This is a genomic window from Halarchaeum salinum (assembly GCF_039520965.1).
GTDB lineage: Archaea > Halobacteriota > Halobacteria > Halobacteriales > Halobacteriaceae > Halarchaeum > Halarchaeum salinum.
In genome coordinates, this window is the sequence record NZ_BAAABL010000033.1 from 107,870 (window position 1) to 161,454 (window position 53,585).

60 protein-coding genes and 2 tRNA genes (2 of these 62 running past the window's edge) are annotated in these 53,585 nt (G+C 66.9%); 30 read left to right on the forward strand and 32 right to left on the reverse strand.

The window, feature by feature from the left end; genetic code table 11:
• From rimI to ABDZ36_RS03785, 5 genes are all read left to right on the forward strand, one after another.
• On the forward strand, positions 1 to 374 hold the 3' portion of the coding sequence (gene rimI / locus ABDZ36_RS03765; protein ID WP_211311595.1) for a ribosomal protein S18-alanine N-acetyltransferase. It extends 97 nt beyond the left edge of the window; only the last 374 of its 471 coding nucleotides appear in the window; its start codon lies beyond the left edge, outside the window; the stop codon is at positions 372 to 374.
• A gap of 44 nt (positions 375 to 418) precedes the next feature.
• Positions 419 to 886: a DUF5810 domain-containing protein gene (locus ABDZ36_RS03770; protein WP_211311594.1), complete on the forward strand. Its 468-nt coding sequence runs from the start codon at positions 419 to 421 to the stop codon at positions 884 to 886.
• Positions 887 to 909: 23 nt separating this feature from the next.
• A complete protein-coding gene (locus ABDZ36_RS03775; RefSeq protein ID WP_211311593.1) occupies positions 910 to 1,326 on the forward strand; it encodes a DUF5809 family protein in 417 nt (138 codons plus the stop codon).
• Positions 1,327 to 1,419: 93 nt separating this feature from the next.
• A complete protein-coding gene (locus ABDZ36_RS03780; RefSeq protein WP_211311592.1) occupies positions 1,420 to 1,962 on the forward strand; it encodes an NUDIX hydrolase in 543 nt (180 codons plus the stop codon).
• 38 nt (positions 1,963 to 2,000) lie between these two features.
• Complete coding sequence (locus tag ABDZ36_RS03785; RefSeq protein WP_211311591.1) at positions 2,001 to 2,366, forward strand: rhodanese-like domain-containing protein; 366 nt, start codon at positions 2,001 to 2,003, stop codon at positions 2,364 to 2,366.
• A gap of 272 nt (positions 2,367 to 2,638) precedes the next feature.
• Here the strand turns inward: ABDZ36_RS03785 and yciH are convergent, their stop codons facing one another.
• The 5 genes from yciH to ABDZ36_RS03810 all read right to left on the reverse strand — a co-directional run bounded on the left by yciH (position 2,639) and on the right by ABDZ36_RS03810 (position 7,278).
• Positions 2,639 to 2,932, reverse strand: coding sequence for a stress response translation initiation inhibitor YciH (gene yciH, locus ABDZ36_RS03790; protein ID WP_044958204.1), 294 nt, complete (start codon positions 2,930 to 2,932; stop codon positions 2,639 to 2,641).
• Positions 2,933 to 2,990: 58 nt separating this feature from the next.
• Entirely contained in the window at positions 2,991 to 5,090 is a 2,100-nt protein-coding gene (locus ABDZ36_RS03795; protein WP_211311590.1) for a transglutaminase TgpA family protein, read from the reverse strand.
• Positions 5,087 to 6,055: a DUF58 domain-containing protein gene (locus ABDZ36_RS03800; RefSeq protein ID WP_211311589.1), complete on the reverse strand. Its 969-nt coding sequence runs from the start codon at positions 6,053 to 6,055 to the stop codon at positions 5,087 to 5,089. Before ABDZ36_RS03800 ends, ABDZ36_RS03795 begins: the two co-directional genes overlap by 4 nt.
• Complete coding sequence (locus ABDZ36_RS03805) at positions 6,055 to 7,050, reverse strand: AAA family ATPase (protein ID WP_425545301.1); 996 nt, start codon at positions 7,048 to 7,050, stop codon at positions 6,055 to 6,057. Before ABDZ36_RS03805 ends, ABDZ36_RS03800 begins: the two co-directional genes overlap by 1 nt.
• A 93-nt stretch (positions 7,051 to 7,143) precedes the next feature.
• Positions 7,144 to 7,278: a hypothetical protein gene (locus ABDZ36_RS03810; protein ID WP_343749207.1), complete on the reverse strand. Its 135-nt coding sequence runs from the start codon at positions 7,276 to 7,278 to the stop codon at positions 7,144 to 7,146.
• Positions 7,279 to 7,420: 142 nt separating this feature from the next.
• On the opposite strand from ABDZ36_RS03810, the gene ABDZ36_RS03815 reads away from it, so the two are divergent.
• A complete protein-coding gene (locus ABDZ36_RS03815; protein WP_211311588.1) occupies positions 7,421 to 7,609 on the forward strand; it encodes a hypothetical protein in 189 nt (62 codons plus the stop codon).
• 25 nt (positions 7,610 to 7,634) lie between these two features.
• Here the strand turns inward: ABDZ36_RS03815 and ABDZ36_RS03820 are convergent, their stop codons facing one another.
• Complete coding sequence (locus tag ABDZ36_RS03820) at positions 7,635 to 8,396, reverse strand: coenzyme F420-0:L-glutamate ligase (RefSeq protein ID WP_211311587.1); 762 nt, start codon at positions 8,394 to 8,396, stop codon at positions 7,635 to 7,637.
• A gap of 91 nt (positions 8,397 to 8,487) precedes the next feature.
• Between ABDZ36_RS03820 and ABDZ36_RS03825 the strand changes: the two genes are divergently transcribed.
• From ABDZ36_RS03825 to ABDZ36_RS03840, 4 genes are all read left to right on the forward strand, one after another.
• A complete protein-coding gene (locus ABDZ36_RS03825; RefSeq protein WP_211311586.1) occupies positions 8,488 to 9,729 on the forward strand; it encodes an eIF2B alpha/beta/delta subunit family protein in 1,242 nt (413 codons plus the stop codon).
• Positions 9,730 to 10,028: 299 nt separating this feature from the next.
• Positions 10,029 to 10,949, forward strand: a complete 921-nt coding sequence (ddh, locus tag ABDZ36_RS03830) for a D-2-hydroxyacid dehydrogenase (protein WP_211311585.1) — start codon at positions 10,029 to 10,031, stop codon at positions 10,947 to 10,949.
• A gap of 1 nt (position 10,950) precedes the next feature.
• Complete coding sequence (locus ABDZ36_RS03835) at positions 10,951 to 12,150, forward strand: SLC13 family permease (RefSeq protein WP_211311715.1); 1,200 nt, start codon at positions 10,951 to 10,953, stop codon at positions 12,148 to 12,150.
• A gap of 57 nt (positions 12,151 to 12,207) precedes the next feature.
• Positions 12,208 to 12,609, forward strand: a complete 402-nt coding sequence (locus ABDZ36_RS03840; protein WP_343749208.1) for a DUF7522 family protein — start codon at positions 12,208 to 12,210, stop codon at positions 12,607 to 12,609.
• Between the two features lie 187 nt (positions 12,610 to 12,796).
• Here the strand turns inward: ABDZ36_RS03840 and engB are convergent, their stop codons facing one another.
• Positions 12,797 to 13,414, reverse strand: a complete 618-nt coding sequence (gene engB / locus ABDZ36_RS03845; RefSeq protein WP_211311583.1) for a GTP-binding protein EngB — start codon at positions 13,412 to 13,414, stop codon at positions 12,797 to 12,799.
• Between the two features lie 102 nt (positions 13,415 to 13,516).
• Here engB and ABDZ36_RS03850 point away from each other — a divergent pair, with 102 nt between their 5' ends.
• Positions 13,517 to 14,281 carry an SIMPL domain-containing protein gene (locus tag ABDZ36_RS03850; RefSeq protein ID WP_211311582.1) on the forward strand — a complete coding sequence of 255 codons (765 nt, stop codon included), beginning with the start codon at positions 13,517 to 13,519 and terminating at the stop codon, positions 14,279 to 14,281.
• Between the two features lie 53 nt (positions 14,282 to 14,334).
• Entirely contained in the window at positions 14,335 to 15,783 is a 1,449-nt protein-coding gene (locus tag ABDZ36_RS03855; RefSeq protein ID WP_211311581.1) for a TIGR00341 family protein, read from the forward strand.
• A gap of 18 nt (positions 15,784 to 15,801) precedes the next feature.
• On the opposite strand, the gene ABDZ36_RS03860 is transcribed toward ABDZ36_RS03855, so the two are convergent.
• The 5 genes from ABDZ36_RS03860 to ABDZ36_RS03880 form a co-directional block, all read right to left on the reverse strand.
• A complete protein-coding gene (locus ABDZ36_RS03860) occupies positions 15,802 to 16,788 on the reverse strand; it encodes an NOG1 family protein (RefSeq protein ID WP_211311580.1) in 987 nt (328 codons plus the stop codon).
• A gap of 106 nt (positions 16,789 to 16,894) precedes the next feature.
• Entirely contained in the window at positions 16,895 to 17,200 is a 306-nt protein-coding gene (hisE, locus tag ABDZ36_RS03865; RefSeq protein WP_211311579.1) for a phosphoribosyl-ATP diphosphatase, read from the reverse strand.
• Positions 17,197 to 17,643 (reverse strand): bifunctional nuclease family protein, encoded by a 447-nt coding sequence (locus tag ABDZ36_RS03870; protein WP_211311714.1) that lies wholly within the window; start codon positions 17,641 to 17,643, stop codon positions 17,197 to 17,199. Before ABDZ36_RS03870 ends, hisE begins: the two co-directional genes overlap by 4 nt.
• A 38-nt stretch (positions 17,644 to 17,681) precedes the next feature.
• Positions 17,682 to 18,281 carry a pyridoxal 5'-phosphate synthase glutaminase subunit PdxT gene (gene pdxT / locus ABDZ36_RS03875; RefSeq protein ID WP_211311578.1) on the reverse strand — a complete coding sequence of 200 codons (600 nt, stop codon included), beginning with the start codon at positions 18,279 to 18,281 and terminating at the stop codon, positions 17,682 to 17,684.
• Between the two features lie 38 nt (positions 18,282 to 18,319).
• Positions 18,320 to 18,484: a preprotein translocase subunit Sec61beta gene (locus ABDZ36_RS03880; RefSeq protein WP_211311577.1), complete on the reverse strand. Its 165-nt coding sequence runs from the start codon at positions 18,482 to 18,484 to the stop codon at positions 18,320 to 18,322.
• Between the two features lie 181 nt (positions 18,485 to 18,665).
• Between ABDZ36_RS03880 and trxA the strand changes: the two genes are divergently transcribed.
• A complete protein-coding gene (gene trxA, locus ABDZ36_RS03885) occupies positions 18,666 to 18,935 on the forward strand; it encodes a thioredoxin (RefSeq protein ID WP_211311576.1) in 270 nt (89 codons plus the stop codon).
• Positions 18,936 to 19,132: 197 nt separating this feature from the next.
• On the opposite strand, the gene npdG is transcribed toward trxA, so the two are convergent.
• From npdG to ABDZ36_RS03910, 5 genes are all read right to left on the reverse strand, one after another.
• A complete protein-coding gene (gene npdG, locus ABDZ36_RS03890) occupies positions 19,133 to 19,801 on the reverse strand; it encodes an NADPH-dependent F420 reductase (protein WP_211311575.1) in 669 nt (222 codons plus the stop codon).
• Between the two features lie 54 nt (positions 19,802 to 19,855).
• Positions 19,856 to 20,215: a hypothetical protein gene (locus ABDZ36_RS03895; RefSeq protein WP_211311574.1), complete on the reverse strand. Its 360-nt coding sequence runs from the start codon at positions 20,213 to 20,215 to the stop codon at positions 19,856 to 19,858.
• Positions 20,216 to 20,297: 82 nt separating this feature from the next.
• Positions 20,298 to 20,582: a hypothetical protein gene (locus ABDZ36_RS03900; RefSeq protein WP_211311573.1), complete on the reverse strand. Its 285-nt coding sequence runs from the start codon at positions 20,580 to 20,582 to the stop codon at positions 20,298 to 20,300.
• Positions 20,583 to 20,624: 42 nt separating this feature from the next.
• Positions 20,625 to 21,494 (reverse strand): TIGR01548 family HAD-type hydrolase, encoded by an 870-nt coding sequence (locus ABDZ36_RS03905; protein WP_211311572.1) that lies wholly within the window; start codon positions 21,492 to 21,494, stop codon positions 20,625 to 20,627.
• A 35-nt stretch (positions 21,495 to 21,529) separates the two neighbouring features.
• Complete coding sequence (locus ABDZ36_RS03910) at positions 21,530 to 21,922, reverse strand: UPF0146 family protein (protein ID WP_211311571.1); 393 nt, start codon at positions 21,920 to 21,922, stop codon at positions 21,530 to 21,532.
• A gap of 39 nt (positions 21,923 to 21,961) precedes the next feature.
• Here ABDZ36_RS03910 and ABDZ36_RS03915 point away from each other — a divergent pair, with 39 nt between their 5' ends.
• The gene (locus tag ABDZ36_RS03915; protein WP_211311570.1) at positions 21,962 to 22,483 is read left to right on the forward strand and encodes an archaemetzincin family Zn-dependent metalloprotease; all 522 of its coding nucleotides are present in this window, start codon (positions 21,962 to 21,964) and stop codon (positions 22,481 to 22,483) included.
• A gap of 88 nt (positions 22,484 to 22,571) precedes the next feature.
• Here the strand turns inward: ABDZ36_RS03915 and ABDZ36_RS03920 are convergent, their stop codons facing one another.
• The 4 genes from ABDZ36_RS03920 to ABDZ36_RS03935 all read right to left on the reverse strand — a co-directional run bounded on the left by ABDZ36_RS03920 (position 22,572) and on the right by ABDZ36_RS03935 (position 28,064).
• Positions 22,572 to 23,636 (reverse strand): Vms1/Ankzf1 family peptidyl-tRNA hydrolase, encoded by a 1,065-nt coding sequence (locus tag ABDZ36_RS03920; RefSeq protein WP_211311569.1) that lies wholly within the window; start codon positions 23,634 to 23,636, stop codon positions 22,572 to 22,574.
• Between the two features lie 248 nt (positions 23,637 to 23,884).
• Positions 23,885 to 25,702, reverse strand: a complete 1,818-nt coding sequence (locus ABDZ36_RS03925; protein WP_211311568.1) for a ribosome biogenesis/translation initiation ATPase RLI — start codon at positions 25,700 to 25,702, stop codon at positions 23,885 to 23,887.
• 2 nt (positions 25,703 to 25,704) lie between these two features.
• A complete protein-coding gene (locus ABDZ36_RS03930) occupies positions 25,705 to 25,992 on the reverse strand; it encodes an EMC6-like membrane protein (protein WP_211311567.1) in 288 nt (95 codons plus the stop codon).
• Between the two features lie 191 nt (positions 25,993 to 26,183).
• Positions 26,184 to 28,064, reverse strand: a complete 1,881-nt coding sequence (locus ABDZ36_RS03935) for a PINc/VapC family ATPase (protein ID WP_211311566.1) — start codon at positions 28,062 to 28,064, stop codon at positions 26,184 to 26,186.
• 192 nt (positions 28,065 to 28,256) lie between these two features.
• On the opposite strand from ABDZ36_RS03935, the gene ABDZ36_RS03940 reads away from it, so the two are divergent.
• Positions 28,257 to 29,363 (forward strand): M20 family metallopeptidase, encoded by a 1,107-nt coding sequence (locus ABDZ36_RS03940; RefSeq protein WP_211311565.1) that lies wholly within the window; start codon positions 28,257 to 28,259, stop codon positions 29,361 to 29,363.
• Positions 29,364 to 29,434: 71 nt separating this feature from the next.
• Positions 29,435 to 30,946, forward strand: a complete 1,512-nt coding sequence (locus tag ABDZ36_RS03945; RefSeq protein ID WP_211311564.1) for a carboxypeptidase M32 — start codon at positions 29,435 to 29,437, stop codon at positions 30,944 to 30,946.
• A gap of 47 nt (positions 30,947 to 30,993) precedes the next feature.
• Here the strand turns inward: ABDZ36_RS03945 and ABDZ36_RS03950 are convergent, their stop codons facing one another.
• Positions 30,994 to 32,268 carry an RNA-guided endonuclease InsQ/TnpB family protein gene (locus ABDZ36_RS03950; protein WP_211311563.1) on the reverse strand — a complete coding sequence of 425 codons (1,275 nt, stop codon included), beginning with the start codon at positions 32,266 to 32,268 and terminating at the stop codon, positions 30,994 to 30,996.
• Positions 32,265 to 32,645, reverse strand: coding sequence for an IS200/IS605-like element ISHla16 family transposase (gene tnpA / locus ABDZ36_RS03955; protein WP_211311562.1), 381 nt, complete (start codon positions 32,643 to 32,645; stop codon positions 32,265 to 32,267). The genes ABDZ36_RS03950 and tnpA overlap by 4 nt, the downstream gene beginning before the upstream one ends.
• Before the next feature lie 232 nt (positions 32,646 to 32,877).
• On the opposite strand from tnpA, the gene ABDZ36_RS03960 reads away from it, so the two are divergent.
• A complete protein-coding gene (locus ABDZ36_RS03960; RefSeq protein ID WP_211311561.1) occupies positions 32,878 to 33,045 on the forward strand; it encodes an HVO_0416 family zinc finger protein in 168 nt (55 codons plus the stop codon).
• 20 nt (positions 33,046 to 33,065) lie between these two features.
• Here the strand turns inward: ABDZ36_RS03960 and ABDZ36_RS03965 are convergent, their stop codons facing one another.
• Both ABDZ36_RS03965 and ABDZ36_RS03970 read right to left on the reverse strand, forming a co-directional pair.
• A complete protein-coding gene (locus ABDZ36_RS03965) occupies positions 33,066 to 34,991 on the reverse strand; it encodes an ABC transporter ATP-binding protein (RefSeq protein ID WP_211311560.1) in 1,926 nt (641 codons plus the stop codon).
• Positions 34,992 to 35,026: 35 nt separating this feature from the next.
• Positions 35,027 to 35,524 carry a DUF192 domain-containing protein gene (locus ABDZ36_RS03970; RefSeq protein WP_211311559.1) on the reverse strand — a complete coding sequence of 166 codons (498 nt, stop codon included), beginning with the start codon at positions 35,522 to 35,524 and terminating at the stop codon, positions 35,027 to 35,029.
• A gap of 93 nt (positions 35,525 to 35,617) precedes the next feature.
• Here ABDZ36_RS03970 and ABDZ36_RS03975 point away from each other — a divergent pair.
• The 3 genes from ABDZ36_RS03975 (at position 35,618) to ABDZ36_RS03985 (ending at position 36,804) form a co-directional block, all read left to right on the forward strand.
• Positions 35,618 to 35,690 (forward strand) — tRNA-Val (locus tag ABDZ36_RS03975).
• A 215-nt stretch (positions 35,691 to 35,905) separates the two neighbouring features.
• Positions 35,906 to 35,979, forward strand: a tRNA-Phe gene (locus tag ABDZ36_RS03980).
• 429 nt (positions 35,980 to 36,408) lie between these two features.
• Positions 36,409 to 36,804 (forward strand): ribonuclease HI family protein, encoded by a 396-nt coding sequence (locus ABDZ36_RS03985; RefSeq protein WP_343749214.1) that lies wholly within the window; start codon positions 36,409 to 36,411, stop codon positions 36,802 to 36,804.
• A 566-nt stretch (positions 36,805 to 37,370) separates the two neighbouring features.
• Here ABDZ36_RS03985 and ABDZ36_RS03990 read toward each other — a convergent pair.
• From ABDZ36_RS03990 to ABDZ36_RS04000, 3 genes are all read right to left on the reverse strand, one after another.
• Positions 37,371 to 38,312 carry a phage NrS-1 polymerase family protein gene (locus ABDZ36_RS03990; protein ID WP_211311557.1) on the reverse strand — a complete coding sequence of 314 codons (942 nt, stop codon included), beginning with the start codon at positions 38,310 to 38,312 and terminating at the stop codon, positions 37,371 to 37,373.
• Positions 38,309 to 38,962 carry a hypothetical protein gene (locus ABDZ36_RS03995; protein WP_211311556.1) on the reverse strand — a complete coding sequence of 218 codons (654 nt, stop codon included), beginning with the start codon at positions 38,960 to 38,962 and terminating at the stop codon, positions 38,309 to 38,311. The genes ABDZ36_RS03990 and ABDZ36_RS03995 overlap by 4 nt, the downstream gene beginning before the upstream one ends.
• A 366-nt stretch (positions 38,963 to 39,328) precedes the next feature.
• Positions 39,329 to 40,342: a tyrosine-type recombinase/integrase gene (locus ABDZ36_RS04000; RefSeq protein WP_211311555.1), complete on the reverse strand. Its 1,014-nt coding sequence runs from the start codon at positions 40,340 to 40,342 to the stop codon at positions 39,329 to 39,331.
• A 185-nt stretch (positions 40,343 to 40,527) separates the two neighbouring features.
• Here ABDZ36_RS04000 and ABDZ36_RS04005 point away from each other — a divergent pair, with 185 nt between their 5' ends.
• On the forward strand, positions 40,528 to 40,653 hold the full coding sequence (locus ABDZ36_RS04005; protein ID WP_343749209.1) for a hypothetical protein: 126 nt from the start codon (positions 40,528 to 40,530) through the stop codon (positions 40,651 to 40,653).
• A 19-nt stretch (positions 40,654 to 40,672) separates the two neighbouring features.
• On the opposite strand, the gene ABDZ36_RS04010 is transcribed toward ABDZ36_RS04005, so the two are convergent.
• Positions 40,673 to 41,710: a TSUP family transporter gene (locus tag ABDZ36_RS04010; RefSeq protein WP_211311554.1), complete on the reverse strand. Its 1,038-nt coding sequence runs from the start codon at positions 41,708 to 41,710 to the stop codon at positions 40,673 to 40,675.
• Between the two features lie 267 nt (positions 41,711 to 41,977).
• Between ABDZ36_RS04010 and ABDZ36_RS04015 the strand changes: the two genes are divergently transcribed.
• The gene (locus ABDZ36_RS04015) at positions 41,978 to 42,172 is read left to right on the forward strand and encodes a cold-shock protein (RefSeq protein WP_021780643.1); all 195 of its coding nucleotides are present in this window, start codon (positions 41,978 to 41,980) and stop codon (positions 42,170 to 42,172) included.
• A gap of 168 nt (positions 42,173 to 42,340) precedes the next feature.
• Here the strand turns inward: ABDZ36_RS04015 and ABDZ36_RS04020 are convergent, their stop codons facing one another.
• Positions 42,341 to 44,281, reverse strand: coding sequence for a helicase HerA domain-containing protein (locus ABDZ36_RS04020; protein WP_211311553.1), 1,941 nt, complete (start codon positions 44,279 to 44,281; stop codon positions 42,341 to 42,343).
• Between the two features lie 192 nt (positions 44,282 to 44,473).
• Between ABDZ36_RS04020 and ABDZ36_RS04025 the strand changes: the two genes are divergently transcribed.
• The 5 genes from ABDZ36_RS04025 to ABDZ36_RS04045 all read left to right on the forward strand — a co-directional run bounded on the left by ABDZ36_RS04025 (position 44,474) and on the right by ABDZ36_RS04045 (position 49,888).
• Positions 44,474 to 45,589 carry a hypothetical protein gene (locus ABDZ36_RS04025; RefSeq protein WP_211311552.1) on the forward strand — a complete coding sequence of 372 codons (1,116 nt, stop codon included), beginning with the start codon at positions 44,474 to 44,476 and terminating at the stop codon, positions 45,587 to 45,589.
• 50 nt (positions 45,590 to 45,639) lie between these two features.
• Entirely contained in the window at positions 45,640 to 47,409 is a 1,770-nt protein-coding gene (locus ABDZ36_RS04030) for an ABC transporter substrate-binding protein (RefSeq protein ID WP_211311551.1), read from the forward strand.
• Complete coding sequence (locus tag ABDZ36_RS04035; RefSeq protein ID WP_211311550.1) at positions 47,406 to 48,254, forward strand: phosphatase PAP2 family protein; 849 nt, start codon at positions 47,406 to 47,408, stop codon at positions 48,252 to 48,254. Before ABDZ36_RS04030 ends, ABDZ36_RS04035 begins: the two co-directional genes overlap by 4 nt.
• 200 nt (positions 48,255 to 48,454) lie before the next feature.
• Positions 48,455 to 48,991, forward strand: a complete 537-nt coding sequence (locus ABDZ36_RS04040) for a 50S ribosomal protein L16 (protein ID WP_211311549.1) — start codon at positions 48,455 to 48,457, stop codon at positions 48,989 to 48,991.
• Between the two features lie 36 nt (positions 48,992 to 49,027).
• Positions 49,028 to 49,888 (forward strand): ATP-grasp domain-containing protein, encoded by an 861-nt coding sequence (locus ABDZ36_RS04045; protein ID WP_211311548.1) that lies wholly within the window; start codon positions 49,028 to 49,030, stop codon positions 49,886 to 49,888.
• Here the strand turns inward: ABDZ36_RS04045 and ABDZ36_RS04050 are convergent, their stop codons facing one another.
• Complete coding sequence (locus tag ABDZ36_RS04050) at positions 49,889 to 50,269, reverse strand: Hsp20/alpha crystallin family protein (protein ID WP_211311547.1); 381 nt, start codon at positions 50,267 to 50,269, stop codon at positions 49,889 to 49,891. It lies immediately after the preceding gene.
• Between the two features lie 145 nt (positions 50,270 to 50,414).
• On the opposite strand from ABDZ36_RS04050, the gene gap reads away from it, so the two are divergent.
• The 3 genes from gap (at position 50,415) to ABDZ36_RS04065 (ending at position 53,291) form a co-directional block, all read left to right on the forward strand.
• The gene (gap, locus tag ABDZ36_RS04055) at positions 50,415 to 51,461 is read left to right on the forward strand and encodes a type I glyceraldehyde-3-phosphate dehydrogenase (protein ID WP_211311546.1); all 1,047 of its coding nucleotides are present in this window, start codon (positions 50,415 to 50,417) and stop codon (positions 51,459 to 51,461) included.
• 121 nt (positions 51,462 to 51,582) lie between these two features.
• Positions 51,583 to 52,797, forward strand: coding sequence for a phosphoglycerate kinase (locus ABDZ36_RS04060; protein WP_343749215.1), 1,215 nt, complete (start codon positions 51,583 to 51,585; stop codon positions 52,795 to 52,797).
• Positions 52,797 to 53,291: a metallophosphoesterase gene (locus ABDZ36_RS04065; protein WP_211311544.1), complete on the forward strand. Its 495-nt coding sequence runs from the start codon at positions 52,797 to 52,799 to the stop codon at positions 53,289 to 53,291. Before ABDZ36_RS04060 ends, ABDZ36_RS04065 begins: the two co-directional genes overlap by 1 nt.
• Here the strand turns inward: ABDZ36_RS04065 and ABDZ36_RS04070 are convergent.
• Positions 53,288 to 53,585 carry the 3' end of a type II glyceraldehyde-3-phosphate dehydrogenase gene (locus tag ABDZ36_RS04070; RefSeq protein ID WP_211311543.1) on the reverse strand. Its footprint extends 782 nt past the window's final position, so 298 of the gene's 1,080 nt are visible here — the last part of the coding sequence; its start codon lies off the right edge, out of view; it ends in the stop codon at positions 53,288 to 53,290. The genes ABDZ36_RS04065 and ABDZ36_RS04070 overlap by 4 nt on opposite strands.

Here is a 53,585-nt window from a genome sequence, read left to right on the forward strand (position 1 = left end):
AACAGCCGTGGCCGTTCTCGGCGTTCGAGGGCCATCTCGGGGATCCGGGGTTCCTCGTCGCGGACGATCCCCGTGACGGCGTCGTGGGCTACGTGGTCGCCGATACGATCCCGAATCACGGACGCCCGCTCGGCCATGTGAAGGACGTCGCAGTCCACCCGGACGTACGGGGGGAAGGGCTCGGCCGTACCCTTGTTTCCCGCGGACTCGGCGTGCTCCGGACACAGGGGGTCCAGAGCGCGAAACTCGAAGTTCGGCGCTCGAACGACGCCGCGATCTCCCTCTACCGGGAGTTCGACTTCGAGTACCTTCGGACGCTGCCCCGGTACTACTCCGACGGCGAGGACGCGTTCGTGATGGTCGCGCGCCTCTAAGTGATCGCCGCGGATTTTTGCCGTCGTGTCCCGTTCGTGGACGCATGGGCTATGCCTGTCCGGTCTGTGACGAGCACGTCCCCGACGCCGAGCATCTCGCCGATCACCTCGCGTTCGCCGCGGTCACGGGCGACGACGCCCACGAGTCGTGGCTCGACGAGCACGCGCCGGGGTGGGAGGAAGGCGGCACCGAGGACCTCGCACCGCGCGTCACCGGCCACGCTGAAACGGTCGATTTCGAGGTCGACACGCATCCCGCTGAGGGCCACGCCCACGACCACGGGGATCGCGGCGGTGCCGGCGCGGGCGGCGAGGCGCTCGATGCCGAGGCACAGCGCATTCTGCAGGAGGCCGCGGAGATGACCCGGGAGATGACGGGCGGTCCGAGCGAGAGCGACGGACCGCCGGACGGGCGAGCGGGGAGTGAAACGACCCGCGAGCAGGCGGGCGACGACCAGCAGGAGTCGCCGGACGAGTCGGAGTCGCCGGGACCCGAAGGCGAAACCGAGTAGGGTCCGTCGTCCGTGTCTCCAGTATGGAGGAACGCGGATTTCTGGCCCCGGAGACGGAGACGGTGGCGAGCGAGCAGTATCGCGAACTCGGCTCGGCCGCACAGACGGTGAGCCGCGAGACGGCGAAGGCGATGGGATTCGACCGCGAGGAGTACCGCGAGCGCGTCACGAGCGACGTCGTGGAGACGGCGCGCGACGCGCTGTTCGCGTCGCTCCTCGTCGTTTCGGTCGGCACCTATGAGGAGTTCGAGACCTTCCGCGAGACCCACCCCGACCTCGACGTCCGGGAGAACGGGAGCGACAATGTCGATCACGCCGTCTGGCACGTCGTCCCGTTCGCGGACACGGTGGTCGTGGCGACGTACCAGAACGAACCGGACGCAGCCGTCGCGACCCTGCGGCGGATCGTCCACGGCCGTTTCTACAGCGACGTCGTCTAGGTCCGTTTCGGTGGCACGAGGACGCGAACGTCGCTTGAGCGTGTGACATGCCGGATTCCTCACGGCTTTGTGCTGGCCCGATCTCGCAGGCGTATGAACTGGACGGCCGACCCGTGGCCCGTCGTCGAGCGCGTGACCGAGTACGAGACCGGCTGGTACACCGGCGGCTACGACCGTGTGACGCAACCGAACGGCACCGAGAAGGACTACTACTGGGCCGCTCTCCCGGCCGCCGTCGTCGTCCTCGCGATCGACGGCGACGACGTCGTGTTCGTCGAGCAGTACCGCCCGGTCATCCGCGAACACTGCCTCGAACTCGTCGCCGGGATCGTCGAGGACGGTGAAGGGTATGAGGCGGCCGCGCGCCGCGAACTCCGCGAGGAAGCCGGCCTCCTCGCCGACGACGTCACGCTCCTCGAAACATTTGCGTGCAGTACCGGCGTCCTGCGCCACGAGCGCGGTATCGTCGTCGCTGACGGCCTCACGGAGACTGAACGGGACCTCGACGACAACGAGTTCCTCACGGTGACGCGCGTTCCCGCCGACGAGGCGCTCGCCCGCGCCCGCGAGCAGCCGGCGAACGACGCCACCATCGAGGGCGTTCTCCTCGCGCGTGCGGACGGCTATCTTGACTGACCGCGGCGCTTATCCGAACCGACGGCCACCGTCGGGGTATGGACGGCGAGATTACGCCCGACGAGGTCGCGACGCTCATCGCGGACGACGCGGACGTCCGGATCGTCGACATCCGCCCCGAGGGCGCGTACGTACAGGGGCACATTCCCGGGAGCGAGAACGTACCTTTCACCGCGCTCACGCGCTCTGTCGAGCGCTTCGAGGGAGCCGAACACGTCGTCACCGTCTGCCCGCACGGCCAGTCGAGTGTGCAGGCCGCGAACCTCATCGCGTCCTACGAGGGCGTCGACGCCGACGCCACCGTGCAGAGCATGGCCGGCGGCCTTGTTGCGTGGGACGGCGATCTCGAAACGGCCGATACGGGATGCCGAGAAGCCGATGAGGGTCCCGAAGCGCCGTTCTGAGCGATTACGTCGCGTGTTCGTCTCTCGTCTTCGGAGCCGCCGCTACGCAGCGTGAAAACCTGAGAAGGGGCAGGAAGCGGGATGGAGCGGTAACACGGCCCCGATACCCACTTGCGCCGTCGGGCGCAAGGCCAAGCGCCGACCGGAGGGAGGCGCGCAGCGCTTTTTGCGGCGAGATGCGGAGCGTCTCGCTTCATAGGCAGAAATCTTCGATTTCTGGCGATGGCCGAGCTTTTTGCCAGCGCGCCGGAGGCGAGCGCAGCAAAAGGTTCTCAGGCGACGTTGAAACCCTTGTTCCGGAGGAAGTCCTCGATACGACCCGAGTGGTTTCCTTGGAGTTCGATCTCGCCGTTCTCGACCGTGCCACCGCACGCGAACTTCGACTTGAGGTCCGAGGAGAGGCTGTCGAGATCGACGTCCTTCGGGTCGAGCCCTTCGACGACGGTCACTTCCTTCCCGTAGCGGCGCTCGTCGATGCGGATCGTGATCTGCTGGGACTCCTTGGCGACGTCCTCGCAGACGCAGAGTTCATCGGGCAATCCGCACGTCGAGCATACGTCCGACATTACGTCTAACGGTTGGGTGCCGGGCTACAAAATACTGTCGCCAGACGCCACGAACGGGCTACGGGCGGGCGTTTTCGTCGCGAACCGCCCGTAGCGCCCGGCGGGCGTCGGCGGCGTCGGTGGTGTCGACCTCGTTTCGGTAGCGTGCGCGCTCGTGGATGCTCGCGAGGCGACGTGCGGGTTCCGGTGCGTCGATCGCGTCGAGATACGCGCGGACGGTCTCGCCCGATTCGCGCGGTCGATGGCGGCGAGCGAGCACGTACAACAGCCGGTCGTGTGCGCCTGCGACGACCCGCTCCGGGTCACCGTCGGGGAGCCACCGAACCCAAAGCGCCCGATAGCCGCGCTCGAAGAGCCCGAGACGGCGGCCAACGGCGATCACCCCGACCGCGACGACAGTCCAGAGCAGAAGGGGTCGGGGGTCGGGGAGTGTCGGCCCGCTCGCCCCGCTCGTCCCGCCGACCGTCGTTATCGGCGTCGCGTTCGCTGTGGCTGTCGTCGTGGTGGTGGCTGTCGTCGTGGTGGTGGCTGTCGTCGATGTGGCTGCGGTCGTACTGGATGTCGACGTGGTCGAGTCGCTACTTGCCCCCGTCGTGCCACTGGCTCCGTCGGACGTGTTCGCGAGCGCGGCCTGTTCGGCCTCGACTCGCTCGCTCGCGGGCGTCGGATCGAAGCGGACCCAGCCCGCCTCGGGGTCGTAGACCTCGACCCAGGCGTGCGAGTCGACGCCGCGGACGGTCCACGTCCCGAGGCTGGTTCGCTCGCCCCGTGTGTACCCGGTGACGAAGCGCGCCGGAACGCCCTCCGAGCGAAGCATGACGACCATCGCGCTCGCGTAGTGGACGCAGTAGCCGGTCTCGGTGTCGAGGAGGAACGATCGCACGAGGTGGTCGTTCGCCGCCGGGGCGGCGAGCGAGTAGTTCTTCGTCGTCTCCAGCCAGCGCTCGATCGCTCGGGCCTTCTCGGAGGGTGTCGTTGCGTCGGCGGTCACGTTGTCGGCGAGCGCGGCGACCCGCGCACCGGTCGTATCCGGCACTTGGAGGTAGCGCTGCTCGATCGTTGCCGGGTAATCCGTTCCGTCGCTACGGAGCGCGCGCTGACCGGCACGCAACCGCTCGCTGATGACGCGATAGCTCTCGTTCGCGGTCAGGACGTCCGTCGGGACGGGTGTTCCGCCGCTCGTCACGCGATAGTCGACCCCCTCGACGGCGACCGGTTCAGCGATCGCCGGCATCGCTGAGAGCGGTCGCTTCGCGGTGACGGTCTGCGTGATGCGCTCGCTCGCTCCCTCGGGTCGTGCGAGCGTTCCGCCCTCGCCGGTGCGGACCCATCCGCTCCCCGTGTAGCGATCGTAGGTAGCGACGCGCCAGTAGCCGGGGCGATCGGCCTCGACGACGAACTGGACGTCCGACGAGAGGTCGATCGCCCCACCGAGCCCGATGCGCTCCTCTGCGCTGGTCAGGCTCGTCGTCGGCGCGGTGTCGGCCGCGCTGAACGTCACCCCGCTGCCGCCCGGCGCGACGGTCACGACGACCGGCGCGACGGCCATGAGCGCGAGGGCGACGCCGAGCGTCTCCACCTGCCGGCGGGTCGCGCCGTGGGCGTCGAGCGTGCCGAGGCCGACCGCACCCGCGGCGGCGAGCGCGCCGACGAGCGTCGCAGTACCGGTGCTGTCGCCGGTGAGCACGAAGAACCCGAGCGCGAGACCGGCGACGCCGACGGCGGGGGCGTACCGCTCTCGGAGCGCGAAATACCATGTGAGGAACGCGGGTGCGGGGACCATCGCGAGCGCCCAGACGAGGACGTTCACCATCCGCAACACCGAGTAGCCGGTGAGGAGCGCGACGGCGTCGTCGACGACCCCCGCGAGGGTGAGCGAACGCGCGTAGCTCTCGGGTGCCGTGACGACGTACGCACCCAATCCGACACCGAGGAGGGCGACACCGACGGCGAGCGCGTACCGCGGTCGGACGGCCTGCGCGAGCGCGGCGAGGCACAGCGATCCCACGAGGACGACCCAGAAGACCCGGAGGTCGCCGACGACGTCGACGACGTGGTAGAGGACGGCGAGCGACGACGCCGAGAGCACGGCGGTACAGGCGAGCGCGCCGATACGTGCCGGCGTCAGTCGCCCGAGGGCGGGGATGTGTCGCGTCACGCTCGCCCCTCTCGGAGAACGGTCTCCGCCGGTCGTGCCTCGCCGTCGACGTCAATCGTCACGCCGTCGCCGTTGGCACGGACGACGACGCGTGCGCCCTCTCGATCGCTATCGGCGAGGACCGATTGGTCGATCTCAGCGAGCAGTTCGAGGGCGCGCCGTCGCGTCCTCGCGTCACTTGCGGGTGCGAGCGATTCGTTCGCCGTCCGCACTCCGACGGCGACGCCGGCGTCGAGACAGGCGACGACGATACTCGCCGCGGCGACAGCGGCTCGATCGGCGTCCCCGCCCTCGCGGACGTCGACGGCGACGACCACGCGCGCGTCGGCTCCGTCGCCGGCGTAGGTCGTCACGAGGTACTCGTCCGGGCGTTTCGCCGAGGCCTTCCAGTTCACGTCGCGCAGCGGGTCGCCCCGAACGTATTCGCGGATGCCGTCGAACTCGCTGCGGCCGCCGGCAGCCCCGACCGCCGCAGCAAGCGCGCGTGGCGGCACCGCGAGCGGGACGACGCTCGGATAGACGACGACCTCGTCGCGCGTCCCCCCGGTGAACGTTCGTCGCCACAGGCCGAACGGATCGCTCGCGACGACCGTCGCCGGGCCGACGGCGCGCCGGCCACGCTCGCGGAGCGTGACGTCGTACTCTTTCGCTCGCCCGTCGGCGACGCTTCTGATCGTCCCGTCCCCGTCGAGTCCCGGACCGAGCGCGTCACGAACGGTGACGATCGCGCCGTCACCCTCGACGGCGAGCGAGATCCGCCGCTCGTCGCCGGGAAACCCATCCGCCGGCGGGTCGCGGACGACGCGCGGTGTCTCGACCCGCACGACGAGGAGGGCGGAGAGGACGAACGCGAGGCCTACGGGGACGACGACGGCGTTCAGCGAGCGCGCCCCGAACAACCGCGCGCTCGCGAACCCGGCGACGGCGACGAGCGCGACGACGACGCCACGGCCGGTGGGTCGCATCACGTCGCTTCGGGATCGACGCTATCGAGCGCGCGCTCGACGATGCGCGTTGCGTCCTCACCGCCGAGCTCGGCCCCGGTGTCGGCACGTATTCGGTGGGCGAGGACGCTCGGGGCCTCTCGCTTCACGTCGTCGGGGACGACGTAGTCGCGTCCGTCGAGGACGGCCCGCGCCTGCGCGCAGCGGAGGAGCGCGATGCCACCACGCGGGCTGACACCGAGTGCGGCGTGCTCGCGCGTCCACCCGACGAGTCGCGCGACGTATCGACGAACCGGTTCGGCGGTGTCGACGCGCGCCGTCGTCTCGCGCGCCCGTCGAAGCGCCGTGACATCGGTGACCGGTTCGACATCCTCGACGGGGTGGTGACCGACGACGCGCCCGAGCACCTCGATCTCCTCCTCGATGTCGGGGTAGCCGAGTGTACACTTCTTCGCGAACCGGTCGACTTCCGCCGCCGGGAGGTCGTACACGCGGTCGCGCTCGACGGCGTTCTGCGTCGCGACGACGAAGAACGGGTCGGGGAGCGTGTGTGTCTCGCCGTCGACCGTCACCTGTCCCTCCTCCATCGCCTCGAGGAGCGCGCTCTGGGTCTTCGGTGGCGCGCGGTTGATCTCGTCGCCGAGGACGACGTTCCCGAACACCGGCCCGGGCTGGAAGTCGAATCCGCCCGCGGCCTCATCGAGCACGTTCGTCCCGGTGACGTCGCTCGGCAGCAGGTCCGGCGTGAACTGGAGGCGGGAGAACGTCCCATTGATCGAGCCCGCGAGCGCCCGCGCGAGCATCGTCTTCCCGACACCGGGGACGTCTTCGAGGAGGAGGTGGCCGCGTGCGAGGAGCACGACGAGTGCGTCCTCGACGACGTCCGCCTTCCCGACGACGACGCGTCCGACGTTCTCGGTAACGCGCTCGACGAGTGCCCGCGCCTCCTCGACCGGGAGCGGGTCGACGCCGCCGCTCACGTCGTCCCTCGCGGGTGCGACCCGATCGGCTGTCACGGGCGTTCACCCCTGACTCCGCTCGTTTCGCTGTGTGTCTTCTGCCTTCTTCCACCATCGCGGCCCGGATTTCCGGTTCCCGCTGACGCCGGTTCACCAGTCCGTGCAGTCCGCACAGCACCACCCCCGTTCGGTCCGCCAGCGCGTTTTCGCGGCCGTTCCGCAGGCCTCGCACGCCTCCGTTCCGGGTGCCACCCGGCAGACGACGCCGACGTCGGTTTCGCTCACACCCCACCGTAGGGGGAGTGAGCGGATAATTCCTCACCCCGAAACGCGCCGGGTGGCGGCCCGCCCGTCCGGATCGACGGCCCGTCAGCGGTGGACGAGCGGACCACTAGGAGCTAAGGGGCCCGCCGACGTCAGCCGCGGTATGGCAAGCTCCATCGTCTTCGCCGACATCCTCCTCGGTGCGTTCGGTATCATCCCCGCGCTCCTCGTCGTGTGCAGCATCGCCCTGTTCGTCGTCATCGGCGTCGCCTCCGTCTACTTCGGCGGCGGCGCGATCGCCGACCTCGTCGGCGGCGCGGACACCGGCTACGTCGACGGACAGCCGCGTTAACGCGACGACGCCCCGCCCGATCGTCCTACGCTTCTTCGTAGCTCCACTCGCGCAGTGCCTGCCGGACGAAGTCGCTCTCAAGATCGCGATAGAGGTTCTCGCTCCCCTCGTGGTCGCCAAACGTCCAGTCCCGGACGACGACGACCGGCGTCCCGTCGTCACCCTCGCCGGAGACGAGGTTCGCCGTCGCGGCGAGCTCGTCGACGACCGACTCGACGGTGACTTCGAGCTCGTGGCCGTCGCGATCGGTTTCGCCCCGCCAGTCGCGCGACGCCGGCATCCCCGCCCAACCGATCGCGACGCCCGCCTGCCCGTGGCGGAACGGTCGGCCGGAGGTGTCCGTGACGACAACCGGAACGTCCACGGAGAGCGCCTCGCGGATCCGCTCGGCCGACTCGCTCGGCCGTTTCGGGAGGAGGAGCAGCTCCGCCCCGCCCGTGTTCGAGCGGTCGATCCCGGCGTTCACGCCGACGTGCCCGAAGCGCGTCTCCGTCAGGAGGAACGGCTCGTCCATCACGAGATCCGTCGATTCCTCCAGCACCGCCTGCGCGAAGCGCGGGTCGCGCTCGTCGCCGGTCTGCGCCTCGAAGCGCGCCGCGATCTCGCGTGCCCGCGGCCCAGCCGGGTAGTCCGCGAGGGCGGCCGTCCGGCCCTCGACCTTCGAGACGATCGTACTTGCGACGCAGACGACGTCGTCCTCGCGGAGGTCGCACGCCGATTCGATCGCGGTCGCGACGTCGTCGCCCGCCTCGAACTCGGGGAGCCCCGGAACTGCGAACGCTTCCATACCCGTACTTTCGCCGGCGTCGCCAAAGGGACGCCGATCCCGGCTACGGGCGGCCCCCGAACCTAACCGGTCGCCGACCCGACCGTAGTGCATGGAGGAGACCCACGTCGTCACCGCCTTCCTACGCAACGGCACCGACGTCCTGCTCTTCCGCCGGAGCGAGGGCGTCGGCTCCTACGCCGGTCGCTGGGGGGCCGTTGCCGGCCACGCCGAGGGCGACCCCGACGCACAGGCGCGCGTCGAGATCCGCGAAGAGACGGGGATCGATCCAGACGCCGAGGCCACGTTCGTCCGCGCGGGCGAACCGTTCACCGTCACCGACGACGATCGGGGGACGCGTTGGATCGTCCACCCCTCCCTCTTCGACTGCGATACCCGCGACGTGACGCCGAACTACGAGACGGCGGCGTACGAGTGGGTCCCACCGACCGCCATCCGGGAGCGCGAGACGGTGCCAGACCTCTGGACGTCGTACGACCGCGTCCGACCCTCGGTCGCGAGCGTCCGCGACGACGAAACACACGGCTCCGCGTACGTCTCCGTGCGAGCATGCGAGGTTCTGCGTGACGATGCCGCGGCCGGGGCCGACTACGACGCACTCCGCGGGACGGCGCGTGACCTGCTCGCCGCGCGTGAGAGCATGGCCGCCGTCGCGAACCGCGTGAACCGCGTCGTCGCGACCGCCGACACCGCCGACGCGGACGCGATCCTGCGGAGTGCGAGCGCGACGATCGACGCCGCGCTCGCCGCCGACAGCGATGCCGCCGCGGCCGCCGCGGTCGAACTCAGCGACGCGTCGCTCCTGACGCTCTCGCGCTCCGGCACGGCCTTCGACGCGATCGTCGGTGCGGGCCCCGAACGCGTCGTCATCGCGGAGTCCCGAACCGCTCGTGAGGGCGTCGACACCGCGGAGCGACTTGCCGCCGAGGAGTTCGACGTGACGCTCACCACTGATGCCGCCGTGCCGTCGCTCGTCGCGGACGTGAACGCGGTGCTCGTCGGTGCGGACACCGTACTCCGCGACGGGAGCATCGTGAACAAGGTCGGGACGCACGCCGCGGCGCTCGCCGCCGCCGAGGCCAACGTCCCCACCTACGCGGTCTGTGCGCGGGACAAGATCGCGCCCAACGTCGATCCGACAGCCCCCGTGATTGAGGACGCCCCCGCGTCCGATCTCTACGACGGTGACGCGCCGCTCGACGTCGCAAACCCCCGCTTCGACGTCACGCCCGCGTCGCTCCTCACCGGCGTCGTCACCGAAGACGGGGTCCTCGACGTGGAGGCGATCGACGAGGCGGCCGCGGAGCTCCGCTCTCTCCGGAAGTGGCAATAGGCGAACACGACGGCTGCGGCATTCGAGCGGGACGGCCGTCGGATTTCGCGGTTCCCGCCCGAGTCATGCGATCAGTGCATACTCGTCGGTGCGGTCGTGATACGGGATGAACACGCGCTCGCGTCCGGTCGCGTCCCCCGGCGACGCCGTCCCCTCGAAAGGCGTTTAGACTCGCGGCCCCACGGTCCGCGTGGGCGACGGTGACGAGGAGTTACCCCCTCCGAGCCCCTTATGACGAGGCCTTTCTCCCGAGTCGCCCTTCCACAAGACTCAATCGCCAGAGCGTGGTACAGAGCGGCATGCACATCGACCGTCTCGGCGTCCACGAGTCCGTGGGGGCCATCTTTCCGCCGGAGACGCTCGCGGAGCAACTGCGCTCGCTCGACCCCGATGTCACCGTCGTCGGCGACGACGTCTCGGCCGTCGACGCCGTCGCGACGTTTGGCCACGTTGAGGCGTTCCTCGACCTGGAGTGGGTCCACTGCGTCCGCGCGGGGTACGACGACTTCCCCGTAGCTGACTACCGGGACGCGGGCACCGCGCTCACGAACTCCTCGGGCATCCACGGTGCGTCGGTCGGCGAGACGGCGCTCGGGGTGATGCTCTCGCTTGCGCGCCGCCTCCACACCGCCCGCGACGCCCAAGCCGACCGGGAGTGGGCGCAGCCCACGTGGGACGAACCGTTCACACTCATGGACGAGCGCCTCACCGTCGTCGGCCTGGGTGCCGTCGGGCGCGGAATCGCGAGTCGTGCGGACGGTCTCGGAATGCGTGTCGCCGGCGTTCGTCGCACGCCCGCCCGCCCCCCACACGTCCGCGAAGTGTACGCACCCGACGAACTCCACGAGGCCGTCGCGGACGCCCGATTCGTCGCGCTCGCGACGCCGCTCACCGAAGAGACGGCGGGGATGGTCGATGCAGCGGTGTTCGAGGCGATGCGCGAGGACGCCTACCTCGTGAACGTCGCGCGCGGCGGCGTCGTCGAGACGGACGCGCTCGTCGCTGCCGTCGAGGACGGCGTCATCGCGGGCGCGGCCCTCGACGCCTTCGAGACGGAGCCGCTTCCCGCGGCGTCGCCGCTCTGGGACCTCGACGACGTGCTCATTACGCCCCACTCGGGCGCGATGACGCGCGACTACTACCGGGACGTCGCGGCGCTCGTCCGACAGAACGCCCTGCACGCGGCCGCGGACGAGGCACTCGTCAACCGAGTTGTCTGACGTGGTCGTCCCGTGGCCGCTGACGGCGCTCGTCGTCTTCGGGTCGTTCGCACTGCTGTTCTCCCGGCAGATCCGGGGGTATCCGGTGGATCGCGCGGTCACCGCCGCCGCGGGCGGCGTCCTCTTGCTCGTTCTCGGTGTCCTCGACCCTCACGAGGCGCTCGCGGGGATTGATGCGAGCACGCTCCTCCTGCTCTTCGGGATGCTCGTCCACGTCGAGGGTCTCGCCCGCTCGGGGTTCTACGGCTACGCGGCCGCGCGTCTCGTCAACTGGGCGAGCACACCGCGGCGCTTCGCCGTCGGGACGCTCTGTCTCGCCGCCGGTCTGTCGGCGCTCGCGCTGAACGACGCGACGGTGCTACTCGTCACGCCCATTCTCGTCCGTGCGACTGAGGGGACCGACGTCGATCCCGTTCCGGCGCTCGTCGCCCTCGTCCTCGGCGCGAACGTCGGGAGCGTGGCCACACCGCTCGGGAACCCCCAGAATGCCTATATCCTCGCGCACAGCCCGCTGACGATGCGGACGTTCGTCGTCACCCTCGCGCCAGTGGCGTTCGTCGCGCTCTGCGTCGCGGCCGTCGCCGTCGTCGCCATAACGCCCCGGAGCGGTACGATTCCGTCGACGGCCGTCCCCGACTACGACCGCCCGTGGGCGGCGCTCAGCGTCGCGTTCGTCGCCGCGACGTTCGTCCTCCTCTTCGCCCGATCGGGCCTCGACCCGGGCGTCGTCGCGGCGTCCACGGCCGTCGCGCACCTCGCCTGCCTCCAACTCGCCCGCCGCGAACCCGGTGGCGACGTCCTGCGCTCACTCGACTGGTCGCTGCTCGTGCTCTTCGCGGGGATGTTCGTCCTCGTCGCCGGCCTGCGGACGACGCCGGTTGTGCCCGCTCTGGAGGCCGCCGTCGCGGACAGCGTCACGCTCGGTGTCGCGACGTTCGCACTCTCGAACCTCGTGAGCAACGTCCCGGCGGTGCTCGCGCTCTCCACAGGTATCACATCTCAGCAGGGGTGGCTCGTCCTCTCGGCCGTCTCGACGCTCGCCGGGAACGCCACGCCCGTCGCCTCCGCGGCGTCGCTCATCGCTTTGGAGGGTGCCGCGCGCCGGGGCGTCGACCTCCCCGTGCGTCGCCTCGTCCTCGTCGGTTTCCCGGTCGCCGCCGTCAGCTCGGCGCTCGCCATCGCGATGATTGTATGGCTGTGAATGTCTATCGCTCAACCAAATCGCTTTTGTGGGTATCACAGAGACGATAACCGCATGATGGGACGGGGGATATCCGACGCGCTGCGCGACTATGTGGGCGAGTACTTGCGTTCCGTGGTTGTCTACACGAGGGACGACTACCATGTGCGCTACCTTCGAGACGATGTCGCCGTCGATTACGACGACGCCGAGATCGAGCGCGGCATCGAGGAGATGCGTTTCGAGGCGCTTGAGGCCGAGTACGTGAACGACCTCTTCGCCGAACGCCACGGTGACCTCCGCTGCAACGTCACCTTCTTCGAGGACGCCGTCGAGTTGAACTTCCCGCTCTCCGAGACGACGGGGCTCGCGGTGGCCGTCGACGCCGGCTACTTCGCCCAGCAGGACTCCTTCGTTCAGCACGTCCTCGACTGCTTCGACGATGTCGACGCGATCGAGTCGCAATACATGTCGGAATAGCGATGCGGTGGCGGCGTCCGGTGTGGTCGCCGTGCTGTGGCGGTTGCCGTGCTGCGGCGGTTGCCGTGCTGTGGCGGTACCGCTCCGGTTCAGCGATCGCGAGCGCTCCGCGCTCGCGGGACTTTTTAGTGGAGGTTTTTGCGCCACGAGGGTCGCCGGAGGCGACCCCACGGCGCAAAAAAGTCCGTTAGAAGAACTTTTTCAGGTCGTCGCGTTTCGCGTCCTCGAGGTGGACGCGGACGGCCTGGTTTAGCGCGTCGATGTCGCCCTTTTTGGCGGTGATCGGCGCGATGGTGTCCCGCCACTGCTCCCACGGGGGGACGAGCCCGAAGCGGTCCGCGATATCGCCCAGTCGCTCGTCGCGATCGTCGACTTTGTCCATCTTGTTGACGGCGAGGACCGGCGGGATGCCGAGCTCCTGCAGGAAGCCGTAGAGCTCGACGGCGTGCGGGATCTCCTCCTCGGTGGTGTGCCGGTCGATGATGTCGACGGCGGCCTTTCCGTCGAGGACGATGACGCCGGCGAGGATCGCATCGGCGTGTTCCTCGATATAGCGGACGATGTCCGTCTTGATCGACTCCTGTCTGTCCTCCTCGACGCCGGACATGAAGCCGAAGCCGGGGAGGTCGGTAACGACGAACGACTCGGAGGCCCAGTCGTAGTGGTTCGGCTGGCGCGTGACGCCGGGTTTCCCGCCGGTCGTGAAGTCGTGGCCGGTGATCTCGCGCATCAGGGTGGACTTCCCGACGTTCGACCGGCCGAGGAGGACGATCTCCGCGTCGCGATCCGGTCGGTTCTCGAACATGGCTCCCGTAGGCGGGCACCGCGGTTGTGTCTTTCGTCGCGTGGGACAAATCGCCGTTTGACCCTCCGACGTGTTGACGTTCCCACCGCCCCTATCGCCGGTATGCGTCGCAACGTAACGCTCACACTGCTCGTACTACTCACCGCCGTCGGCGTCGTCACCGCCGGCGTCGCCGCCGCCGGGATAGGCGGCGGAACTGCCCCCGCACAGACTGCCTCGCCGTCGGCCGCGGCGTCGAACGCGACGACGATCGACGTCGCCGCCTCGGGCTCCGTGTCGGCTGACCCCGATCAGGCGATCGTCTCCGTCGCCGTCACCGCGACTGCCGACTCGGCTGACGCGGCACGCACCGCCGTCGCGCGGAACGCTTCCGGTCTCCGCGAGGCGCTGGCTGACGCGGGCGTAGCGAGCGACGACATCGAGACGACGGCCTATCGCGTGAGCGAGCGCACGGAGCGCGGCGAGGACGGGACGACGACCACGACGGGCTACGAGGCCGTCCACGCCTTTGCGATCACTGTGCAGGACCCCGATCGGGCGGGTGACGTCCTCGACGCTGCCGTCTCTGGCGGCGCGAACCGTGTCGATGGCGTGCGCTTCACGCTCTCGGACGCAACGCGCGCCGACCTCCGCAGCGAGGCCATTCACGCCGCAATGGACGACGCGCGCTCACAGGCGAACGCAGCCGCTGATGCCGCCGGCCTGACCGTGACCGGCCTGAAGACAGTCTCCGTCGGTGGTGGCTACGGCCCCGTCGCGTACGAGACGACATCCGCGAGCGGTGGGTCCAGCGCCGAGCGCACCGTCATCGACAGCGCGCCGGTCTCGGTCTCCGTCTCGGTGCAGGCGACCTACACCGCGGCGTAACGCGTCCGCGCCGTTCCCACACGCTTTTCTTCGGGCCGAGTGCACGTCCGAGCGTGCGTCTGGTCCAAGTCGTCGTCCCCGCCGGCAAACGCGAGACCATCCTCGCGGAGTTGGAGGAACGCGGGATCGACTACGTCGTCACCGACGAGACGGGCAGTCAGGGGTACACCGGCGTCGTCTACTTCCCGCTGCCGACACAGGCCGTCGAGGACGTCCTCGGCGCGCTCCGCGACGCCGGCCTCGAACGCGACGCGTACACGGTCGTCGTGGACGCGGAGACGGTCGTCTCGACGAAGTTCGAGGAGCTCCAAGAACGCTACGAGGAGGAGGAGTCGGAGGACCGCATCGCTCGCGAGGAGATCACGGCAAAAGCCGAGGAGCTCGCGCCGAAACTCGGCGCGTTCCTCGTGATGACGGTCGTCTCCGCGATCGTCGCCGCCGCGGGACTCTTACTCGACTCGCCGGCCGTCGTCGTCGGCTCGATGGTCATCGCGCCGCTCATCGGCCCGGCGATGGCGACGAGCGTCGGCACGGTCGTCGACGACCGCGAGCTGTTCCTCCGCGGCGTCAAACTCCAGGCGATCGGCTTCGTCGCCGCCGTCGCCGCCGCCGCCGGATTCGCGTTCCTCGCGCGCACCGTCCACCTCGTTCCACCGCTCTCCCCGACGGAACTGCTCTCAATCGGGCAGATCCGCGAGCGACTCACCCCGGACTTCCTCTCGCTCGCCGTCGCGCTCGCCGCCGGCGTCGCGGGCGCGTTCAGTCTCTCATCGGGCGTTTCAACCGCGCTTGTCGGTGTCATGATTGCCGCGGCGCTCGTCCCGCCAACTGCCGTCATCGGCATCGGTCTCGCGTGGGGACTCCCGACGACCGTCGTCGGCTCTACGGTCCTCGTGCTCGTCAACTTCCTTTCTATCAACCTCGCCGCGCTCGCCGTCCTCTGGTACCAGGGCTACCGCCCAGAACACTGGTTTCGCCTCAGCGAGGCCCGGAGCGCGACGCTCAAGCGAATCGGCGTGCTCGTCGTCGCGATCGCCGTCCTCTCGCTGTTCCTCGGCGGCGTCACCTACTCCTCCTACCAACACGGCCAGTTCGAGGAGACGACGCGCCTGGAGGTCCAAGACACCTTCGCGAGTGGCGAGTACGCCGCGCTCTCGCTCATCGACGTGCAGGTGACGTACGCGCAGACGCCGTCGCCGATCACCCCGCCGGAACGCGTGGTGCTCACCGTCGGCCGGCCGGGCGGGACCACGTATCCGGACCTCGCGGCGACGCTCAGACGCCAGATCCGTGCGGCGACGGGCTATGAGGTCGCCGTCCAGATCCGCTTCGTGGAGATACAGACCGCAGGTGGCGACGCGACGCGCGGGTCGTCGGACGCGACCGCCGCCCTTCAGCGACCGCTGCGTGACCCTATCACACCCACCGCAACTACAACCACCGCGACCACGACAACCATAGCGCTCCCGCGTTCCCAAGCCACAGCTATCGCCGCCGGATAGGCCGGTTCGCGATCCGATTCAGTCCCGCGTCGGGAGTTCGAGCTCGTAGCCGGTCGCGTCGATCGCGGCCCCGAGGGCGTCCTCGACACCCTCGCCGGTCTCGACGCTCATGTACGCGTCCGCCTCGACGTCCGTCGAGAGGTCGCTCTTGTTGCAGACGGTGAGGAAACCGATCTCCTCCTCGTCCGCGTCGTCCTCCTTGATGAACGTTCCGCGGACGTCCGCGCGGAGGGCGAGTTGGTCCTCTAGTGGATAGCCACACGTCGCGGAGGCGTCAACCATGAAGAGCACGGCGTCCGCGAGGTGCGTCAGCGCCGACACCGCCTGCTCTTCGATGTCGTTGCGTTCGTCGGCGGGCCGATCGAGCAGGCCGGGCGTGTCGACGAGCTGGTAGCGGATGTGGTCGCGCTCCACATGCCCGACGCGTACCGCCTTCGTCGTGAAGGGGTACTGGGCGGTCTCGTTGCGCGCGTTCGTCACCGTGTTCACGAACGAGGACTTCCCGACGTTCGGGTAGCCGGCGACGACGATCGCGGGCTCGTCCGGGCGGATGTCCGGGAACGTCTTCAGTTCGTCGCGGGCCTCGTTGAGGAACTGGAGGTCGTCTTCGACCTCGCGGAGGACGGAGCCCATTCGGGCGAACGCCTGCTTGCGGAGTTTCTTCGCCGCGTCCGCGTCCTCGCGCGGCAGCCGGCCGATGTACTCCCGGCCGAGCTCGTTCGTCTTCCGTGACGCCCACGTCACCTCCGAGAGGTGCGTGCGCGCCTCATCCACGCCGACGGCGGCGTCCGCGAGCTCGCGATAGAACGGTTCGACCTCGTCGAAGTCCGGCCACGCCGTCACGACGTTCTGGAGGTTGTCGCTCAGCACGTTCGATGCCGTCTGCAACATCGATTCCTGTGCCTCGACACCCGACTTCGCCCGGCCCGCTCGCGCCGCTCGCGAGAACGCCTTGTCGAGCAGCTCCTCCGACGTGGGCGTCGTCGGGAGGTCCTCGAAGATCATACGCGTCGTAGCGCCGCGAGCCGTAAAAACGCACGTATCGCCGCCTCAGGGCGTCACCGAGGCGCACGGAAATCCAGTGTGCGCGCTCACCGTCGCCCGCCACCGCCTACCCTTGTCGCTCGCGGAGGACGTCCAGCAGTGCCTCGACGTCCACGTCGTGCATCGAGAGCGCGACGAGCAGGTGGTAGACGAGGTCCGCGCCCTCCTCGGCCATCTCCTCGGTGTCGTCGTCCTTCGCCGCGAGGATGAACTCCGTCGACTCCTCGCCGACCTTCTCGAGGGCCCTGTTCTCGCCCTTCTCGTGGGTGAACAGCGACGCCGTGTAGGAGTCCTCGGGGAGGGTCTCCTTGCGGTCTTCGATGACGTCGAAGACGGCTTCGAGTACCTCGCCGTCGTCGTTCGCGTCGCTCATTCCGCCGCCACCTCCCGGATGTCCTGCAGGTCGTCGAACGCCGCACGCTCGCGTCGCCCGGCCTCGAAGACGTCGGGATTGACGCGAATCGGTGCATCCGTCCGCGCCGCGAGCGCGAGTGCGTCGCTCGGGCGCGCATCGACCGTCGTCTCCCCGCGCGGCGTGCGCAGGTTGACGTCCGCGTAGTACGTCCCGTGGGCTTCCGAGCGGATCTCGACGCCGAGCAACCGACCGCCGAGCGCCTCGATCACGTCGAGGAGCAGGTCGTGCGTGAGCGGCCGGCCGATGTCCGCGGCGTCGATTCCGTGCGCGATGCTCATCGCCTCCTCGAACGCGATGAAGATCGGAAGGACGTCCCCCTCGTCGCCGACCTCGACGAGCACGACGGGTGCGGGCCCGTCCGATGTCCCCGCGACCTTCACGCCCCCGATGTCCGCGTCCAGAGGGCCGTCACTGCCCGTACCCGCGTCGGCGTCCGCGCTCACGGCGTCGCCTCCGCGTTCTCGAAGAAGGCGAGATCATGGATGCGCGCGTCCGCGGTCAGCTCCGGGTGGAACGACGTTCCGACGACCGGCCCGTCGCGGATCGCCACCGGGCGGTCGTCCCACGACGCCAGGACGTCCACGTCGTCGCCGACCTCGGCGATGAGCGGCGCGCGGATGAACACCGCGGGGAACGGCTCGTCGAGACCGTCGACGTCCAGCGGGGCCTCGAAGCTGTCCACCTGCCGGCCGAACGCGTTCCGGTCGACCGTCGCATCCACGAGATCGAGCGTCTCGACACGTTCGTCGCGGGCGTCGCGCGACGCGACGATCAGGCCCGCACAGGTCGCGAGCACGGGCTTGTCCGCCGCGACGTGCGCGACGATCTCCTCGTCGATACCCTCGCGTGCGAGCAGGCGCGAGATCGCCGTCGATTCACCGCCCGGCAACAATAGGAGGTCACAGTCGGGGACGACGCCCGCGCTCCGTACCTCGTGGACGACGGCCTCCTCGCCGTGGTTCGCCGCCGCTCTGCGGACGGCATCGCCGTGTTCGGAGACGTCGCCCTGCACGGCGACGACCCCGACGTCGAGTGTCATACCACCGTTTGGACCGCGGAGAGAAAAAGGCTCCCGGCTCAGACTGTGAGTGCGTTCAGCATGATGATGAGGACGCCGAACAGGGCACCGAACGCCATCACGCTCTTCGGGTTGATTCGGATCGCGTTGCGCCCTTCGGAGTCGAAGTACCGGACGAGGCCGGCGCTCGACATCAGCCCGCCGGAGTTCTGGCCGCTGCTCATACACCCGAGTTCGGCATCCAGCACCCTAATCTTTGCGGACCCGCCGCCGCGTCCCGTCCCTCCCGGGCGATACGCGACCACCTGTTCTAGACCCCGTACCGCCGCGCTACCCGAGTAACGGCAATCGCCGTTCCGTGAGTAATCCTTATCGGCGTGGGCCGGTCTAGTTCGTAGTAGAACGATGACTGTCACCCTGAAGGACTTCTACGCCGACTGGTGTGGCCCGTGCAAGACGCAGGACCCGATCCTCGAAGATCTCGAAGAGGAGTGGGGCGATCGCGTCACCTTCGAGAAGGTCGACGTCGACGAGAACCAGGACGTCGCCAACGAGTACCAGGTGCGTTCGATCCCCACGATTGTCGTCGAGAACGACGACGGCGTCGTCGAGCGCTTCGTCGGCGTCACCCAGTCCGAGAAGCTCGAGGACGCCTTCGAGGAAGCCGGGGCGTAGACCGCGCTCGGCGTCGGAGCCCGCACCCAACCATCCCGTTTCTTTCGACACCACCGCGCGTAGCGCCGCGTACGGGTACGCTCCGCCGTGTAGCACCGTGTCTCGATGTACAACCACGCTGCCGATGTTCCCGTTCGAAGCGCGCGGAGAAGGGGTCGTCCTCTACCCGTCCGAGGGGCGCGCGGTGAACGATCGCGCTACAGGTAGCGCACGCCGACGTCGTGCATGTCGTCGTTGTTCATGGCGATGTTGATGACGAGCGGGGTGACGGATTCGGCTTCGGCGGCGTTGGCGGCGGGGCCGGCGTCGAGGACGCGCAGGCCCTCGATCTCGGCACCGAGGTCTGCGACGAGGCCGCGCGCGTCCCCGTCGTCGCCGACGACGAGGGTGTCGAGGTCGAACTCGACGTCGAGGTTGGCGAGCCGGTCGGCGGCGAGGTTGTGGAACGCGCCGACGACGGGTACCTCGTCGGGGGCGCGGCGCTGGACGAGCTCGGTGACGCTGCCGATGCTCGGTGGGTTGTAGTGCATCCCGTCGTCGTCGCGGCTCATGCCGACCGCGGGGCTGACGAGGATGGTGTCCTCGTCGACGACGTCCGCGATGCTCTCGACGACGTCGCCGATGTGGTAGGCGGGGACGGCGAGGACGACGACGCCCGCGCGATCGGCCGCCATCTCGTTGTCGAAGCCCTTGACGGTGCGCTCACGGCCGCGGCTGTCGAGTTCGGTCTCGTACTCCTCGGCCTTCGCGCGGGCCTTCTCGGGGTCGCGCGAGCCGATGAGGATCTCGTGGTCGGTGTCGTAGGCCCAGCGGAGCGCGAGGCCTTCGCCGATGTCTCCCGTGCCGCCGAGTAGGGCGATACGCATATTGGAGCGTCGGCGGCCGCGCGAATAAGGGTTCTGCGTTGCGTGAGCGTTGCCTCAGTCGACGACGCGGTCGTAGCCGCCCGCGATGACGAGGCCGCCCGCGACGAGACCGACGAGGATCGCCACGCAGTCGAGGAGCAGGTGTGCGGGGTCGCCCGCCGTCGGCACGAGGAGCGCGACGAGCCGACCGAGGGCGAACGTCACGCCGACCGCGATAGTGAGGCCGGCGAGACAGCGCCGACGGACGTCGCCCCGGTCGGCGGCCTCCTCGCGGAGCAGATGCGTGGCCGGCACGGTGAGGAGCGTCGCGCCGAACCCGTAGAGGACGAGGATGGGTGGCGACGGGAGGAGCGCGGCGGCGAGGAGGAACGAGACGACGAGGCCGCCGGTGACGGTACCGCGTGGTCGTGGCATCTCCCGGTTCTTCCGAGCGGACACACATCGCCCTATCGGATTCCCGCGAGTGATCGCGCCACGTTCTCGCTCGGTCGATCCGTCAGCCGATGTTCGTCTCGACGGCGACGTCGGTCACTTCGCCGACGCGTTCGAACTCCTCGTCGCGGTCGTGTCGGCGTTCGAGGTAGACGGGGAGTTCCTCGGCGTCGTCGGTGACGAACCGGTAGAGGACGTCGTCGGCCTCGGCGTCGCGCGCCTCGCCGTGGAGGCCGTCGGATTCCTCCTCGACGCCATCGAGTTCGAGTTCGTGTTCCCACTCGTCGTCCACTTCGACTTCGATCGGGCCACGGTCCTGCTTGAGTAGGCGCATTCGGACGTCTGCCATGTGCGGGGACTCACACCGGCCCTACAAAGGCCCGACGGCCGACTACCCTTCGAGGAGGTCGGGGAGGTCGTTCACGGAGTCGACGACGACGTTCGCACCCGCGTTCTCGTACTTCCGTCGGCCGTCCTCGCCGGTGAGGCCGCCGGTGAGAACGCCAATCCCGTAGTACGTCCGCTCGGGGTCGGCGTCCGCGGCGTTCGTCGCCGTCTCGATGTCGTCGAGCGTGTCGCCGGCGAACGCGACCGCGTCGGCGTCGCACCGATCGGCGAGCGCGACGAGCGCGCGCGGATGTGGTTTCCCCTCCTCCCAGTCGTCCATCGTGAAACGCCGCTCGGCCGGGACGTCGAGCCCGACGCGATCGAGGGCGATCTCGGCCTCCGCCTCGGGGCGGCCGGTGAGCACGCAGACGCAGTAGTTCGCGGTGAGTCGCTCGACGGTTTCGGGCGTGACGATGACCGGCTCGTCCGCGATGAATCCTGATGCCTCGACGGGCGGCGTCCCACCCTCGATTTCCTCATAGCGCTCGCTTCCGAGGTAGAGCGCCTGAAAGACCGTACGGAGGTACTCGGGGTCCCACGCGTCGTAGACGCGCTTGCGGGCGTCGTCGTTGAGTACGCTTTCGACGACGGCTTCGGCGGCGTCGAGGCCGCCCCCGCGCTTTCCGATCTCGTCGGTGTACGCCGCGACGTCCATCGCCAACCCCTCGCGCGAGGCGAGCACGTAGAGCGCGGCGGCGTCGCTGAGCGTCCAGTCGTTGTTGAACCCGCCCGCGTCCTTGAACGCCTGCACGTCGGCCTTCGCGATCGTCTCGCCGTGCACGCGCTCGATGGACTCGACGATGGCGCGCCGATAGGAGTCCGCGACGTCCACCAGCACCCCGTCGACGTCGAGTACGACGGTGTCGACCTGCATGTCCCGACCTCCGTCGCGGCCCGGCAAAGGGGTTTCTACCTCGTCCGCGCGACGTACAGCGTCTCGGGGCCGACCATCCGCCGCGAGACGGGCACCGCGGGCTGATCGCCCCCCAACGTCGTGAACGCACACGTCGCCCCGGCGGTTCGCGCGACCTCGCGAAGGGGGCGGTGGAGTTCGGGCGGACAGTTCAGCGCGTAGACGGCGTCCGCATCCTCGTACACCCCGGTCTCGGGTGTCGTCACGTCGTCGCGGACGAACGCCACGCCGTCGGGGGTCTCGCGCTCGTGCACGTCGGTCGCGACGACGGTACACCCGCGCTCGGCGAGCGCTGCCGCGACTGCTGTCTCGTATCCGATCCCGACCTCGACGAGATGGTCGTGATCGGCGAGTGCGTCGGCGAGCGCGTCCGCGTGTGTCGGTTCCACGGCGGGATGTTTATGCGTCGAGGCGGCATAGCCGTTCGTATGCGCGTCGACATCGTCCCAATCGGCGACGTCCCCGCGACGGTGAAGCGCGAGGCGTCGTCGGGTCTCCGCCGTGTCTACGACTGCGAGGTCTCCGTCGCCGCCGAGCAGGACGTCCCGGAGGACGCATACGACTCGGGACGCCGGCAGTACCGGGCGGAGCCGTTCATCGAGGTCGCACGCCGTACCGGCGGCGGCGAGAAGAACGTCGCCGTCACCCCCGTCGACCTCTTCTACCGACAGCGCAACTACGTCTTCGGCCTCGCCTATCTCGACGGCCGGGGCTGCGTCGTCTCCACGCACCGCCTCCGGACCTCCTCCGACGGCGGGTTCAGCCAGCGCTCCGCCACCGACATCTTCTCGGATCGCGTCCGGAAGGAGGTCGTCCACGAGATCGGCCACACGCTCGGCCTCGAGCACTGTGACAACAACCGCTGTGCGATGAGCTTCTCCCCACAGGTCACTCAAGTCGACCGGAAGGAAGAAACCCTCTGTGGCAGCTGTCAGCGTTCGGTGCTCTGATCGCCCGGACGTATCTTCCCTCCAGCATCGCCCCCCAGCACCGACCCTCATTTCCATTCTTGTCGGCGCGCCGCACGCCGCCGGTTCCTCAGGGTTCGACCGGGAAGCGCAACAGCGCCCCGACGCCGTCGAACCCCTCGACGAACCGATCGCCGCCCGCGATCGACCGCGGGATCACGACGAGCTCGTCGCCGCCTTCCTCCTCGACCCGCTCCGCGTACGTCTCGCGCTCGCTCGCCGTCACGGTCTCCGCGACCAGCAGGCGCTCGACCGCCCCGTAGGTCAGCGCGTCGTCAACCGTTCCGCGACCGTACGCCACTTCGCCGTCCGGGAGGCGATCGAAGAACGCCTCCAGCGCCTCCCGCGCGTCCGCGTGGACCGCCGTCACGTCGTCGCGCACCTTCGACGCCAGCTCCTTCAGGCCGTGTTCAGCCGCGTGCTCGACCGCGTACGTCCCCGCGATCCGCGACGCGAGCCGTCGTGGGAGGTGTTCGCCCTCGCGGAACGCCGCGACCGTCACGTCCGTCCCGCCCAGCGCCACCGCGTCCGGCTCGTCGAACACCCGGTCGGCCGCCTCCCCGACCGACGCGAAGAACTCGCGTTTGCGCTCCTCGCGTCGCCGCCGGAATCGATCCGCCGACTGGCCGCCGGCACGCGTCTTCCCCGGCACGTCGCTGTCGAACGTCTCCAGCGCCGTCACGCCCGATTCATCGAGTCGTCCGAGCGCCGCCCCGCCGCGCTCGACGACCACGAGGCCGACCGTCGCAGCGTCCGCCCCCGCCCCACCCTCCAGGGGCTCCGTGACGAACGCGTTTCCGTGCTCGAAGACCGACTCGTCGATCCGTCCCGGCGGGTCCGTGAAGACGTCCGTCTCTAACTCCCCGTCGAGCACTCCCGCGTACACGACGACGCCGTTCTCGGGTGTTTCGCCGACGTCGCGGAGCGCACGCGCCGCCGCCTCGTACGCCTCGCGCAGCGGTTCGCTCGCCTGCCCGTCGAGATATTCGGCCTCCGCGTGCGCCTCCTCGACGCGTTCGAGTAGCGCGCCGAGCGCCTCGTCGTGGGCTACCGCCACCGACACCAGTCGGTCACCATCGGCGTTGGCCGCCTCGACGGCCTCGATGCGCTCCGCTCGGTCCAGCGACGTCTGCATAACTCGTCGTTCGCCCGTGGTTCGGAAAAGCCGACGGGCCCTCGTTCGACCGCGATCCGCGACTGCGTGTAGTAGTATTCGCCGTCGCGCTTCTGTTGTTTGTCCGTTTGACTACCCGGCTTGTTGATGCGCGGGCGGCCGATATCCTACACGCACCTTTTTCCCGTTCGGGTCGTCTTCGACGCCCACTCACGGCAAAAACCTGCACCAAAAATGACGCCGACGTCGCTCCGCTCGTCGGAGGCGTGCTATTGTGTGTAGTAGTATTCGCCGTCGCGCTTCTGTTGTTTGTCCTTTTGACTACCCGGCTTGTTGATGCGCGGGCGGCCGATGTTCTCGTCGCGGCGGAAGGTGATGTCGAGGTTCGCGAGGAACTCGTTCATGCCGTCGCGCATCCCGAGCGGGGTGCTCGCGTGGCCGTGCTGGGCGGGCTCGCCGTCGAAGACGAGCAGGCGATCGGAGAGCAGGTCGATCGTGTAGATGTCGTGGTCGATGACCATGACGCTCGTCTCGTGGTTCTCCGCGTAGCGCCGGATGGCGCGCGCCGCGAGCACGCGCTGCTCGACGTCGAGGTGCGCGCTCGGCTCGTCGAGGAGGTAGAGGTCAGCGTCGCGCGAGAGCGTCGCGGCGATCGCGACGCGCTGGCGCTCCCCGCCGGAGAGGTCCGTGAGGTTCTGCTCCATGATGCGGCCGAGCTGGAGGGGGTCCGCGATCTCCGTCTCCCAGTAGGACGACCCGAAGTCGTCCGTGATCGAGGAGAGGAAAGCATCGACGCGCATGTGCTGGTCGACTTCGACGTACTGGGGTTTGTACGCGATGTCGAGATCCAGGTCGAGGTCGCCGCCGTCCGGTTCGAGTTTGCCGGCGAGGAGTTTCGCGAACGTCGATTTCCCGATGCCGTTCGGGCCGACGATGCCGAGCACTTCGTTGCTGTTTATCTTGCCGGCCTCGACGTCGAGCGTGAAGCCGTCGTCGCCGTCCCCGTACGTCTTCGACATCGCGGGATACTCGACGAGCGTCTCGGAGCGCGAGGCGACGCGCGGGGCGTGCTCCTCGAACGTGATCGACTCCGGTCGGATTCGCATGTTCTCGTTGTCGAGATATCCCTTCAGATACTCGTTGATGCCGTTCCGCGTCGACTTCGGTGGTGTGATGACACCGTACGCGGAGGGTTCACCGTACGCGACGTGGACGCTGTCCGCGAGGAGGTCGAGGACCGCGAGGTCGTGCTCGACGACGAGCATCGCCCGATCGTCGTTCGCGAGCTCGCGCACGAGGCGCGCCGCCGTGACGCGCTGGTCGATGTCGAGGTAGGGGGTGAGCTCGTCGAGGAAGTAGAAGTCCGCGTCCCGCGCGAGCGTCGCGGCGAGCGCGACGCGCTGGAGTTCACCGCCGGAGAGCGTGTCGATCTCGCTGTCGAGGATGGGCTCGATGGAGAGTCGCTCCGCGAGCTCGTCGACGACGCCGCGCTCGTCGGCGGATTCGAGGAGCTCGCGCGTGTTCCCGTCGAAGGAGCTCGGGATCTGATCGACGTACTGCGGTTTGCGCGCGACGTCGATGTCGCCGTCGCGGACGCCCTTCAGGAATGGCTGGAGTTCGGTGCCGCCGAACTCGTCGATGACGGCGTCCCATCCCGGCGGCTCGTCGAATCGCCCGAGGTTCGGCGTGATCTCGCCCGCGAGCGCCTTGATCGCCGTGGACTTCCCGATGCCGTTCGGTCCGAGGATGCCGGTCACCTTCCCCTTCTCGGGGATCGGCAGCCCGTAGAGCGCGAAGGAGTTCTCGCCGTAGCGATGCGTCGGCTCGTCCCCGAGCTCCTGGGGGAGGTTGATGATCTCGATGGCGTCGAAGGGACACTTCTCGACGCAGATCCCGCAGGTCTCACCTAGACAGATCTCCTCGGAGATTTGGATTTGGTCGGAGCTACCTGTATCGGCGTCCTCGCCGCGCTGCGTGATGCACTCCTTGCCCGTGCGGTTCGGCGGGCAGAAATTCGAGCACTCGTAGTTACAGCGGTCGGGTTGACACCGATCGAGGTCGACGACCGCGATGCTGTCGTCCGCCATCGTTATGCGGAGAGGAGCACGCCCCAGGTGACGAACCAGAGGGCGAAGGTCATGAACGCGGTGTAGAGGTGATCCTTCGCGGAGAAGTCCTGCACGTCGACGCCGAGGACGCGCACGACCCCGAGGTTGAGCGCGACCGCCGCGACCAACAGGGCCACCCCGAGGCGATCCGTCGCCCCCGACGCGACGGCGTGTGAGCCGACCCCGGCCGCCACACCGGTGAGACATGCCACCGTCGTCACGGTGACGCCGCGCCGGTGTGCGGCCTGCTTGTCGAGTGTCTCGGTCATACGGTCTCTGCGCGGGCGAGGTGCAAAAGGAGTTCGTTTGCCGAAGCCGCGCCGCGCGCCCGTCTGGACGCTCGTCGCTTCCCGCTCACCGTCCACGGGATCTTCGATCCCGCGTCACTCGCGCGCCACTCGCGCGTCACTCGCGTTCGGCGCTCGCTTCACCGAGGCTCCTCACTTCGTTCGGAACCCCGTCACTCTCTCACGACCGTGATCAGCAACTCCCGGTCGATGGCGCGCTCCAACTCCTCGGCGATGGCCGACCCGCGCGAGATCTGGATCTCGCCGCCGCGACCGACTGTCGCCGTACAGAGGTATTCGCCGTCCGCGCGGACCTCGACGGTCTCGCCGGGGTTCGCCTCCGTCACGGGGATGATGATGTGCTGGCCAGTGATCTCGGGCGTGACGGCCTCGCCGCCGGTCTCGGCAGCGCTCGCACCGCCTGCGCCACTACTTCCGCCCCCGCCGTCGCTCGGCGCGCTTGCGTGGTCGGGACGCTCGTCGAAGGTCCGGACGTCGATGGTGACGCCGAGGCGGTTCTCGATGTTCTGGATACGTCCGCCGCCCTTCCCGATGACGTGGCTGATGTCGTCCTCGGTGACGTAGACGACGGCCTCGTTGCCGCTCCGGAGTTCGACCTCGACGGGCCCGCGCGTCGCCGAGCGGACTTCGCGCTCGATCTCGTTCTTCGCGAGCTTATCGACGCCGGACTCGCTCGTCCCGCTCTCGCCGTCGAGCGGGACCGTGACGACCTGGCGGTTGAACGTGTAGATCTCGTAGGCGGGCGTTCCGGTCTCGAAGTCCGACACCTGGATGACGGGTCGGGCGAGGTCCTCCTCCATGAGGCCCTCGGGGACCTTGACCTCGGTCGTGACGTCGTAGACGGTGTCGACGTCCCCGTCCTCGATGAAGACGACGGTGTCGACGATCTGCGGGATCATGCCGAGCTCGACCCGGCCGACGAGGCGCTGGAGGGCGTCAATCGGGCGCGTCGCGTGGACGACGCCGACCATCCCGACGCCGGCGAGGCGCATGTCGCTGAAGACCTCGAAGTCGTCGGTCTTGCGCACCTCGTCGTAGATGGTGTAGTCCGGCCGGACCATCAGGAGCGAGTCGGCGGTCTTCTCCATCGACCCGCCGAGCTCCGTGTACTGCGTGATGTCCTCCTCGACCTGGAGGTCGCGCGGCTTCTCCATCGTCTTCACGACGTAGCCGCTGTCGTCGAGGAACTCGGCGACGGCCTGCGCGAACGTGGACTTCCCGGCCCCCGGCGCGCCGGCGATGAGGACGCCGCGATCCCGTTCGAGGAGGCGTTCTTTGAGGTCCTCTTCGTGTTCGTAGTCCGCCATCGTCGTCTTGAGGATGGGGCGGACGGCGGTGATCTCGAAGCCGTCTGCGAACGGCGGCGTCGCGATGGCGATCCGCATGTCGCGCACCTGCGCGATCGTCATGCCCTCCTCGGAGAGCTCGATGAAGGCGTCGTCGCTGCGCTTTGCGGTGTCGTGGATCTCGCTCGCGTACTCCTTGAGGGTGTCCGTGTCGAGTTCGGTCTCGCCGATCTCCTGATAGGTGATGTTCCCGATGTCGCCGCGCTTTGCCATCGGGACGACCCCGTCCTTCAGGTGGACGGACATGGTCTGCTCGTCGAAGTAGTTCTCGATGGCGAGCGCCTCGACCTCGCGGGCTTCGGGCTCCAAGTATTCGACGTCGAGGCCCTTCGCCTTCGCGACCTCCGACTGTACGATGTCGCTCGTGACGAACGTCGCGTCGTACTCGCCGGCGAGTTCGCGGATCTTCGCGTCGATCGCGCCTGCGGCGGCGCGTTCGATCTCGTCCTCGCTCGCGCGTTCGCCGACGTACTTGACGTCGATCGTGCCCTCGTCGGCGAGCTCGGCCAGCCGCTGCAGCTCCGAGAGGCCGTCCCAGCCGATCTCGCGGCCCTTGTTCGCCTGGGCCTCGATCTCGCCGATGACGGCTTCCGGCACGTAGACGGTGGCCCCGGCGTACTCGCCGCTCTCCACGCGTCGGGAGATGCGGCCGTCGATGACCACACTGGTGTCCGGGACGATGTTCATGCGCCCGTCTACTAGCCCGCGGCGGATAAGGGTGTCCAACCCCCTCGGCCGCGGCGTCCGCGGGCGATGCCGGTTCACCGATCCGCCCGACTTCCCCCAGTCTGCTCGCCCCCCAGCCCATCCGACCGTCCCCGTCTGCCCGCCCCCGCTTGACCGCCCGACCTTTTCGTGTTTTGCCCGCGTGCCGTCGGTATGGACGAACTCGAATCGCTGACCCGCGACCTCGTCGCGATCCCCGCCCACGACGACGAGGGTGCGGTCGGTGATCGGATTGAGGCGTGGCTCCGCAAGCAGACCGACGCCGACGTGACCCGGGACGACGCCCCGGACGGCGGGAACGTGATCGCCCGGCGCGGACCCGGCGATGACGTCGGTGATGCCGACACCCCGACGCTCGCCCTCGTCGGCCACCACGACGTGGTCGCTCCGGCCGACGACCAGGTCGCGGACGACGGCACGTACGCGATCCGCGAGGCGGACGGCCGCCTCTACGGTCGGGGCACCGCGGACATGACCGGCGCGCTCGCCGCGATGCTGCTCGCGTTCCGGGAGGCCGATCCCGCGGGCGAGTTGGTCTTCGCGTCGTTCGTCGGCGAGGAGCAGGGTGGAGTCGGCGCGCGCCACGCCATCGAGCGCGGGTTCGCACCCGACTACGCCGTCATCGGCGAGGGCTCGACGGGCTACTCCGCGTCCGATACCGTGGACGTCGCCGTCGCGCACAAGGGCCGACGGGCGAGCACGCTCCACGCCACGGGGACGGCCGCGCACGCGAGCGAACCCGAGACGGGGGAGAATGCGGTGTACCGGGCCTGTGACGCCGTCGACGTCGTCCGAAATATCGACGCACCCGAAACCGAGGTGCTCGGTCATCACCTCGCCGGGAGCCTCGTCGTCACCGAGATCGACGGCGGCGAGGCGTGGAACGTCGTCCCCGACGCGTGCGCAGTGACGGTCGACGAGCGGACCATTCCCGGTGAGCGCGCGGCCCTCGGGGATGCCGAGGCGATCGGCGGCGTCTCGTGGGACGTCGAGCAGGACCTCCCGCCGATGGCGTGCGACGACGCCGATTTTGCCGACGCCGCCCTAGACGCCGTCGCGGGCGTGCAGAACGCGACCCCGGCGCAGGTGGTAAAGCCGCACGCGACCGACGCCGGGTGGCTCGCTGACGCCGGGACGACAACGGTCGTCTGCGGGCCCGCCGAACCCGGCGAAGCGCACACCGACACCGAGAGCGTCTCGCTCGCGGTGCTCCACCGCTGTCGGGACGCCTACGAGACGCTCGCCGACCGCTGGGCGTAGTCCGGGATGCGGCCGCGACACCGCGCGCCACGACGGGTGGCTTCTTGTGGACGCGCGCCCCTTCTTTCGGTATGACGGACCACCGCGAGGACGCCCCCGAGGCGTACACCGCACTGCTCGATCAGTACGAACGCGTCACCGCGCTCGGGGGCGTGCAGGGCACGCTCTCCTGGGACCAGCAGGTGATGATGCCCGAGGGGGGGAATCCCGCGCGCTCGAAACAGCTCTCCGTGGCGTCCGGGCTGGGCCACGACCTGCTGACCGACGACGTCGTCGCGGAGTCGCTCGATGCGCTCGACGGCGCGGACCTCACCGCGGAGCAGGATGCGGTCGTCCGCGAGATCGAACGCCAGTACGTCCGCGCGGAGCGCGTTCCGCGCGACCTCGTCGAGGAGATCTCACAGACCTCCAGCGAGGCCCTCCAGGCGTGGGAGGAGGCTCGTGAGAACGATGATTTCGAGACCTTCGCGCCGTATCTCGAATCCCTCGTGGACCTCAAGCGTGAGTACGCGGACCACATCGATAGTGAGCGCGATCCGTACGCGGTGCTCTTCGAGGAGTACGAGCCCTACCTCGATCTGGAGACCGCGGAACGTGTCCTTGAGCGCCTCCGCGAAGAGCTCGTCCCGCTGATCGACGCGATCCAGGCGTCCGACGGTGATCTGGCCGCGCCCTTCGCGGACGGGACGTACGACCCCGAGGCCCAGGAGGCCTTCTCCCGCGACGTCCTCGACGCACTCGGGTACGACTGGGACCGCGGCCGCCTCGACACCTCGACGCACCCCTTCACGGTCGGCAACCAGTTCGACTCGCGCATCACGACGCGTTTCAGCGAGGACGAGCCGCTCGACTCGATGACGAGTACCGTCCACGAGTTCGGCCACGCCCGCTACAACCTCGGGCTGCCCCGTGAGGAGTACGGGACGCCGCTCGGCGAGGCCCGCGACCTCACCGTCCACGAGTCCCAGTCGCGCCTCTGGGAGAACCACGTCGGGCGCTCCGAGGCCTTCTGGGCGCACTTCGCGGACGACCTTCGCGAGCAGTTCCCGTCCCTCGACGACACAACGCCCCGCGACCTCTACGAGGCTGCGAATCGCGTCTATCCGGACAACCTGATCCGTGTCGAGGCGGACGAGCTCACCTACCACATGCACATCGTCCTGCGCTTCGAGATCGAGCGCGCGCTCATCAGCGGCGACCTCGACGTCTCGGAGGTGCCCGCGGTCTGGAACGACAAGATGGAGGAGTATCTCGGCGTCCGCCCCGACACGGACAGCGAGGGCTGCTTGCAGGACATCCACTGGAGCCACGGCAACTTCGGCTACTTCCCGACCTACTCGCTCGGGAGCGTTCTCGCCGCGCAACTGTACGCCCACGCTGAGGCCGATATCGACGACCTCGACGCCGCGATCCGCGCGGGCGACTTCGAGCCCCTCGCCGACTGGCTCGGCGAACACGTCCACCGCCACGGCTGTCGCTACACGACACCCGAGCTGATCGAGGAGGCCACCGGCGAGGCGTACACGGCCGACTACTTCCTCGACCACGCGACGTCGAAGTTCGGCGCGCTCTACGACCTTTGACATCCTCCCCGCGCTAAAGCGCGAGGATTCCTCCGTTGGGGGTTCGGCTACCGACCCACGGAGGCAACTTGCGGGTTTGTACGCACTTCTTTGGGACTTTCGTGAGGGTATGGTTTCCCCGACCAGTCGTGGTCGTCCCACTCGAATCGCACGGGCCGTGCCATCGGCCTGACTTCCGTATCGCTGTTTTCCCGAAGGAACGTCTCTGACGCCGTGAGGTCGGCGTGTCCCTCGAACCCGCACGGACACGTCAGCGTCTCCCCGTGGCGAACCGTCTCTTCGTGGTCGCCACACTCGGGACACGTCTGACTTGTCCACGCTTCCGATTCGGCTTCGAGGCTGATGCCGTATTCCTCACAGACGCACGCGAGTCGGTGGATGAACTTCTTGAACGCCCAGAAGTTGTGCGTCTTCTCGTTCACCCTGACCGACCAGTGCGTTTCCAGCACGTCGGTCAAGTCGCCCACGTACACCGTCGCCACGCCCTCGTCGTACAGCCGTTCAACGTGGTCGCGTACCAGCGCGTTCTGTGCGTGGTCACGGCGCTTCGTCCGCTGTCGGTACAGCCGTCGAATCCGTTTGGAACTGTAGCGTCCCTCTCGGAGTTTCGACTGTAGACGGGCGATTTCGTCAGTCGTCTCGCGGAACCGTCCGAACAACTCCCGACCGTCGTAGAGGTATTGGGAACCAGTGGTCGTGGAACAGGCGACGAGATTGTTTGCGCCAACGTCGAGGGCGGCTTCGTGAGAAGCCAGTGGTGAATCCAGTCGAGAATCAGGTACGGTGACTGGTTGGAAGGCCCTGAACGTGTCGCTAACCTCGTCGTACTCAAGTTCCAGACGACCCTGTTTGCCGTCCCACTTCGGATTGCCTCGGACTTCGAGGCGGAGTCGTTCGTGGTAGCCGAGTCCGTATTCGTCTTTCAGTTCTTGCCCGACAGGGATTTCGAGACGGCTACGCTTCCCCCACTGAATCGTGTACTGGTTGTTTCGGATATAGGTGCGGAGTTCGCGTCCATCCTCCTCATTGCCCCAGTACGATGGCGGGTTGGCGTACTCGCCTTTCTCCTTGAGGGCGAAGAACGACCGCCACGCTTCGCTGTTCTTGCGCGTGACCTGTTGGACGGTCGCGCTTCCGACAACGCCGTTGTAGCGCCCTCGGTACTCGGAGGTGTCCCACACGTCGCCGTCACCGAAGTAGTTCTGACGACGTTCGTAGGTCAGTTCGTTCCACAGAGAGGCGGAGGCGTCGAGTAGCCGTAGAAGGCACTCTTTGTCGTTCTCGGTCTGTGGAACCACTTCGAAGGCGTTGACGCGCTTCATTCGTCGCCACCTTCCTGTTCAGCGATGTACTGTTCGACAGCACCCTTCGAGGCGCTTCCCGCTGTTCCGACGTAGTACGAACGAGTCCACTTCACGCGGTCATCGTACCGCTGATTGTACTTCCGCGCGGAGATGCCCTTGACCCAGTTGACGATGAGTGACGGGGCGTTCTTAGGTGGACTCCCGATGAACAGGTGTACGTGGTCGGGCATGACCTCGGACTCGGCCAGTTCGAGGTCTTTGTCCTCACAGATTTCCGCGAAGATGGATTCGAGACGTTCCTTCGTCTTCCCCGTCAGGTGCGAACGCCGGTATTTCGGTACGAACACTATGTGGTAGTAGAGTTCGTATTTCGCGTGACGGGTACTCTTTACCATCTATGCATACTATCTCGGTCGAGCGGCTTAAAGATTGCGTTGGAACCCCGTCTATGCCATCGACGGCGGTTGAATACTGTTGGTCGGCTTCATCCCCGCCCTGAAGGGCGAGGCTTTCGCCTCGAATTTTCCGTAAACGTCCGATAGCCGGCGTTCGTCACGACGATCCCGAACGGGCGTGTCACCAACCACCACAAAGATTATAGTGATGGTGTGGCATACCGTACCATGTATGTCGACCGCACGGGATACCGACGCTGTTCTGGACGAGTACCTCGAACACAACGATCACGACGTCGAGGGCTGGGACCGAAGCTATAACAAAAAACAGTGTCCCGACTGCGGCGGACTCCACGAGACGGCGGCCCGCGAGTGCACCGTCTGTGGCTGGTCGCCCTGAGACGCCGCCGCGCCACTCGCTCAGTCGTCGTTCGCGCTCCCTTCTTCGACCCGCTGTGCCCCGCGCTCGCGAGCGCGCTCCACGAACGCCTCCGGCAGCTCGTCGATCTCGCCGGCCTGCACGCCCCAGAGGTTCGCGTAGAGTCCGTCCGCGGCGAGCAGCTCCTCGTGGGTGCCGCGCTCGGCGACCTGTCCATCCTCTAGGACGAGGATCGTGTCCGCGTCCTTCACCGTCGAGAGCCGGTGTGCGATGGTGAACGTCGTCCGATTCTGGGTCAGCTCGTCCAGCGAGCGCTGAATCAGCATCTCCGTCTCCGTGTCGACGTCCGAGGTCGCCTCGTCGAGGATCATGATCTCGGGGTCCTTCAGCACCGCGCGCGCGATGTCGACGCGCTGGCGCTGGCCGCCCGAGAGCTTCACGCCGCGCTCGCCGACCATCGTGTCGTACCCCTCGGGGAGGTTGGTGATGAACTCGTGCGCCTGGGCGGCCTTCGCCGCCTCGACGACGTCCTCGTGGTCGGCATCGAACGAGCCGTAGCGGATATTCTCCGCGACGGTGCCGTAGAAGAGGAACGTGTCCTGCGAGACGTAGCCGATCGCTTCTCGGAGACTGGAGAGAGTCACGTCGCCAATTTCCTGGCCGTCGATGCGGATCGTCCCCGCATCCGGGTCGTACATCCGCATGAGGAGTTTGAGCACCGTGGATTTCCCCGCGCCCGTCGGGCCGACCAGCGCGAGCGTGTCGCCACCGTCGATCTCGAACGAGACGTCCTCAATGATCGCCTCGTCGTCGTATCCGAACGTCACGTCCTCGTACGCGACCGCGCCGTCATCGACGACGAGGTCCTCTGCGTCCGGGTCCTCCGCGACGCGCGAGGGCTGATCCATCAGCCCGAAGATCCGCTCGCTTGCCGCGCGCGCCCGCTGATACATGTTGATGATCTGGCCGAACTGCGCCATCGGCCAGATGAACTGCTGACTCAACTGGATGAAGACGACGAACGCGCCCACGGAAAGCGTCCCCGACACTCCCAGGGGCGGGCCGACCGCGACCCAGTACGCGCCGGCGAGGAACGTCAGCACGAAGCCGAGCCCCGAGATGACACGCAGCGCAGGGAAGAACTTGATCCGGATCGTCACCGCCCCCCAGTTCGCATCGAAGTAGTCCCGCGAGGACTCCTCCACGCGCTCGTCCTCGTACTCCTCCGTGTTCGAGGTCTTGATGACCTGGATGCCCCCGAGGTTGTTCTCCAGTCGGGAGTTCAGCTGTCCGACCGAGGAGCGGACGGCTGCGTACTTCGGTTGGATGCGTTTGACGAACCAGTAGGTGAAGAGCGCGATGACCGGAACGGGAAGAAGCGTCAGGATCGCCAGCCGCCAGTTGTAGGAGAAGAGGACGAACGCGACGCCGACGACCATCACCGCGAGCCGCAGTGCGGAGTTCAGCCCGTCGTTCAAGAAGCGCTCCAGACGATTGACGTCGTTCGAGAGGACGGACATCATCTCGCCCGTCTGCTTCTCCGCGAAGAAGGCCATGTTCAGCCGCTGCATCCGCTCGTAGGTGTCCGTGCGCACCGCGTGCTGGACGTGTTGGCTGTACGCGTTCCACCCCCAGTTACGCACCCAGTGACACCCCGACCCGAGGACGAACGATCCCGCGACGATCGCCGCCGCGATCACCACCTCCTCGCCCGTCGTCCACCCCGCCCGCATCGACGCCGGGAGGAAGGCAAGGAAGGTCCCGTCGTCACGCAGGATCGTGTCGATCGCGTAGCCGAGCATCACCGGCGGGACGAGATCGAGGAGACGCGCGACGATCGACGCGACGACGCCGAGCGTGAACTGCCCCCAGAACTCCCGGCCGTACTCGGTGAAGAGCCGCCACATCGCGTTCCCCGAGGAATCCCGTACGTCCTCAAACGGGTCGTCCTCTTCCTGCTGACTCATTCGTAACGACTACGCGACGCGCGTGAAAAAGGGTTTCAACTCCCGCCACTCCCGCCGCCACCGTACGCGATCCGCACCCGATCGCCCGCCGCGATCCCGTGGCGCGTCGTCCACCCGGACGGCACCTCCAGCACCCACTTCGCCCGCCCCGTGTAGCGTCGATACGGCGGCTCCTCGGTCTCGGCGTGCGCGATCCGGGTGATCCGGCCGTCGCTCCCGACGAAGACGATGTCGAGCGGATAGGTCATCTCGCGCATCACGTACGCCCGCGACCCTTCCGTCTCGTAGACGAACAGCATGCCCGACCCGTTTGCGAGCGACTCGCTTCCCGATAAGCCACGGTAGCGCTCGGCCTCCGAGTCCGCTACCGAGGCGTTCACCACGCCGAGCGTCGTCCCATCCTCGTCCGCGATCGTCACCGTCGCGTGCTCGTGGCCGGTCGAGCCCGTGAAGACCCACGCCCCGACCACGACGAGCGCGACGGCGAGCACGAGCGCGACGACCGTCGTTAGCCGCCGTGCTCGTGCGTCCATATTCCGACGAAGCCCGTGACACCGCCTAAGCCTTCCGCCGCCGGGTCGTCGAAGGGAAACCGTTTTGCCGCGCCTCCGCCACTCACGACGTGCGGGTTCGTGGTCTAGTGGTTATGACGTCTCCCTTACAAGGAGAAGGTCGGTGGTTCGAATCCGCCCGAACCCATCGCTTCTGTCGTGAGCGATGACGCCGCCCGCGCGGGATTTTCCGAGTCGGTTGAACCGTCTTCTCGATCGGTGAACGAGGCGTCTGGCGCAGCACTACTCGCTGACGCTCGTCTCGGTGTTCGGTTCGGCTCCGCGTCGTCGCCGTCCCGCCCGTTCGCGCCGCCGCACATTTCGTAACCCTTTTTTCCGCGCTCGTTCTCGGATAACGTGCACGCCGCCTTAGCTCAGACTGGGAGAGCACTCGACTGAAGATCGAGCTGTCCCCGGTTCAAATCCGGGAGGCGGCATCCTGTTACCGGTCAGATGATGACCGAGAGTATTGACGCCGTCCTGCGATTCTGATTTGCCTCGTGCGAAGGCAACCGGTCACTGGATGCACCCCGTCACGTCCGGCGTTCTGCGATTACCGAAACGTATCGGGGAACCTAGAGACTTTCGGCCCGAAGTCGCGTACTGCTGTCAGTCGAGCATACAAGTCTTGAGCGGCGTGTTTTTATATATCTTGTTGGATCCCGTGCTACAGATGGGGGTCACCCCGACCCAGGAGATTGGTGAGATATGCCATCAGGTATATGCAATTTCGTAACTATGCGGGTGTCTCGGAATCCGCCCGATTGTCATAGTATTAGATGGAGACTGATGATGATGCGATCAGACACGCAGAGAGTCACGTATCGAGCGAACAACAGGCGAGATAACACAGGTGGTGTGTGAAGATGACCGCACCTGCTGTGGTGAAGTTCGACGGAGGCGCTCGTCCGAATCCTGGTCCTGCGGCTATCGGGTACATCGTAGAGGCTGACGACTGGACCGAGGAAGGGAGCGACCACATCGGAGAATCGACCAACAACCGAGCCGAATACCACGCCCTCATCCAAGGGTTGGAACTCGCCTCCGAGAAGGGATGCACCGACGTTGAGGCGAGAGGTGATTCCGAGGTAATCGTGAAGCAAGTCCGGGGTGAGTATGGGGTGAACCAGTCAGAACTTCGTCCACTACGTAACCGCGTACAGGAGTTGGCTGATGAGTTCGAGAATTTCGAGATACGGCACGTCTCTCGTGACGAGAATAAGGAGGCTGACGAGTTGGTGGGAATGGTGTTCTCTAACTAATCCCACTCACCTCAGGAACATTCTGACTGTACGGCTAATTCATAGTCATCTATTTCTACAACTGTTTGGGGTGATCCCTCATATACGAATTCGTGTGAACGCGTATTCCCCCCTTCTAATGTCCCTGAGATAGTGCCAGCATCGCGCTCTCGGCCCGTACTAAATTCGATGAATGTTGCAGATATAGTATAATATACTGGCACATCCGCAGTGTTCTCGAACGAAATCTGTAGGGAGGCCTTTGTCGGTTCGTTCCCCTTCTTATATGTTCCTCCTTCAGGAAAATCCTCGAATTCACTCAAAATTCGAATAGCATCTGAACAGCCAGCAGTTTCTTGTTCACCACCTGATGACTCGGCAGCCCGCTCATCTGGTGAGCCTCCGGCACATCCTGCCAGAGCAACCGACAGACAAATACCGGTCTGTTTGAGTAACCTGCGTCTTTGCATATGTCTCAGTACCATCGCAAACTTATACTTCTTATCATATTTAAAACGATATATAGGAATCCCCCTCATGTATCCGAGATCGACGCGAGAACACGAGGTGCTAACACCCTCAGACACCTATATCCTCTCCACGTATCTCCCGTCGAAGGTATCACTGTTCGTTCGACAGACCTTCCCTATGGTAATCTCCCCATAGGACTGATTACCCCGTTCCTCATCCCACTTCGGACGCATTCGACCAGAGGCTCGGAAGCAGTCATCCATCAACTGCTGGTCGCCCTTGCACCAGTAGTAGAGTTGCTTCACGAAGGCCATATCTGCCTCTGATGGAGTCGGTCGGCCCTCGTCACTTCCTCGCCATAGCCTGAGTGCCTCTCGGTCTACATCGTGGCTGTCGGTCTTGACGTAGGCTCGGATAGTTCGACGCACCTGTTCGGGGGTTGCATCCGCTTCCCCTCCGTCGAACTCCTGTTCGCTCACAGGCTTCTGCTGGCCCGTGAAGGAGAACTTCTGGCGTTCGGGGAGATAGTCGTCCTGCACCTCTCGGACGACTGTGGGCCTGCTCTCGACCGATGTGAAGCCGTCGTACACGTCTCCAGTCAGTACGAAATACCGGCTCTTGTCGTACACTTCGAGATGGCCTGCCTCCGATAAGTCGCCTCGATGCTTGTGGTCGTCCGAGTGGTCGCCTTCTGCGATGACGTGTAACCCTGTTCCCGAACTCGATACCTCGGTGTAGGAGTCGAGTCGTCGGACGATTCCGAGTGCCTCCTCCGTGAACTCGCCGTCTGGCTTCACGTCATCGAGGTCGAATCCGACGAAAGGGCCGCTCTCGGTGAAGCAGAAGGCTACCTCTCCACCGAGTTGTTCTGCCTTGTCCTGTGCCTCGGTGAAGGGAAGCAGATTCACCGACTTCTGCCACTCCTTCGACGGAGCGACCGGCTCCTTGTCCTGTGTCACGAGCCACTGGTCGTATTCCTCCAGACGACTCGGAAGACCGTCACTCCCACCTGTGTTATCCTCGCTGTCCTGCTGGAAGGAGAACTCGAAGCGACTCACTGCACGTCACCTCCGTACTTCCGCCAGACGTAGTCCACTAACTGCTCGCCATCCACACCGAGCATTTCCTCGGCTTCATCCACCAGATAGGAGTTCTTCGCCATCCCGACGTCGTCGTACTTGCAGAGAGTAGCGAATCCGAGAGCGGCTCCGTCGATACCCTCGTAGTACCGACTGAACCCTTGCAGGTCTTCCTCCATCACCTTCTGAACCGTCCACTTCTTGATAGGAGTGCTGACACCGGCTTGCGAGAGGATGATGTGCGCTCGGCAGAACTTCCAGACGTCCTCCTGTCGTACCTTCTGGCCATCCCAGCCCTCGCTGTAGCCGTTGGCACGTCTCTCCGCAGGATGCTGTCGTCCGTGTTGCAGTAGGAAGAACACCTCGTACCGTTCCTCCTTGTCGTCGTCTACTTCTCGTGCATAGAGGGTCGTTCGAGCGGTCGAGCAAGGCGGGAAACTCGGTTGATGGTCGTACTGATGCTTGTCCTTCTGCACATCACCCCACGACTTCGAGCCAGTGTCGAGTCGCTCCTCCAAGGCGAGTGGTTGCCCTCCATCTGTTACGGCTTCCGCTGTGTCTGTACCCACGTCCTTCTCGGATGCTTCGCTGTTCTCCTGATTGCCAGAGTCGTTGCTGTTAGTTGTCATATTTGGTCACCACGCAAGCCAGAGTCGTCGCTCAAGAGCCGTACTGAACAGTCCCACGACTACCAGACCCACTGCTCAAACCACCGTCTACACGGACACTCTCAGCAGGAGAAGTGGCTACTCAGTGAGCGATTCGTTTCTGACTTCCTTACACTACTATTCGGGAGATTACCACTTAAAGGTACCGGCGAAAACCAACCTCTGTTTTCGGGATATATGCCCCTTCTGTATTGCGATTTTGTGAACTCCAGAAGTGTTGCTTCTCCTCTTAAACACCACCTGTGTTATCTCTGCTGCCTGTCATACAAAGAAGGATAGTCTACCACTCCCTCAACCCTCTCATATATTCCTATGACAATCGGGCGGTCACATCGAGTCGAGGTACTCCCTCCGTTGCTCCATCTTCTCCTCCTCCGTCAGTTTGGAGTAGTGCTTTTCGAGCGTTTCGGGCGAGGAGTTCACACGGTCGGATACCACCTGCTTGGGCACGTCGTTTCGTAGCAGGTGGGTGATGGCTCCTCTCCGAACGTCGTGCGGTGAGACGCTAGACGGGCACTTGCTGGCGTGGGTATAGGTCGCCGCCTCACAGGAGTTCGGGTCACGACCGTGCGGGCAATCCTGACCGTAGGCACACGGACGAGTCACGGCATACACCATCTCCCGAATCTTCGAGCGGTGCATCCGCCCGTACCGAGTCGTGAACAGCGGCTCTCGCCCGTAGTCGTCAGTCACCTCGTCACGAGTCACGTCGACGTAGTCCTGCAACACCTCGCAGACGTCTTCCGACAGGGCACAGATACGCTCTCCCGACTGCTTGTTCTTCAGGTTGGTTTCGGTGTCGGGCCGATGGCGGATTTCGAGTGCCTGCTCCTCTGCGTCGAAGTCGTCGACGTCGAGAGAGTGAGCGGCTCCCATCCGACAACCGGTGTGCCACAGCACCGTGAGGAGTGCGTGACGCTTCGAGGCGTACTCGTACTTGCCGAGGTAGTCGAGGACTTGCTCTGCTCGTTCGGCTTCGAGGATGCTGTTACTGACCGCCTCCTCGTCTTCGACCGAGGGTATGAGCATCTTGTCGTGCAAGCCCTGCTCGACGCCGTCGATAGATTCGAGGAACTTCACGAACACTCGCAGGGTCGAGAGTTGCCCCTTGAGTGTGATGGTTTTCAGGTCACCGTCTTCCTTCCGCCAGAGCCGATACTCGTGGAGTGAGCGGGCCGTGAGTTCGTTGAGATTCGTGACGTCCTCTTGCTCACACCACTGGACGAACGGCTTGAGACGGTAATGATAGCCCTGTAGCGTTGCTTCTGCAACCTCGTCACGCCGTTGTGCGAGGAACATCTCTTTCGCTTCTGCGGGAGCGATGGGTTCGAGTTCTGCCATTGTTTGCTCTCCGCAGAACACCGGATTGTGGGTCGGGGAAGCGACGTCCAATCGCCCGACAGCGCCTTATTTTCACGTCGTCTTCCCGAGGTTCAAATCCGGGAGGCGGCATATTCTGAGATAGTGCCGTAGCGAACACTGCGGACGCCACCACTTCTATCCGGTCGTCGTGCGAACGAACGATCATGCGCACGTCCACGATCGTCCTCGCGTTCGGTGCCGTCGTATTCGCCCTCCCGATCCCCGGGACGTTCATCCTCGGCGCGATCGTGCTGCTGTTCGGCGCGGTCGGGCGCTACTACGACTTCTGAAAACGGCGAAACCGTTCGGTTAGTGTGCCGCGCCGCCGAGGAGGAGCGTGCGGGCGACGACGAGCACGCCGACGAGCGCGTAGACGGCGATGAGCATCACCATCACGGTGCTCTCGGAGAGCCGGTTGTTGAGGTACGCGCCGGCCTGCCCGCCGAAGAGACAGCCGATGGCGACGAAGATGCCGACACCGAAGGGGACGGTGAACCCTTCACCGGTGATCGAGGGCGCGAACCGGAGGAGCGCGATGTTGGCGAGGAGCGCGGCGACGATGGTGACGTGTAGCACGAGGGCGCTCGTCCCCGTCGAGAGTTTCAGCGGGACGCGGCGGCGAAGCGCGAGCATCGACTGCGTGAGCTCGCCGATGGCGATTCCCACTAGCCCGGCGAGCGTGCCGCCGAGGACGGTGACGAGGAAGTCGGGTAGTTCGAGGTGGAACTCGCGCTCGTCTTCACCGCTCCCCATGATGGCGGTGCCGGTCGGTTCTTCGGCGGCCGTCTCGGCTGGGCCGCCCATGTGCTCGCTCGGTGGCGTCTCCGCGGCGTCGTGTGTGTCCTCGAACACGCGTGTACGCGGTTCATACTCCTCGTCGAGAACCGCGACGAGAGAGAGCTCGGGCTTCTCCGCGACGGTGTCGACGAGCGACGGGCCGTGCTCGTGGGCCTCGTAGAGGACGAGGGCGAGCACGGCGAGCAGGAGGCCGAACCCGACCATGAGGACGTCCGAGGGGACGTAGTAGGATCCCGCACGCGCGACGATCGCGACCGGGACAGTGATGACGAGCAGTTTCTTCGCGACGTTGAAGTCGATCTGATGACGGTACCAGTAGGCCGTGACCGAGGAGGTGTAGCCAAAGAGCTCGACGAACAGCGCGAGGCCGACGGCGGCGTTGGCCGCGAGCATCGGGAATCCCGGAACGAGGTGTGGGAAGACGTAGAGGAACGCCGGGACGAACAGCACTGCTGCCTCCATCGCGAACGTGTTGACCGTCGTCGCGATGAGGAAGCCGAGCAGGACGAGCGTGAGCAGCCCGATGAGCGGGACGCCGGTTCCGAACATTAGCCGAGCCCCCGACCAACGACCGTGGTGAGCGCTCTCCGGGCCAAACGCCGCCGACCGTCTCGTGACATTGGCCACCGTTCGTACCCGGCCGTGTAAAAGCGATTGCATCCACGCCGTTTCCACCGACTCCGCACCACGACCGCCGCTCGTCGTCCCGTCTCTCGACTCCCGCCGACCGTTGCTCCCCCCATCACGTATCTCGGCCACGCACGCCGACTCTCTCCCGCAAGGGTTATCCGTGGGGAGTCACTTTGTACAAAGGCAATGGCGAAAGGCGTAGTTGACTTCTTCAACGACACGGGCGGTTACGGATTCATCGAGACTGACGACGCGGACGAGGACGTCTTCTTCCACATGGAAGACGTCGGCGGCCCCGACCTGGAAGAAGGTCAGGAGGTCGAGTTCGACATCGAGGAGGCCGAGAAGGGCCCCCGCGCGACGAACCTCACCCGTCTGTAACTCGCTGAGGAAGGCCGCCGTCACGGCGGCATCGCGGTAACGGTTTTCGACTCCCGGAAGCGCTGACGGTTGCGGTGTGAGCGACTCCGGTCACTTATCTTCCAACGAGAGCGACGCGTCCTTCGCGGCCGTCGGGCTCGGTTTTCCGATCGGCGAGCGACGGCCCCGTCACTCGATCCGCCACTGCTCGCCGAGCTCGCCACGCTCGGCTCGTGGGTCCCTGACGAGGTCCCGCAGCGTCGGTTCGTGGAACGCGTATCGTCGCTCACCGTCCCGGACGACCATGTCGCGACCTCGAAGCTCGACGAGCAGCGTGTGGATCGCCTCCATCGACGTGCCCGTCGCGTCGACGAGTTCCTGCGCCGAGCGTGGCATGTCCGCCACGTGTTCGTAGACCGCCTCGGCGGTCGTCTCGTTACACTGTGAGGCCCGTCGCGCCGCGTCGAGTCGCGTCCGTACTGCGGTCGCGGCCAGGAGCTCGCTCGACTCGGCCGGTGACGGTTCATCGTCGGCCGCGTCGCGTTCACTGGCACCCTCGTGTTTCCCGGTCGTCGTTTCGGCTTCTACGTCGACCGGTTCGCCGTCCGCCGACCGCGTTCGCGCCGTCCGCTCGCGTTCCGACGAGCGCTGGAGCCGATCGAGGACGTCCCCGATACGCTCCGTGGGCTCGATGCGCGCGCCCGCCTCGTCGCTCGCGTCGGTCCCGCTCGTCGCCGGCGCGTCGTTCGATCCCTCCGCCCCCAGCTCGGCGAGCTGGGCTTCGAGATCCGGGACCGTGGTGTCGCCGTTGTCCTCGGCGTCGCTCGTCCCGACATCGGTCGCAGTCGTGGCCGTACTCGACGTGGTGGCTTCGTCGTCCGCCCCGTTAGCCTCGCCGCTTTCAGCCCCAGCGCCGTCGGCCTCATCGCCGCTCGGCGTTCCCTCGTCCCCCGTCGCGGCGAGCCGTGATTCGAGTTCGGCGACGCGATCGCGCAGGGTCGCGATATCGTCGCCGTCCATAGCGTCCACAGCGCTCTCGGTGCTCGTGTCGTCCGTGCTTGCGTCCACCCTCGCCTGTGCGGTCGCGTCAGCGTCGCCGTGCGCCACGGCATTCGCGAGCTTGCGTGCGGCTGCGGAGACGTCGCGGGCACGGTCGAGTTCCGTCTCCAGTTCGGCGATGCGCTCCTCGCGATTCTCGATTCGGCGTTCGAGTTCGGCGATACGGTCCTGGCGCTGTTCCTCCGCGTCCCGGATGTCCGCGAGATCCTCGACGAGCGTGTCGCTCACCGACTTCAACTCGGGGCGCTCGAAGTCGTCGAGGCCGGGCGTCGCGCCCGCGTCGAACGTCCGCTTGCGCTTGAACTGGACGCGCTCGACCGCTTCGTCCGTCCAGTCCGCCTGCACGAACGCCTCGCCGGCGTCGAGGTCCGACACTGCCGCCTCGTACTCGCTCCCGACGATCCGTCCGACGACCTTCGTGTCGTTCTCCCAAGTGAGCCGGTGCCAGACGAGCCAGTTCGCCTGCGTGATGAAGTCCTTTTTGACGTCCGCCGGCCGCTGGCTGATGCCGACGACGCCGAGGCCGTGTTTGCGCCCGCGCTTGCCGACCTTGATGAGCATTCGGCCCGTCTCGCCCATCCCCGCGCCCTCCGGGATGTACTCGTGGACCTCCTCGACGACGAGGAGGAAGGGTTTCTTCAGCTTCTTCTCCTTCGCGAAGAGGTGTTTTGCCGTCTCGAAGACGAGTTCGTCGGCCGCGTCCTCATCAAGGAACCCCGAGACGTCGAGGATCACCGGAACGTTCTCCTCTAGGGCGATCGTCGCGAGGCGCTCGGCGTGCTCGGGGCTCACCTGGATGTCGCAGCCGTCGTCCGCCCCCGCGTGGAGGAGTTCGTACTCCTCTTTGAGCCCGTAGTACTCGCCGTCCGTGTCGACGACGAGAACGGGATATTGGCGCTCAAGGAGTTCCTCGATGACGACGGATACTGAGTTACTCTTCCCGCTCCCGCTCTTACCGGTGATAAACGCGCGGCCGGTCAGTACTTCCTCTGTCGGGAGGGAGAGCGACTCGCCGTCGGCCGTCTCGCCGACGGGAAGATGGCGTTCGTCGACGCCGTCGTCTGCGGACATGGGGTTCGTCTCGGACGGACGCCGGCCGTCGGGATGAAGGTTGTCGTCCCCGCGACGTCTATCCGGCACTCACCGCGCGCTCCGCCAGCCCCGTACGGGGTCGCCAGTGAGGCACACAGCCGTCATCGCCGTCGTCGAGGCGACCTAGCGGCCAGCTATTTGCATCGGTGGATCGTAGCGTAGCCTACTCCGATGTCGGTTCCGTCCCGTCTCGCGCTCATATTCGCCCTCGTCGTCGTTCTCGCCGGTCTCACCGGGCTCGTCGTCGATGTGCACGCGGCCGATTCCGGTGATGCCTCCCCCCCGGCAGAGACGCTCGTTTCCGTCAGCGACGACGCTCTCTGGCCGTACACGAGCAAGACGCGCTCGACGGCGGGTCGAACGCTTGCGATCAATGTCGTCGTCCACGGAGAGACGGACCGAGTGCGGCGCACCTTTCTCGATCGGGACTGGGAGCGCGGGAGCGGCCCAAAACTCGTCCCCTGGCGCTCGGCACACGGGGCGACGCGATTCACGTACGCCGTCGTGAACGGCTCGGGTCGGTGGCTCGCCGAGTCGTTCCAGGCGAACGACGGCTCGTACTTCGGCTCTCGCGTCCACGTCCGCGGCTACGCACCCCCGTCGGCGAACTGGACGGCGTTACAGGCCCACGAGGAGTACTGGGACTGGTTCCGGCTCCGACACACCGTCGTCGGCGTCGACTCCGCACAGTCGTACGTCGAGGACGACCTTCGGATGACGCCCGGCGTCGCGCGCGTTACCCACCGCTCGCTCGGGAACGCCGGTCGCGTGAACGGGGACGGCGTGGCCACCACCGTCGTGTTCGCCGCGGCTCTCCTCGGCTCCCTCGGGCGCTTCCGCCGCGTCACCCTCCGTCGAGGCGCGCTCGTCGCCGCGCTCCCGGTCGCGCTCGTCGCTACCGCCCGCGTTGGCGCGATCGCCGTCTCTGGCGACGCGCTCCCGGGCGTCCCGCCGAAAGCCGTCGCCGCGCTGTTCTATCCGGTCCTCGCGCTCGCGCTCCCGTGGCTGACCGCTCGACTCGCCCGCCCGCTCTTGCCACCCGCCGCGTTCCTCGTCGCCGCCGTCGGCGGGGGCGCTGCGTTCGCGTTCGACCTGTTCGCCGTCGGCGTCACCGCACTGCCCGTCGACCTCCTCGTGCACCGCGCGCTGCTCGCGCTCGCGCTCGGCCTGCTCGCGGGCACCGTCGCCGACGCGGACGCGCGATCGGGCCGATACCTCACGGCGGCGGTGTCCGCTTCGGTCGTCGTGTGGTGTCTCGTGCTCGCGCGTGCTCTCTTCGGACTCTGAACTGGGTAACAGTACGGTTATGTGCCTCGCGTCACGTCACAGTATGACACATGAGCGGGGACGACTACGCCGACACGCCGCGGCCCACTCGCCGGTCACTACTCGCCGCGACCGGGACCGGTCTCGCCGCGTTGAGCGCTGGTTGTGTCGACCGCGTGCAGTCCCTCATGACTCGCGACTCCCCGTCGACGGTTTCGCTCTCGGTCAAGACTGTGCCGGCGGACACCGACCCGGTCGCCACGACCATCGCCAGACGCCTCGTCGAGCACCTCTCGATGAGCGGGATCGACGCCGATATCGTCCTTCAACGCGAATCTGAGCTCTATCGCGACGTCCTCATCAACCACGATTTCGACCTCTACGTCGGCCGCTACCCCGGCCGATACGACCCCGATTTCCTCTACTCCCTACTCCGCTCGACGTTCGCCGGCGAACCCGGTTGGCAGAACCCGTTCGGGTTCGCCGACCTGCACGTCGACGATCTCCTCGATGCGCAGCGTTCGACGTCGGGCAGCGCGCGACGAGCCCACGTCTCCGACGTCCAGCACGAGATCGCGTCCCAACAGCCGTTCACCCCCCTTGCACATCCCGATGTCCTCGGTGCCGTCCGTACGGACCGCTTCGAGGGGTGGCATCGCTTCCCCGTCGACTCGCCGCTTCGCTATCTCGCGCTCGAAGCGGCCGGCGTGGCGGCAGACGGTGGCCGGACGCGACTCCGCGTCGCGACGACCGACGCTCGCGTGACGCAGAACCTCAACCCGCTCGCGGTCGAGTTCCGGAGCCACGGGACGCTTCTCGGCCTCCTCTACGACCCGCTCGCCCGATACGTCGAGGGCGAGCTGCTCCCGTGGCAGGCCCGCACGTGGTCGTGGGACGACGGTACCGCAACGCTCGAGCTGCGCGACGAGGCCACGTGGCACGACGGAACGCCGCTCACCGCCGACGACGTTGCGTTCACGTACCGGTTCCTCGCCGACACCTCGCTCGGCAATCGCGACTCCGCAGTCCCCGCACCGCGGTTCCGCGGGCGAAGCTCGCTCGTCGATAACGTCTCCGTCGTCGACGACCACACGCTCCGCCTCTCGTGTGGCGACGCCTCACCGGAAGTCGCCGAGCGCGCGTTCACCCTCCCGGTCCTCCCGCGACACATCTGGGAGGCCAAACGCCGACCGGCGGATATCGCCGGCGTCTTGCAGTTCGACGGTATCACGGAGGCGCTCGTCTGGTCGAACCGCTCGCCCGTCGGTAGCGGGCCGCTTCGCGTCGCCGACGTCACCGAGGGCACCTCACTCACGCTCGAACGGTTCGACGACTACGCGCTCACCGGTGTCGACGACCCACTCGATCCCAGCGTCGCGTTCGATGAACTGTCCGTCCACGTCGTCCCGTCGGACGCCGCGGCGATCTCCCTTGTCGGCGAGGGCGACGCCGACGCCACCGCGATGCCGCTCATTCCGAGCGCCGTCCCGCGCGTCGTTCGCGACGACGACCTCACGCTGCTCTCCGACAGGTCGCAGTCGTTCTACCACGTCGGCTATAACAATCGCCAGTCCCCGCTGACGAACCCGCGTTTCCGGCGCGTCGTCGCTCGCCTCCTCGATAAGCGCGCGCTCGTCGATAGCGTCTTCGACGGGTACGCCAGACCGACGGTATCACCGCTCCCCCGCCCGTGGGTTCCCGACGACCTGACGTGGGAGGACGGCAATCCGCGGTCGCCGTTCTACGGCCGGGACGGCGACTTCGACGTCACCGCCGTCCGCGAAGCGTTTCGCGACGCCGGCTACGCCTACACGAACGGGGGGAGACTCACCGACCAATGACGCTCGTCGACGTCTTGGTGCGCGTCCTCGCCGTCGTCGGGGCGCTCACCCTCACCGGATCCATCGTCATCGTGGGTCGGCCCCGGCTCTACACGGCGGCCGCGAACACCCGTCGACGGACGCGCTCGATCCTCCCGTACCTCGCCCTCCTCGTGGGCGTCCTCCTCGTGAACAAGGTCGCCCGGCAGGTCGGCCCGGATGTCTCCTGGATCATCGGATGGAACATCACCGGGACCATCTTCGCCCTCGAAGGCGGGTTCGTCGCGTGGCTCCAGTCGTTCGCCACGCCGCCGCTCACCGCGTATTTCTCCGCGGTGTACGTCTACGGCTACGTCTTCCTCCTCGTGTTCCCGCTGGTCGCTTACTTCGCGCTTGCGGACAGGCGTGCGCTTCGGCACCTCATGCTCACGTACGCCATCAACTACTCCATCGGACTCATCCTCTACGTCCTCTTCATCGCCTACGGGCCGCGGAACCTGATGCCGGACATGGTCCAGTCACTCCTCTACACCTCGTGGCCGCAGTCCCAACTCCTCACGAGTCAGGTGAACACGAACACGAACGTCTTCCCATCGCTCCACACCTCTTTGTCCGTCTCCGTCGCGGTGCTGGCACATCGAACACGTGCGGAGCTACCGCAGTGGGCCCCGATTGCAGCGGTGCTCGCACTGAGCGTCGATGTCTCCACGATGTATCTCGGCATCCATTGGGGAACCGACGTCGTCGCGGGCATCCTCCTCGGCGTCGGGAGCGTCCTCCTTGCCAGTCGCCTCGACAAGCGGATACAGACGTCCGAGCTCGGTCTCGCGCTCGACCGTCGTCTCGTTCGACTCCTCCGTCGATAGCGCATCGACCCGCCAGTGCTCGCTCGCGCTCGCGAGGGTCGTTCTCGGGCCTGCTCCGCTCAGCCCGCCGTGCTCACGCATCGCTCCCATCGGTCGCTCTGCGCTCGCGTCCCCGTTCTCGGACCTTCGCTCCGCTCAGCCCCGCGAACGCCCTTCGAAGGCTTTAACCGCACGCTAGCCGTCAGCCTCGGGTAGTAACCATGGCCGACAATCCCGCCTCCATGTACCGGACGATCGACAAGCCGTCGTACACGCGACGGGAGTACGTCACGGGCATTCCCGGCTCGAAGATTGCCCAGTTCAAGATGGGCGACCTCCAGTCCGATCCCGAGGACTACGCGGTCCAGATCAGCCTGAAGCCCGAAGAGGAGTGTCAGCTCCGCCACGGATCGCTCGAGGCCTCCCGCCTCTCCGCGAACCGTCACCTCATCAAGGAACTCGGCGAGGGCAACTACAAGATGATCCTCCGCAAGTTCCCCCACCAGATCATCCGGGAGAACAAGCAGGCGACCGGTGCGGGTGCGGACCGTGTCTCCGACGGGATGCGCCAGGCCTTCGGCGTCCCGGTCGGGACGGCGACCCGCATCTACCCGAACGAGCGTCTCTTCACCGCGTGGTGCAGCGTCGAGCAGGCCGACGCCGTGAAGGAGGCCTTCCGTCGCGCGTACAACAAGATCACGCCGCCGTGCCGGATCGACGTCGAGCGCGGGCAGGACCTTCTGACGAAGGCCGACTAACGAGTCCTTTTACTCGCCCCTCTCCCAAGGGGGGACATGTTCCGGCTCGCGTTCGCCAACGAGGCCGAGACCTTCGAGCGCGTTCGCGGCCCGCTCGCCGAGCGCGGTATCGCGGTCGAGGCCGTCGCGGCCTCCCACGGGTCGTACTCGCTCACCGAGCCACCGGTCGACGGCTCGCGCTTCGACGCCGGTTTCGTCTTCCCCGGACGGATCATGGAGGGCGGGGTCCTCGACGCGTGGCTCGACGTGCCGTGGCTCAACGACCGCGAGGCCGTCCTCACGTCGCGCAACAAGGCGGGCGTGCTCGCAACGCTCGAGGACGCGGGGATCCCGACGCCCGATTCGGTGCTCGTCTCGAACCCCGCGGACACCGACGCGCTCGTCGCGGCCTACGAACGCCTCCCCTCGCCCGTCGTGGTGAAGCCGAACTCGACGACGCGCGGGATCGGCGTCGCGAAGGCTGCCGACCTCGATACCTTCCTCGGGATCTGTGACTATCTCGATCTCGTTCACGACTATCGGGCGACCGCCGACCGATCGTACCTCGTCCAGGAGTACCTCGCCGACGCGCGGGACTACCGCGTGATGGTGCTTGAGGGTGAAGTTGTCGGCGCGGTTGAGCGCCGTCTTCCGGACGCCGACATCGCTGCGGGGCGCTGGAAACACAACGTCCATCGCGGCGCGACGGCGGTCGGTGTCGATCCCGACCCCGAAATCGCCGCGCTCGCCGAGCGGACGGCGGCGGCGCTCGACGTGGCGTTCCTCGGTGTGGACGTGCTCGTTACGGACAACGGGCCCGTGGTGAACGAGACGAACGCTCGACCGACCATCGACAACAGCGAGAAGTACGACGAGGGGTTCTACGATCGCCTCGCGGCGGCTGTGATGGGACTGTGACTACTCGAAGCCGATGTTCGCGGACTCCTCGGCGCGCTCGAAGGTGACTTCGAGGACGCCGTTATTGTAGCTCGCGCTCCCGGAGCGCTCATCGACGCGGCAGGGGAGTTCGAGGCGCTCGTCGTACTCGCGGGTGTCGGTCACCGCGCTGATCGTGAGGGTTCGACCGTCGCATTTGAGCGAGAGGTCGTCCTTCTCGACGCCCGGGAAGTCCCCGATGATGCGGACCTCCTCGTCGGTCTCTTGGACGTCGAGGTGGGTGTCGCTCCCGAAGCCCGCATCGTCGTAGCCGCCGTCCGTCCCGTGCATCATGTCGTCCATCATCCGCTCGATCTCGCTGAAGAAGTCGTCGAAGGGGTCGTCCCGGTCGTCGCGTCGCATGGCCCATCGTAGGCCGTACCCGGCCAAAAGGCTTCGGGGCCCCGCGGGTGACGCTCCTTTCGTGCCGTATGCTACCATGACATAGTGTACCTGATGCTGGCCTCTTCCGGCGGGTTTTAAGCTGTTTGATCGTTATTACTCGTATATGAGTGAACTCTCCCTCGACGCCGAGGAAACGGGCGAAGTCGTTCGCGTGGGGCTGAACGGGTTCGGCCGGATCGGTCGGAACGTCTTCCGCGCTGCACTCGAAGACCCGCGTATCGACCTCGTCGGCATCAACGACGTCATGGACTTCGAGGACATGGCGTATCTCGCCCAGTACGACACCATCATGGGCCGACTCGACGGCGTCGAGCGCGACGGCGACGAGCTCGTCGTGAACGACTCCAGCGTCCAGCTGCTGAACGTCCAGGATCCCACCGACCTCCCGTGGGGCGAGAAGGACGTCGACGTCGCCCTCGAGTGTACGGGCATCTTCCGCGAGCGCGATCAGGCCGCCCAGCACGTCGAGGCGGGTGCCGAGAAGGTCGTCATCTCCGCGCCGCCGAAGGGCGACGAGCCCGTGAAGCAGCTCGTCTACGGCGTCAATCACGACGAGTACGACGGCGAGGATGTCGTCTCGAACGCCTCCTGTACGACGAACTCCGTCACGCCCGTCGCGAAGGTGCTCGACGAGGAGTTCGGCATCGAGACGGGGACGCTCACGACCGTCCACGCGTACACGGGCTCGCAGTCGCTCATCGACGGCCCGCAGGGCAAGACCCGACGCGGTCGCGCCGCCGCCGAGAACATCGTCCCGACCTCCACGGGTGCCGCGCAGGCCGCCACGGAGATCCTCCCGCAGCTCGAGGGCAAACTCGACGGGATGGCGATCCGTGTTCCGGTCCCGGACGGCTCCATCACCGAGCTCGTCGTCGACCTCGACGAGGAGAACGTCACCGAAGCGGAGATCAACGCGGCGTTCCGCGACGCTGCTGACTCCGGTCCGCTCGCCGGCGTCCTCGGCTACACGGACGACGAAGTCGTCTCCAGCGACATCCTCGGGCTCCCGTTCAGTTCCACGGTCGATCTGAACTCCACGAACGTCGTCGGCGAGAACGGCGACCTCGTGAAGATCCTGACGTGGTACGACAACGAGTACGGCTTCTCGAACCGCCTGCTCGACGTCTCCGCGTACATCACGGAATACTAATCTCGCCGCGCGACTGAACGCGCGAACGGGATGGGGACGGCCCACACAACTCGCGCGTTGCCCTGCTCGCATCACACATCGTTTTTCGCACACAACTACGTACCCACACACCACGACACCGATTATGAGCTTCAACACTATCGACGACCTCGACCCCGGCCAGCGCGTGCTGGTCCGCCTCGACCTCAACTCCCCCGTGGAGGACGGCACCGTCCAGGACAACCGCCGCTTCGAGCGCCACGCGGAGACCGTTCGCGAACTCGCCGAACGCGGCGACCGCGTTGTCTGCATGGCCCACCAGGGCCGGCCCGGCGACGACGATTTCGTCTCGCTGCGCCAGCACGCGGACATCCTCGCCGAACACGTCGGTCGCGACGTCGGCTTCGTTCCCGATACCTACGGCCCGGAAGCCATCGAGGCCATCGAGGCGCTCGACGCCGGCGAGATCCTCCTGCTGGAGAACGTCCGGATGTGCGAGGACGAACTCCCCGAAGCATCGCCCGAGACGAAGGCCGACACGGAGTTCGTGCAGACGCTCGCGCCCGCGTTCGACGCGTACGTGAACGACGCCTACTCGGCCGCCCACCGCAAGCACGCCTCGATCGTCGGCTTCCCGCTCGCCCTCCCCGCCTACGCGGGCCGCGTCATGGAGAGCGAGTACGAGGCGAACACCGCCATCGCCGAGCGCGACTTCGACGGCCAGGTGACGATGGTCGTCGGCGGGACGAAGGCCAGCGACGTCATCAGCGTGATGGAGGCCCTCGACGAGAAAGTCGATCAGTTCCTGCTCGGCGGGATCGCGGGCGAGCTCTTCCTCCGCGCCGCGGGCTACCCTGTCGGCGAGGACGTCGAGGGGATGGACCTCTTCGACGAGCAGTGGGAGCGAAACGCCGACACGATCCGCTCCGTGCTCGACGAGCGTGGCGACGCGATCACGCTCGCCTCGGATCTCGCCTACGAGGATGCCGAGGGTGAGCGCGCCGAGATCGACGTCGAGGCGATCGAGGAGAAGACCCAGGGGTTCCTCGACGTCGGGAGCGAGACGGTCGAGACCTATGCGCCCATCATTCACGAGTCCGAGGCCGTCTTCGTGAAGGGCGCACTCGGCCTCTTCGAGGACGAACGCTTCAGCGTGGGGACGGTCGGCGTCCTCGAGGCAATCGCCGAGACGGACTGCTTCAGCGTCGTCGGCGGCGGCGACACCTCGCGCGCCATCGAGATGTACGGCCTGGACGAGGCCGACTTCTCGCACGTCTCGATCGCGGGCGGCGCGTACATCCGCGCGCTCACAGGCGAGTCGCTCCCCGCCGTCGACGTGCTGGAGGACGCGGCGTAATGCTCGTCGGCGTCGTCTCCGACACGCACGACGACATCGAACGCGCGCGGGCGGCCGTCGCGCACTTCGAGGACGTCGGCTGCGAGACCGTGATCCACTGCGGCGACGTCGTCGCGCCATTCACCGCGGTCGTCTTCGACAGCGACGCGTTCGAGTTCCATACGGTCCGCGGGAACAACGACGGCGAATGGGCCCTCCAAGACGCGATCCGAGAGTTCGGCGACTATCGCGGCGAATCGGCTGAGCTCACGATCGACGGTGTGGAGATCGCGGTCTATCACGGGACGAGCGGGACGCTCACGGACGCGCTCGTCGCCTGCGAAAAGTATGACTACGTGCTCTGCGGGCACACGCACGAGCGACGCCACGACGTCGTCGGTAACACACACCGGGTGAACCCCGGCGGGCTCCCGTTCCCGGGTGGCGACGACAGCTACCACGTCGCCACGATCGATACGGAGTCGGGTGACGTGACGTTCGTCGACCTCGACTAGTCGTCGGCGCTCGCGGCCATTCCCCTTCCGTCGGCCGCGGTGGCGTCGCCGTCGGTCGGGTCGAAACGACCGACGCCGAGCGCGCGGTTCGTCCGAACGACGCTCTCGGCGGCGTCGGCGTCGCCGGCGATTGCCCGGACGGCGTCCACGTTCTCCGGGACGACGTCGCTCTCCTGGTGGATCGCCTGGAAGAAGTACAGATCGCGGCCCTCGACGGCGATCGAGGCACCCCACACGCAGTTCTCCCAGAGGTCGCCGCGGGGGCGGCCCGCGTCCTTCGCGAGCTCCTTGAGG

Excerpts from the sequence above, each read along its gene's own strand:
- ABDZ36_RS04005 (WP_343749209.1), top strand. The coding sequence starts at position 40,528 with ATGCGCACGTCCACGATCGTCCTCGCGTTCGGTGCCGTCGTATTCGCC.
- ABDZ36_RS03945 (WP_211311564.1), top strand. The coding sequence starts at position 29,435 with ATGACGGACCACCGCGAGGACGCCCCCGAGGCGTACACCGCACTGCTC.
- ABDZ36_RS04065 (WP_211311544.1), top strand. The coding sequence starts at position 52,797 with ATGCTCGTCGGCGTCGTCTCCGACACGCACGACGACATCGAACGCGCG.
- ABDZ36_RS03970 (WP_211311559.1), bottom strand. The coding sequence starts at position 35,524 with ATGGACGCACGAGCACGGCGGCTAACGACGGTCGTCGCGCTCGTGCTC.
- ABDZ36_RS03860 (WP_211311580.1), bottom strand. The coding sequence starts at position 16,788 with ATGATCTTCGAGGACCTCCCGACGACGCCCACGTCGGAGGAGCTGCTC.
- ABDZ36_RS03905 (WP_211311572.1), bottom strand. The coding sequence starts at position 21,494 with ATGCAGGTCGACACCGTCGTACTCGACGTCGACGGGGTGCTGGTGGAC.
- ABDZ36_RS04025 (WP_211311552.1), top strand. The coding sequence starts at position 44,474 with ATGTCGGTTCCGTCCCGTCTCGCGCTCATATTCGCCCTCGTCGTCGTT.
- ABDZ36_RS04050 (WP_211311547.1), bottom strand. The coding sequence starts at position 50,269 with ATGCGACGCGACGACCGGGACGACCCCTTCGACGACTTCTTCAGCGAG.
- ABDZ36_RS03960 (WP_211311561.1), top strand. The coding sequence starts at position 32,878 with ATGTCGACCGCACGGGATACCGACGCTGTTCTGGACGAGTACCTCGAA.
- npdG (WP_211311575.1), bottom strand. The coding sequence starts at position 19,801 with ATGCGTATCGCCCTACTCGGCGGCACGGGAGACATCGGCGAAGGCCTC.
- ABDZ36_RS03820 (WP_211311587.1), bottom strand. The coding sequence starts at position 8,396 with ATGGAAGCGTTCGCAGTTCCGGGGCTCCCCGAGTTCGAGGCGGGCGAC.
- ABDZ36_RS03775 (WP_211311593.1), top strand. The coding sequence starts at position 910 with ATGGAGGAACGCGGATTTCTGGCCCCGGAGACGGAGACGGTGGCGAGC.
- ABDZ36_RS04040 (WP_211311549.1), top strand. The coding sequence starts at position 48,455 with ATGGCCGACAATCCCGCCTCCATGTACCGGACGATCGACAAGCCGTCG.
- ABDZ36_RS04020 (WP_211311553.1), bottom strand. The coding sequence starts at position 44,281 with ATGTCCGCAGACGACGGCGTCGACGAACGCCATCTTCCCGTCGGCGAG.
- ABDZ36_RS04045 (WP_211311548.1), top strand. The coding sequence starts at position 49,028 with ATGTTCCGGCTCGCGTTCGCCAACGAGGCCGAGACCTTCGAGCGCGTT.
- ABDZ36_RS04030 (WP_211311551.1), top strand. The coding sequence starts at position 45,640 with ATGAGCGGGGACGACTACGCCGACACGCCGCGGCCCACTCGCCGGTCA.
- ABDZ36_RS03900 (WP_211311573.1), bottom strand. The coding sequence starts at position 20,582 with ATGGCAGACGTCCGAATGCGCCTACTCAAGCAGGACCGTGGCCCGATC.
- ABDZ36_RS03920 (WP_211311569.1), bottom strand. The coding sequence starts at position 23,636 with ATGCAGACGTCGCTGGACCGAGCGGAGCGCATCGAGGCCGTCGAGGCG.
- ABDZ36_RS03850 (WP_211311582.1), top strand. The coding sequence starts at position 13,517 with ATGCGTCGCAACGTAACGCTCACACTGCTCGTACTACTCACCGCCGTC.
- ABDZ36_RS03770 (WP_211311594.1), top strand. The coding sequence starts at position 419 with ATGGGCTATGCCTGTCCGGTCTGTGACGAGCACGTCCCCGACGCCGAG.
- trxA (WP_211311576.1), top strand. The coding sequence starts at position 18,666 with ATGACTGTCACCCTGAAGGACTTCTACGCCGACTGGTGTGGCCCGTGC.
- yciH (WP_044958204.1), bottom strand. The coding sequence starts at position 2,932 with ATGTCGGACGTATGCTCGACGTGCGGATTGCCCGATGAACTCTGCGTC.
- ABDZ36_RS03935 (WP_211311566.1), bottom strand. The coding sequence starts at position 28,064 with ATGAACATCGTCCCGGACACCAGTGTGGTCATCGACGGCCGCATCTCC.
- ABDZ36_RS04015 (WP_021780643.1), top strand. The coding sequence starts at position 41,978 with ATGGCGAAAGGCGTAGTTGACTTCTTCAACGACACGGGCGGTTACGGA.
- ABDZ36_RS04035 (WP_211311550.1), top strand. The coding sequence starts at position 47,406 with ATGACGCTCGTCGACGTCTTGGTGCGCGTCCTCGCCGTCGTCGGGGCG.
- gap (WP_211311546.1), top strand. The coding sequence starts at position 50,415 with ATGAGTGAACTCTCCCTCGACGCCGAGGAAACGGGCGAAGTCGTTCGC.
- ABDZ36_RS03780 (WP_211311592.1), top strand. The coding sequence starts at position 1,420 with ATGAACTGGACGGCCGACCCGTGGCCCGTCGTCGAGCGCGTGACCGAG.
- ABDZ36_RS03925 (WP_211311568.1), bottom strand. The coding sequence starts at position 25,702 with ATGGCGGACGACAGCATCGCGGTCGTCGACCTCGATCGGTGTCAACCC.
- ABDZ36_RS03985 (WP_343749214.1), top strand. The coding sequence starts at position 36,409 with ATGACCGCACCTGCTGTGGTGAAGTTCGACGGAGGCGCTCGTCCGAAT.
- ABDZ36_RS03880 (WP_211311577.1), bottom strand. The coding sequence starts at position 18,484 with ATGAGCAGCGGCCAGAACTCCGGCGGGCTGATGTCGAGCGCCGGCCTC.
- ABDZ36_RS04010 (WP_211311554.1), bottom strand. The coding sequence starts at position 41,710 with ATGTTCGGAACCGGCGTCCCGCTCATCGGGCTGCTCACGCTCGTCCTG.
- ABDZ36_RS03840 (WP_343749208.1), top strand. The coding sequence starts at position 12,208 with ATGGGACGGGGGATATCCGACGCGCTGCGCGACTATGTGGGCGAGTAC.
- ABDZ36_RS03785 (WP_211311591.1), top strand. The coding sequence starts at position 2,001 with ATGGACGGCGAGATTACGCCCGACGAGGTCGCGACGCTCATCGCGGAC.
- ABDZ36_RS03915 (WP_211311570.1), top strand. The coding sequence starts at position 21,962 with ATGCGCGTCGACATCGTCCCAATCGGCGACGTCCCCGCGACGGTGAAG.
- hisE (WP_211311579.1), bottom strand. The coding sequence starts at position 17,200 with ATGAGCGACGCGAACGACGACGGCGAGGTACTCGAAGCCGTCTTCGAC.
- ddh (WP_211311585.1), top strand. The coding sequence starts at position 10,029 with ATGCACATCGACCGTCTCGGCGTCCACGAGTCCGTGGGGGCCATCTTT.
- ABDZ36_RS03940 (WP_211311565.1), top strand. The coding sequence starts at position 28,257 with ATGGACGAACTCGAATCGCTGACCCGCGACCTCGTCGCGATCCCCGCC.
- ABDZ36_RS03825 (WP_211311586.1), top strand. The coding sequence starts at position 8,488 with ATGGAGGAGACCCACGTCGTCACCGCCTTCCTACGCAACGGCACCGAC.
- ABDZ36_RS03965 (WP_211311560.1), bottom strand. The coding sequence starts at position 34,991 with ATGAGTCAGCAGGAAGAGGACGACCCGTTTGAGGACGTACGGGATTCC.
- ABDZ36_RS03930 (WP_211311567.1), bottom strand. The coding sequence starts at position 25,992 with ATGACCGAGACACTCGACAAGCAGGCCGCACACCGGCGCGGCGTCACC.
- engB (WP_211311583.1), bottom strand. The coding sequence starts at position 13,414 with ATGTTCGAGAACCGACCGGATCGCGACGCGGAGATCGTCCTCCTCGGC.
- tnpA (WP_211311562.1), bottom strand. The coding sequence starts at position 32,645 with ATGGTAAAGAGTACCCGTCACGCGAAATACGAACTCTACTACCACATA.
- ABDZ36_RS03950 (WP_211311563.1), bottom strand. The coding sequence starts at position 32,268 with ATGAAGCGCGTCAACGCCTTCGAAGTGGTTCCACAGACCGAGAACGAC.
- ABDZ36_RS03815 (WP_211311588.1), top strand. The coding sequence starts at position 7,421 with ATGGCAAGCTCCATCGTCTTCGCCGACATCCTCCTCGGTGCGTTCGGT.
- ABDZ36_RS03895 (WP_211311574.1), bottom strand. The coding sequence starts at position 20,215 with ATGCCACGACCACGCGGTACCGTCACCGGCGGCCTCGTCGTCTCGTTC.
- ABDZ36_RS03800 (WP_211311589.1), bottom strand. The coding sequence starts at position 6,055 with ATGCGACCCACCGGCCGTGGCGTCGTCGTCGCGCTCGTCGCCGTCGCC.
- ABDZ36_RS03995 (WP_211311556.1), bottom strand. The coding sequence starts at position 38,962 with ATGACAACTAACAGCAACGACTCTGGCAATCAGGAGAACAGCGAAGCA.
- pdxT (WP_211311578.1), bottom strand. The coding sequence starts at position 18,281 with ATGACACTCGACGTCGGGGTCGTCGCCGTGCAGGGCGACGTCTCCGAA.
- ABDZ36_RS04000 (WP_211311555.1), bottom strand. The coding sequence starts at position 40,342 with ATGGCAGAACTCGAACCCATCGCTCCCGCAGAAGCGAAAGAGATGTTC.